We start from the raw sequence: 57,671 nt of genomic DNA on the forward strand, positions 1-57,671 counted from the left end.
AATAGTTACAGACTCACTCGTCATGCCGGCTGGCGCCGGCATGACGGTCACGCTTGCGCCCAGGCTGAGGCTTACGCCAGGCCTGCGTACTCCTTGTCCCAGCGCTTCAGCACCTTTTTACCGGCACCGCCGAGCACGTCGATGGCCTGGCGCAGGCGGGCGCGGCTGAGGTCGGCGCCCAGCAGGTCCATGGCATCCATGACTGAGAAGGATGCGGTGGTTCCGCTAATGGCGACGAACAGCGGTGCGTTGAAGTCTTTGAGCTTTATGCCCATCTGGGTGGACAGCTCTTTGACCGCGGCAAAGATGTTTTCCTTGTTCCAGGTACGCAGGGCTTCCAAACGCCACAGGGCGAATTGCAGCAGCTTCTTCTGCTCGTCCAGCTCCATCTTGTTGCCGGCGAAGCTCTCTTCGGTGAGGCCGAGGCTGCCGGCGGCGAGGAAGCTGACCAGCGGCATAAAGTCACCGAAGGTTTCCATACGGCCCTTGGCGTGCGGCAGTACCTTGAGCAGGTTATCGCGGTTCAGCAGCCACTTCTGCAAGCGGTCTGCCAGTTGCTCGTCTTGCAGCTCGCGGATCCACAGGCCGTTCAGCCAACTCAGTTTTTCCACATCGAATACCGGGCCGCCGAGGGAAACGCGTTGGATGTCGAAGTGCTTGAGCATTTCGTCCAGGGTGAACTTCTCGCTCTCGTCCGGCATGGACCAGCCCATGCGGCCGAGGTAGTTGAGCAGCGCTTCTGGCATAAAGCCGGCGCGCTTGTAGTACAAGATGGAGGTGGGGTTTTTACGCTTGGACAGTTTGGTTTTGTCCGGGTTGCGCAGCAGCGGCAGGTGGCACAGCACCGGCATGTCCCAGCCGAAGTACTCGTACAGCAGCTTGTGCTTGGGTGCGGAGTTAATCCACTCCTCACCGCGCAGTACGTGGGTGATTTCCATCAGGTGGTCGTCTACCACGTTGGCAAGGTGGTAGGTGGGCATACCGTCGGACTTGAGCAGGATCTGTGCATCGACCTGTGCCCAGTCAATTTCGATGGTACCGCGCAGCAGGTCTTCCACGACGCAGGTGCCGGTCTCGGGCACGTTCATGCGCACGACGTAGGGTTCGCCGGCAGCTTTACGCTTTTCCACTTCTTCCGCGGGCAGGGCCAGATCGCTGGGCTTCAAGGTTGCCTTGCCGGATTCCTGCAGCTGTGCACGCAGCTGGTCCAGCTCTTCCGCGGTGCGGTAGCAATGGAAAGCATGGCCCTTGGCTACCAGCTCGTCACAGTATTTCTTGTAGATGTCGCCGCGCTCACTCTGGCGGTAGGGACCGTTGGGGCCGCCGACATCCGGGCCTTCCTGCCAGTCCAGACCCAGCCAGCGCAGGCTGTCGAGAATCGCCTGTTCAGACTCCGGGGTACTGCGCGCCTGGTCGGTATCTTCAATACGCAGTACAAACTGGCCACCGTGGGCGTGGGCAAAGCACTGGTTGAACAGGGCAATGTAGGCCGTGCCTACGTGGGGGTCGCCGGTGGGGGAAGGTGCAATTCGGGTTCTTACGGTCATTGGTAACCTGATGTTGGACAAATAACTAATAAAGGAAGAAAGAAAGACATTTGAGGCGCGGCATTATATCGCCGGGGTCGTAACCCGCACAGTGCGATGCCCGCCCGATTTACCGGTAAGCCCGTGACCGCAAAGCGACCGGCACGTCACCAATGAAAAATTCATACCGAAAATTCCGTGACTAAGATCACAAAAAAGGTATGATTACCTATAAGTCGACGAAATTGGAGGAAAAACCGCCAATTTGCTGTAGCCGGCGCCAGGGCTAGCTCATAAAATGCGCGCCCCACAACGATAACACTTCGGGATTTAGGGAAATTTACAATGAAAAAATTTGCGCTTCGCTCTCTCGTTGCGGCGGCAGCTCTGGCAGCAGCCTCCTCTACCTTCGCGGCCACTGATGGCACCGCAGGCCCTTCTTCATCCAACGGCAATTTTGATATTACGCTCACCGTTGCAACCCAGATTATCACTACAAACTTCGACGACATGGATCTGGACACCGCTAGTGCGACTCTGGGCAACCCAATCGTGGGTTACGAAGATATCTGTGTCGGTGGTATCGGCTTTGCAGAGTATAGCGTTGACCTTACCAGCCAGAATGGCAGCAGTGGCGGTACTGGCAGCGCACCGTTCCAATTAAACGGCACCAGTCAGAATCTGGCGTACACCGCAGCTTTTATTGATGACATCGCGGCCACCACCGGTGCACAGGCTGACGCTACCGGTGAAGTTGCCGGCACCTACCCACGTGTAAGTAATGTCGCGTGTGGATCGGACAATGCGCGTGTTATCGTCTCTATCGCAAGCTCTGAGTGGGAATCTGCTACAGAGACTGGCGATTATACTGACACCCTGACTGTTACTGTTACCGCTGAGTAACGGCCCTACTCGGTGGGCACCAAAATGATATCTTTTGGCGCCCACCGACGCCCATTGTGTTTCCGCGTCTGCCATCAATGAGATCGTCGATAGCTTTCGGCCTGCTCGCGCTCGCTGTTGTCGCGCATCAGACATACGGTGCGACGGCTTTCACTCTGGAAACGGCTGTACCGGAGGGATTTTCCGAGCTCACCGAACGTCAGCAGGTAGTGGCGGATGTTTATTTCGGTAACCGCCCCGTTGGCCAAACAACTATAACAGTTGACCCACAGCGCCTTCTCTTTGAAGACCCAGCTGCGCTGCTGGAAATGCTGCCAGATACCACAGCACCAGCCCAAATACTGGAACTGCTGAAACAACAGCAACCAGTAAATACCCATCGCCTGTGTCGACGACCGCAACAGTTATCCTGCGGGGTTATCTTTCCAGAAGAATTCGGTGTGATTTATGACCCGGAACGGTTTCGTGTCGACCTGTTTTTTTCTGGTGACCTACTTCAGCAACAGCCAGCTATTGCCAGTCCTTTCCTGCCAGAATCCAGCAGTGATATAGCGATTGTTCAGAACTTGACGGCCACCTGGACCGGATTGAAAAGCGACGATGGCGAAAGCAATGGTTCAGCGTCGATATTCGGTCAATCCATTCTGAGTTTTGGCGAAAGTGGGCTGCACAGCCAATGGTCTGCCAGTGATGAGAATGGCAACCAGATTTACCAACTGCATTGGACCAAAGACTTCGAGGGGCGCGCATACTCTGCCGGGCTAATCCAACCCCAGGGAACTATCAGCAGCTTTGTTCCGTCACCTTACCTTTACGGCGTGGAGTACCGTAGCTCACTAAATAGCCGTACTGACAACAGCTACGCACAAGGTGCCCCACTCGAAATTAATATGCCCGTGTATGGGCGCGTTGAAATCTACAAAGACAATCGATTGGTGCATAGTGAACTGCTTGAGGCGGGTAACCAGCTGTTGAACACCAGCGGACTGCCAAGCGGTGCCTACGAAGTAGAAATCAGAACTTACGATGAAAGTGGTCGCCCTCTTGCACAATTCACCCAGTTTTTTGCCAAGGATTCGTTACTGCCTGCACCTGGCGAATGGCAATGGAGCGTTCAGGCTGGCCTACCAGCGCGCTTGCTGCAAAACGAATTACTCCCAGAACAAGTCGATGACTACTTTTTGCAGGCCGGCACTGCCCGCAGACTCTTTGACAACACCGGCCTGTTTGCCAGTATTGCAGGAAGCAAAGACTCACAATTAATGGAGCTCGGTGGCCGCTGGATTAGCGAACATCTCGAGATATCTCCCAGCACCCTTTACGCTAGCAATGATCGTAGCGGACACCGCCTCTACGCCCTGTTGAAAACACCATTCTTCACGATGGGTGCCAGCGAGAGTCGTCTCCGGTCTCGTGAACGCACATTACCCACAGATAAGTTCGCACTACTGGGGCAGGGCTACCTGCAACGTTCGGCCAACCTCAGTAGCGTGCTACCTGTTGGAAGAATATCTCTGAGATATTCAGAGCGCGACCGCCCGCTGGCATTCGAATCTGAAGATTTTACGCTGGACAACCAAATCAGTGGTGCGACCCGCTTGATGAGTCTTGAGTTTCAGCACAACTTCTTTAGAAATCGATTCTGGATCGGGGATCTAACCTTTGCCCATAGTGACGCCGATGGAGAACAGCTAACCACGGCCTCCCTGGAGTTTCGCTATCGCAAAGACAAGTGGTCTCACAGTGCCCGCTTGCGTGGTGATAGCGAACGTCGCGATGCGCAAAGTACGCGCTTTGGAGTTGATTCCAGCTGGAATGATGGAGACCGTTGGGCAGCAGAAGTTCAGCAACAAATTTCTGGTGAAGTTTCGGCGACCGATCGATATCTGGGTAGCCGCACCCGGGTCGCCGGCCATCGAGGGTATATCAGTACAGACTTTGATTACCGCGATATCAGCGCCACTGGGCGCACGTTAAACTATGTGGGTAGTTTGAGCACCAATCTGGTCGCTAACGGCGACGGTATCGCATGGGGTGGTGAGCGTCTGTTAGACAGTGCGGTAATGGTTGATATCAATGGTGCTGAAGACCAAAATTTCGAAATTGTCGTCAACGGTATTCGCCGTGGCTACGCCAAAGGGGGTAGCCGGTCTGTCGTGAACTTGCCCTCTTTCCAGAGCTATGACGTGTCCTTGCGCCCCCTCGAGAATGGCTTCTACGATTTTCGAGAGACAGGTAAGGCCATCACTCTCTACCCTGGCAATGTGACTGTGACCGACTACGATGTTAAGCCACTGATTTTGGTAACGGGAAGAATCATTCGCGGAAACACTGCAGTGGCAAACAAGAAAATATCCATAGGCCAAAATAGTGCTATCACCGATGAGTTCGGGATATTCCAGATGGAAATGTATGGGGATCCGCGAAGACTAACCACTCCAGCTGTGCTTTTTGGCGAATGCCAAGTTCCGGTGAATGAGCAGGAGTCCGGGACGCACTGGCTAAATATGGGGGACATCGACCTGGATAGCGCGCAATGCCCCGCGACAGATAGGGGTTAGACCAAGATGCCTGACTTGTTTATTCTTTTCAGAAAAAGATTCGCGCTCTGCCTTCTGGCACCCCTGCTCTGGCTACTACTACCTACTGCTGCGCACGCCCAGTGCGTAACGGGAGGAAACGGGTTTGCGGTTTGTGGCTTGGAGGGAACAAGGAACGTCAGTTATCCATCCGCTCTCACCATCCCTTTTACTGTAGAGAGTCAGAGTAATAGTTTCTTCTCGGCGGGAAACTATCGTATCACTGTGATACCTCTCGACACCTCCACATTTACCCTCTTCTCCGGAAGCCAAGGTGCCGACTTCTCACTCTCCTACACAACGCAGGGCTCCACAACCGCGCAACTTCTTCCGAATGTACCGCAAGGGAATTATCCGGGCGGCCCAAATGCACGCAATGCTTCACTTACCCTGGCGATTGCCAACCCTGACACACTGGATAGCGGCCCCTACTCCGGTGACTTTGATTTTCTGATTGAACGGTATTCCATATTCGGGTTTGTGAGGAATCTCCGCATCAGATTCACTATTACTCTTTCTGTTCCCAGGAGGATTGTGGTGAAGAACTTTGATGACATGGATCTATCAACGGGCAGTGCGAGTGCGGGTCAGGCGATCCAGGGGGAAGAGAGAATCTGTGTTGGCGGGGCTGGCTTTGCACGATACCGAGTGCAACTTTCCAGTCAAAACGGAGCGACGGGTGGAGCAGGTGCAGCGCCATACCTTCTGACGGGGCTTCAGTCCAGTATGCCGTACAATCCGGCCTTCACAAATTCCGTGAGCGCCACAGCAGGCATCACCCCAGACTCCGCGGGTAACATTGCCGGCAGCTTTGTGCGAGAGAGCGGCATAGTTTGTAATACCGATAACGCCACGGTCATCATTTCCATCCCGGCGTCATCTTGGCAGCAAGCATCTGAGCAAACGTATACCGATACGCTGACAGTTACTGTGACACCGGAATAGGAAGGCGGATCTGCTCAGCCTCTCGCCCCTGCGCCAGCAGCACTAGCTCCCCGCCTTGCATTGGCACATCCAGGCTTACGGTGTTACCTGCATACAACCGTCCGCCGACATTGAGCTTCTGGCAATTCAGTGCGTCTGGGCAGTACTGCACATTTGAAACTTCCACATTGATATTTCCATTATTCTTCAGCGACCAGCGGTCGCCCTGCCTAGTGACCTCAAGTTGATACTTGCCATTCTGCGGCTGCACGAATATCAGGGCCTGATAGGCGACTAGAATTTTCACCGCAGTGCGGTCACTTTCAATATCTCCCACAACGGGCCGGAAGGTGACCCGATACACTTTTTCTTTTGTCAGATCACGCTCAAGGGACATCATGCGAAAGCGTTTGCTTTCGCCACTACCTATTACGGCTTTGGCAGGGCTAACGAGCAGCTTGAACTCTTTAGGGTCCACCACACGAATACGCTTTTCATCCTCAAAACCCGGATTGTCCACTCGGTAGACTTCGGTTTTAAGATATAACGTTTCTTCATCCGGATTGGATACGACTATATCTTCCCGAACGTTAGGGGAATCATCGAGGTATACAATAATTTTATCCAAAGACATACCGGCCAGGGCCGGCATCGTCAGAAGCAGGAACACCGCGCCCGTTATAATTTTTTTCATCAGATGTTATCGACCAATATTTTTCTTGACGACACATTTTAATGGCAAAGGCCGGGGAAACAACTACTGCGCCATGATAATAATGAGACCAACCTGCTCATAAGCTACATCCGCAATGCAGTACCGTCCTTTCTGCCCCTCCACTAACCTCGACGCTCTCTGGGCAGCACCGCTTTCCCGTACAACGATCTGATACCGATTGGCTGGCACACCAGCCACACAAAAGATTGCAGACTTGGCTTCTTTTTCTACCTCCACCCTTGCTCTAGGGGAGATCCTCAATGTTATCTTGGCGGAGGCACTCGCTGACACAGGGGTGCTCGCTACGCCTAGCCCCGAATAGCCGCTTGTAGCCATCCACAAGCAGCAGATGGCGACGGAATACTTAAGTCTGCCCAAGTTGCCAACTTCCATACTTCTAACACTCGGTCCCGGGAAATCAAAAACGTCCCATACAACGAGTGTAGCCCCGGTACGCGCGGCCTAAAGGAAGCCAGAGAGCTGCAAATAGGGCTTGTGGAGTTAGGCGTCAGACATTCTCCTCTGCATCCTTGCAACCCCTCTCACAGCAACTATTTTTCAATTAGAGATTTTGCGGTATCTCCCTCCTTTTCCACACAATAAGGCTACGCCTGGCGGGAACCCCTATCGATGTTGATTGCGCACTTGGGCGACAAAATCCACCATCCGGAAAATACCCTTGCCGCCTTCGAGGCCGCCCATGGTCTTGGCGCCTGCGCCATCGCTACCGAAGTGCAGTTCAGCAAGAACCAGACCCCGTGGTGCTGTACCGGTGATGGTATGGAGTTCCCACATGCGGCGATTTCTGCGCCACTGCGCTGCCTGAAAGACAAAGATCTCAAGACGCTGCCGCTCAGCAGCTTCCAGCAGCTGGTAGACTGGGCCAACCGCCACCGCCATCTGGAGTGGTTTGTGGAGCTGAATCCGGAGACCCTGGCGCAGATCGGTGCCGAGGCGGCAATCCAGCGCCTGCTGGAGGAAATTCATGGGTCTACCGAAAACTTTGTGTTGCTCACCTCGGACCTGCGCAGCCTGCGGCTGGCACGCAACCTGGGCTTTGATGTGGTGGCGCTGCGTGTACCCAGTGTGTCCCACTGCCTGTCTGCAGAAGTGGTGACCCTGGCACCGGATTACCTGCTGATTGATCAGGCTGCAGTAGACTGCCAGGAGCTGCCACCCGGCCCCTGGCAATGGGTGGTGCATGAGATCAATACCACCCAGGGCGCGGTGCACTGGCGTCACCGGGGTGCCCACCACATACTCACCGGCAACCTGCCGCTGCTAATGCGCTCGCGCGAGGCCAGCAATGTCTACGGAATATGATGTTCTGGTTGTCGGCGCTGGTATTCAGGGGGCGGGCGTTGCCGAGGCGCTGACGTCCGAAGGCTACCGCGTGGCGATCCTCGAGCAGGAAGCCATCGCTTCTGGCACCTCCTCGCGCTCTTCCAAACTGATCCACGGCGGGCTGCGCTACCTGGAAAGTGGCCAGCTCTCGCTGGTGCGTGAATGCCTGAAGGAGCGCCGCTGGCTGCTGACCAACAAGCCAGATCTGGTGCATATGGTGCCGTTTATGATCCCGGTGTACGGGCACAGCCGCCGGGCACCCTGGAAGATCCGAGTCGGGCTTAGCCTGTATGCCCTGCTCGCCGGGGTGTTTTCTTCCCAGTCGCGCTTTCGCAAAATTGATATCCACGATCACCAGGCCCTGTCGGGTCTGAACAGCGATGACCTGATTGCGGTATACCGCTACTTCGATGCACAAACCGATGACGCGGCGCTCACTCAGGAAGTCATCCGCACCGCGGAAAGGGGGGGCGCGGAACTGATTTGCCCTGGGAGCCTGGTCGGCGCGGAGGTTACCGACCGCTTTGTGCGCGCGGATTATTTCCATCAGGGACAGTTGAACACCCTGCACTGCCGTGCACTGGTGAATTGCACCGGCCCTTGGATTAGCGAAACCAACAGCAAGTGCTCTCCCGGCGCCAAGCTGCCACCACTGGAATTGGTGGCAGGAACCCATATTCAGGTGCCACTGAAAATCTCCAACAAGATTTTTTATGTGGAAGCAGAAGACGGGCGCGCGGTGTTTGTGATGCCCTGGCAAGGCGAAACCTTGGTAGGCACCACCGAGCGCCCCTACCACGGCAATCCGTCCGAGGTGAAACCTACGCTAGAAGAGAAGGCGTACCTGCTGCGGACCCTGAAGCAGTACTTCCCGGAAACCCGCCCACTGCAGTTAAGTGAACTCAGCGACAGCTGGGCCGGCTTGCGCGTATTGCCAGGCGCCAACAACAACCCCTTCTCCCGCAGCCGCGAAACCATGATCTGCTGTGACGATGACAAACACCCACGCATCGTTGCAGTGGCCGGCGGTAAGCTCACCAGTTACCGCGCTACCGCGCGCAGCGTGGCAAAGAAATTACGCCCGCAACTGGCACACCGCGACTGGAGCCCCGCAGCAGCGGCCTCGGAGCAGCGCAGCAAGGAGGGAGCCAAGGAGCGTAACCTCTAGGTACTTGACCCACTGCCGCCTGTTATACTGCGGGCAGATTTTCCCGCTGATTTGCTGTTTATGTCCGACGCTCCCTCTTCATCTTCTTCCTCCCCTCGGGTAACGGATCCGGCCACGCGCCCGACCTCTGGTACCGCTACGGCAGTATCCCATCGTTTTTGCACCGCGCCCTTGATGGATTGGAGCGACCGCCACTGTCGCTACTTCTGGCGCCTGTTCAGCAAGCAAGCCCTGCTTTATACGGAAATGGTGACCACGGGTGCAATCTTGTTTGGCGACCAGCAAAGCCACCTGGACTTTAGCGTCGAGGAGCAGCCGGTTGCGCTGCAGCTGGGCGGCAGCGACCCGCAAGACCTGGCGCGCTGTGCGGAAATTGCCGAGCAATGGGGTTACAGCGAACTGAACCTGAACTGCGGCTGCCCCAGTGACCGCGTGAAGAAGGGCCGCTTTGGTGCCTGCCTGATGGCGGAGCCGGATCTTGTAGCCGAATGCCTGGGCGCCATGCGCGAGGCGGTTTCGATCCCGGTGACGGTAAAGCACCGCATCGGTATCGACGATATGGAAGACTACCCCGGCCTGACACGCTTTGTGGAAGCACAGGCCCGGGCCGGCATCACCACCTTTATTGTGCACGCGCGCAAGGCCTGGCTGAATGGCCTGAGTCCGAAGGAAAACCGCGAGATACCGCCGCTCAAGTACGACATGGTGTACCAGCTAAAGAAGGATTACCCGGAGCTGGAAATTGTGCTTAACGGTGGCATCAACTCGATCGAAGAGTGCCAGCACCATCTACAGCTGCTCGATGGTGTTATGCTCGGGCGCGCGGCGTACCAGACACCAGCGCTGCTGGCCGATGTGGACGCGGCCCTGTTTGGTGGCGAACCGGGGCCAACCCCCGCGCAAGTTGTGCAACAAATGTTGCCGTATATTGAGCAGGAGCTGACGAAGGGCCAGCACCTGAAACACATCACCCGGCATATGATGGGGCTGTTTCAGGGCGTGCCGGGCGCGCGGCGCTTCCGCCGCCACTTGAGCGAACGCGCGCACAAGGCGGGCGCCGGGCCGGAAGTACTCGAGCAGGCGCTTGGGCTGGTGACCAGCGCTGCCTAAGCGCAAGACTGAATTTTGAATACAGGTTTTAACGATAAGGACGTGGGGATAATGAACAAACTGGAACAACTCAAGAAGCGCAGCCTGGTGGTCGCCGATACCGGCGATATCGAGGCCATCCGCCGTTATCAGCCGCAGGATGCCACCACCAACCCGTCCCTGCTGTTGAAAGCCGCTCAGCTGCCGCAATACCAGCAGCACGTGAAGGACGCTTTGGCCTGGGCGGAAACCCAGGGTGGCGATGTCATCGCGCAAGCTTCGATGAAGCTGGCGGTGTCCATCGGCAAGGAAATTCTGCAGATCGTCCCCGGCCTGGTTTCCACCGAAGTGGATGCGCGCCTGTCCTTCGACACCCGTGCCAGCGTGGAATACGCGCGCCGCCTGATCACTCTGTACGAGCAGGAAGGCGTGGGGCGCGAACGCGTGCTGATCAAGCTGGCCTCCACCTGGGAAGGCATTGCCGCCGCCTCACTGCTGGAAAAAGAAGGCATTCACTGTAACCTCACCTTGCTGTTCAGCCAGTGCCAGGCTGTGGCCTGCGCCGAGGCCGGCGTCACCCTGATCTCGCCGTTTGTGGGGCGTATTCTCGACTGGTACAAGGCCAGCACCGGGCGCGATGACTACACTGCTCAGGATGACCCTGGCGTGTTGTCGGTGGCGAGCATCTACGAGTACTACAAGTCCCGTGGCTACCCGACCATTGTGATGGGTGCCAGCTTCCGCAATACCGGCGAAATCGAAGCCCTGGCCGGCTGCGACCGCCTGACCATCAGTCCTCAGCTACTGCAGGAACTGCAGGACGATGAGGGCGAATTGGCGACCGGCTTGAGCGAGGATGTTGTGCCGCAGGCCAAGCCGGAGCAGCCACTATCGGAGGCGGAATTCCGCTACCAGCTGAACGCCGATGCCATGGCCACAGAAAAGCTTGCCGAAGGCATTCGCAACTTTGTCGCCGACCAGCTCAAGCTGGAAGCCCTGCTTGAGGAAGCGCGTTAACCTCACAGATACTGCGACGCACCAGAACGATACACATCAGGAGCAAACCACCATGCTGCATCAGCTTCGCAAACTGTTCGAACAGATTGGCGCTGGCGAGAGCGTGGAGGTGCGCCCGGAAAAAGATGTGCGCATGATCAGTGCTGCGCTGATGGCGGAAATTGCCACTGCAGACCAGAAGGTGGATGAGCGCGAACGCAGCGCCCTGGTGCGACTGCTGCGGGATCACTACAAACTGGATGAAGCGACTGCCGAGGACATGGTGGAGCGTGCGCTCAGCGAGCGCAATGAAGCTACCTCGCTGTACGAATTCACCCAAACCGTGAACGACAACTTCAGCGAGCGGGACAAGTACCTACTGGTAAAACAGATGTGGCTGGTAGCCTTTGCCGATGGGGAAATTGACGCGTTTGAGGAACACCTGATCCGGCGCGTGGCAGAGCTGATTTACCTGCCCCACGGCCTGTTTACCCGCGCCCGCGCAGAAGCTCGGGACGAGTCGCAGCTGGACGCGGAGTAAATTCGCTTCGGGAGATTAGTGATTGGCGACGGACTTCTGCCCGCTGTCTGACTGGGACTTGGCCGCGTGCTCGGTCTCGAGCGCATGCACCAGGTCGCGGAAGGTCTCTTGGTTCTGCTCGTTCATGCTCATCAGCACCTTGTGCGCTTCCAGCACCATTTCACGGGCGCTGTGCTCATCGGGTGCGCGGCATTGCAGAGGCGCGGGGCTCGCCTGGTAGGCGTCGTTATCGGCGTCGCCGGAAATCTCCATCAGCTCCTCGAAGCCCATGGAATCCAGCAGGTGTAGTAGACCGCGGTCTTCACACAACACCACCGGCTTGCTGCCGTTGCTGGCTTCGCAGCGGAAAGCAATTTTCGCCATCAACCCCAGGGTGGTGCTGTCGACACCATCTGCGTCGTGCATATCAAACACGACACCGCGAAAATCACTGTGCGAGAACATCTTGTCGATAAAGTTATCGAAAGAAGTACACAGATTGAGGCGCACATCACCCACCAGCTTGACGACATAAATGCCCTGGTGGTCACCAACCATTATCTGCCCGGACTGCATAGTTGACCTCAAGCACACCTTGCCCTGATCCCAGACGAAGGTGCGAGACGGTTAAGTTGCGGCTTGTGACCGCAGCACGCTTCCTTGTGCATAGCTGGCGCAAGCAATGCGGACCGGGTGCCAATGCTTGGTGCGCCCGTACCGATTGAATGCCCTTGACTTGGCGGAGCTTACTCCTGCCCGACAGCGCTGACAAGACCAGTGTGGCTCCCCTTGCGCGTAACCGCAGAATATCAGGCTACCCAGGGGATATCCGCCACATGATCAGTCTCGTATAGCGCTGCTGAACCGCTCATGAACCGAGAATAAACGGCGGTGTAAAAGACGGCTATGCAAGTATGAAGCAATATTCGGGCCGAGCGGTGACCAAGCAGCCACACGACCGAAAGCGAGTATTTAGTCAGTGACAGGGTCCTGTCGCATGGTGAGAATGGCAATATCGTCCGGCAGGGATTCCGCGGTGTCCACCTTCAACGCCGCGCACAGGCTGTTGAGGTCGCCGCGGCTCGCGTCGATCATCTTCAGCAGCGCCTCTTCCTTTTCCAGCAGATTGCCTTCCAGTAATTCCAGCACGCCGTCGGAGCAGGTCACCAGCCGCCAGCACGCTGGCAATGCAAGATGGCGTACCTCCCAGCCGCCGCGGTGGAACAGCCCGAGCGGGCGCCCCTTACCGGGGAGCCAGTGCGCCCCTTCTGCGGTAACCAATGCCGGCATCGGTACCTGACCGGCTACGGCATAGTGCAGTTGGCGCGCACGGCTATCCACCACACCGACAAACATGCTCGCATGCTTGTCGAGGCTGGTGGCCACCAGTTCCGCATTGATCATTTCCAGAACGGCGGTGATGTCCTGGTCGATGGTGTCGAGTTGGCTGAACAGAGGGCGCTCGCGCAGCAGGTGCATGATGCTGTGCTTGATCAGTGCGGTGATAAGCGCCGAGGACACGCCGTGCCCAGAAACGTCCACCAGATAAAACGCCACAAACCGTTCGCCAAACAGGCCGTAGTCGACGAAGTCGCCACTCAGGTACAGCGAAGGTTGTAGACGATAGGCAGCCTCAATACCTGCGGGGTACTGGTAGGGGCTGCGCGGTAAAAGATGCTGCTGCAGTTGGCGACCGGCCTCGTGATCCCGCTGCAGCAGTTCAATATGCTCCTGCATTTCGCGGTTGCGGTGCTCCAGCGCTTCGCGGTACGCGCGGTTCTGCTGGGTGAGTTTCCTCGATTCCGCCACGCGGATGATCGCGTGATCAATCACTCCGTCATCGGCAATGGGCTTTAACAAATAATCGCTGGCGCCAAGGCGCAGAGCCTGCACCACATCGTTCACCGCACTGTCGGACGCGACCACCACCACCGGGGTTTCGGCACACAGCCCCTTTATCTTGCGCAACACTTCAAGCCCACCCATGTCGGGCAGATGCAGGTCGGTAATCACCAGTTCGTACTTGTTCGGGTCAAAGCAGGCGATCGCGTCCAGGCCGCAATGGACCAGGGTTACGGTGTAACCAAGCCGTGCGAGGGCGTTTTGCAATTGGTCGCAGCAGGGTTGATCGGGATCGATCAGAAGCAGGCAGTAGCGCTCGCTGACGCCCTCGGCAGCGTCAGCGGATGCATCGGTCAAAGAATGAGACCGAGTTGTGTGCGGGGCTGTGTCAGAAATCGTATTCATCCATATCGCCGCCGAAATCGTCTTCCTGTTCACCGTCGCTGATCAGGTAGTCCCGGCGCTGCAGGTAGGCATCGCGCATTAACACGTAGCGGTCGACGTCGCCCTGCAGCAGAGATTCCGCCTGCAGCAGGCTCGCGCGCGTTTGCACCACATTCAACAGCCTGAGGCTGTATTCAACAGAGCTGTTGTCGATGTAGGCCAACGGGTTGGTGTACCACATTACCACTTCGCCCGGCACATCGCGCACCGTGGACGGCCCGAGCAGCGGCACGACCAGGTAGGGGCCGGAAGGCACCCCCCACACTGCCAGCGTTTGCCCGAAGTCTTCGCCGTCACCGGGTTCCAGGCCCATATACTGGGCAACATCGAGCAGACCGACCAAGCCAACGGTGCTGTTGATCAGGAAGCGGCCGGTGTCGTTGCCTGCCTGCCCCCACTTCCACTGCAACACACCGTTCAGTATGTTGTTGACTTCGCGCAGGTTGGAGAAAAAATTGGAGACGCCGGTCTGCATAAAGATCGGGGTAACCTGGCGGTAGCTCACCGCGGTGGGCTTCAGGAACCAGCGGTCCGCGGTATCGTTAAAGCGGAACATGGCGCGGTTGAAACCCTCCCAGGGGTCGCGCTCTTGCGGCTCTTCCGCACTGGCAAATTCATCGGCCGGGTCAAAGCCATACTCGTCTTCGAAGCCCGCGCCGAACTCACCGGATGCATCGGTAGTCGACTCGGCATCACCCTCTCCCGCTGCGCCGCCGGCGTCAGTTTCGGTGGCAAATGGGTCGGACGCAGACGCATCGCTACCAGCCGGCGTATTCGAAGCTGGAGCGGCTGCAGGGGTCTCGTTGGGAATTTCCGCGAAAGGATCGGATGAATCTTGCGCCAGCACCGGTGGAGCCGACAGGAGTACAACCAGGGTCCACGCGGACAAATGTGTGCGGCTAAGCAAATCCCTGCTCCTCGCAAATAGATGACGTTTATTCAAACCAGAGTTCTTGTTTCCGTTTGCGCAATCTTAACACTGGCAGTAATGCCAGCATAGCAGCTGGCAGTTTTGGTCAATGGCGTTGAGCGTTATACCAGAAGCGGCTCAGGGCGCGCGGAAACCCGCAATGATGTCGAGCCGATATAGCTTTTGTACCAATTCCAAGCCAAACCCGAGGAGCTGCTCGGGCTCCGGGTGCTGCATGTCCTGCGCCAGCTGCAATAACAATTGGCGAGTACTCTGCGACTCACTCGCTTGGGCCTGCTCAATAAGCTGCAGCAAATGGAGGGTTGCTGGATTGGCTTCCATAAAACCCACATCGTCCTCGCGATTGCGATACACCACCAGGCAGGTGGGTTCAGAGCCGGGCTCAGTGGGTTGGAACGCGGGGCCAATTTGATGCACCGGGTAGTGGTAGCTGAGGCTCCAGGCAAGCGGAGATACAATTGGCGCCAACTCCAGCATTTCATCCGGGGCGATGTCCTCGCGTACATCGTCGGGGAATTGTTCTGGGCTCACATCCAGCGCCAGCTCTACCCACTCGTAATGCGCCAGTTCCAATAGGAACGGCACGTCCTGCCCACTGGCAGTCGATTGCGCGCGCTCATTTTGCAGGTATTGCAAAAACTCTTCACTGATTTGCAGGAAGTAAGGGCTATGGGAACAGTGCCGCTGGACAAAATCCCGCACCATGCCGTGCCAGGCATCGTCCGCGATAATACTGCGCAGAACCGGAAAGCCACCGGAGATAAAGGACTCGATGTTGTTGTAGATCAGATCCCGATAGATGCCCATGCGGCGATCTTCGATCCCCGCCGGCGCCGCCACCTCTGCAGGGGCACGCAGGTGTGCCGCAAAATAGCGTTGCATCAACTGGAATCCGGCATCCGCTTCCGCCACAGAGTTGTCAATTACCTTGCTATCGCCCATGCATCACCTCCGCCACTGGAGGCTCTGCGCCGTGCATGTGCACTCCCGCAGCCGCCTGGAATTGGCGAATCTGGGCGACTTCTTCACACAGTTCGGGGAGCGGCGGAATATTGAAATCCCGTTCGAGTAATGTGGGCATGGGGCCAAAGGCTGCATAGGCTTTCTGCAGCAGCGCCCATACCGGGTCAATCACCGGCGCACCGTGAGTGTCAACCTTGAGGTCTTCGGCCTCGTCAAAGTGCCCCGCCACATGCACGTAACGAATACGCTCTGCGGGCAAACCCAGCAGGAATTGCTCTGGATCGTAGCGGTGATTAATCGCGTTTACATAAATGTTGTTGACGTCGAGCAGCAGGTCGCAGTCGGCTTCCTGCAACACCGCCTTCAGGAACGTCAGCTCATCCATCTCCTGGCCAGGCGCGGCGTAATAGGAAACGTTTTCCATGGCGATGCGCTGCTCAAGAATATCCTGCACCCGGCGGATTCGACCGGCCACGTAATGTACCGCTTCTTCGGTAAACGGGATGGGTAGCAGGTCGTAAAGATGCCCGTGATCCGAGCAGTAGCTCAAGTGCTCGCTATAACAGCGGATGTTATGCGTCTTGATGAAATCTTTGATTGAATGTACCAGCGCCTCATCCAGAGGCGCCGGAGACCCGATGGACAGGGAAAGCCCATGGGAAACGAACGGGAAGCGCTCGGTGTATTCGCGGAACCAGCGGCCGTAGCGGCCACCAACGCCAATCCAGTTTTCCGGCGCGACTTCAAGAAAGTCCACAGCGGATGGGTTGGGCGATTCGCCCATCATCGAGCGCCGCAGTCCAAGGCCTGCGCCCTGGACCGGGTAATCCCGTTGCGTGTTGGTCTTCATAAGACTATCAGCTTAGGTGTCAGGCTGGGTTAGGCGCCACACTTGCCTTCGCCACATTTACCTTCTTTCTTTTTACCTTCGCCGCACTTACCTTCGCCGCATTTACCTTCTTTCTTTTTACCTTCGCCGCACTTACCTTCGCCGCATTTACCTTCTTTCTTTTTACCCTCTTCGCCGCACTTACCTTCGCCGCATTTACCTTCTTTTTTCTTGCCGTGGTCATCAGCAAGTTTCAGGTTGTAACCGGCGGTCAGCTCAGTTGCAGTGAACGGGTTTGCAGCAGTGGATACGCTGAGGGTCGCGGAGGCGATAAAAGCAGCACCAACGGCCGCAGCGAGAGGCAGATTTTTCTTGTTCATGACGGATCTCCTGATCTTGTACCAAAATTTAAGGCTCTTCACGCTCGCGGCGCGAACACCCCGCTCCCGGATTATAGTTTCCCGTGAATGGGTTGCCCTCAAAGTCAGACCAGCGGTTCACAATTTGAGTTCAATGCCCTTTGTCGAGGCGATCAAAACTGTGAACTTGGTCCACCTAACCGCGTTTTCCTTAGCGGCTATCCATTAGTCGCCCTGCCGATTCGCTTCTTACACAGGGCAGCCAAGTTTTTTTGGTACAACGCTGTCATGCAGTGCTGGTGCACAAAAAAACACCAGGACAACGGCTCACCCCTGAATTTCTGACCAGATCTTGCGCAATCGTTTGATGGAAACCGGCATCAGGGTTTTCAGAGTTTGCGCGAATAGCGAGACGCGAAACTCCTCGAGCATCCAACGGTATTGCTGTATCCCCGGGTCACCAGACAGCAACTGCGGGTCGCGGCCGGCGGCAAAGTCCTGGTAGGGCTCGCTGGCCTGCTGGAACTCGCCGCTGAGCTTGCGATCGCGGTTCGGGTCCAGCGCGGCCTTCTCCAGGCGCAACTCGATCCCTTTCAGGTAGCGGCCATACTGGCGCAGCCACTCGAGCGGGGTGTGGAACAGGAAACCGCGATAAAACAGCCCGGCCAACTGGTTGTTGATATCACCCACGGCCATGGCGACGGCAAGGTTTTTCTGTTGTTTGATTTTTTTCCGCAGGGGCACCAGTTGCGCCAGCGCCTTGACTAGCAGCTCGCCAATTTCCTGGGCGATGGCGATCAGCCGTTCGCGCTGCTCCAGTGCCTGAACAAACTCGCGCTCGCTGCGGGGCCATTTCTCATCCGCCCAGAAACACTCCCGCGCTGCGGCCATCAGGATATCGTCCGCCACCTCTTCGCGACGCCCCAGGTCAGCGGCGCTCAATCCCAGCTCTTTGCCCTTGAGCAGTTCTTTGCGCAGATATTTCACCGGTTCTGGCAGATGCAGTAACGCGAGGCGGCAAATGCCGGCGCGGGTGAAGCGCGCCGCTTCATCCGGGTTGTCCAGCAGCTTCAGGTCGACACTATCTTTGTTGGCGATCAGTGCTGGATACGCCCGCACCTTCAGGCCGCCCTGATCCAACTGGTGGGTGTGCGGCAGGTCGCCGAAATCCCAACGGGTAATACCCACGCGTTCGAAATCGTCGCCGGCGCTGGCGAGCTCCTGCTGCACGCGATCGCGATAGCGCGCCTGCAATTCCGCCAGGTCCCGGGCCTGATCCAGCAAACGGCCGTTCTCATCCAATACCTGAATATTGAAACGATAAAAGTCCTCGACAGCCTGCTCGGCAGACACCCAGGCGTCCTCTGGCAGATCCTGCGCAGTCTGGCGCTTCAGCTCATGGGCTAGAGCTTGCCATAGGGGCGTATTGCCCGGCTGCATGCTGGGCAAGGCTTTATCCACCGCGGCCGGCACCGGCACAAAGTGTTTGCGGTATTGCTTGGGCAGGTTTTTCACCAGGGCGATGCATTTATCCCGCAATATACCGGGCACCACCCACTGCAGGCGGGCCGCAGGGACCTGGTGCAGGGCACCGACCGGTACCTGGATGCTCACACCGTCGTCGACACTGCCCGGCTCAAAGTGATAACTGAGGGGATATTCAATGCCCCCGCTGGTGAGGGAGTCTGGGAACTGCGCCTCGCCCACATGCCCCGCATCCTGCTGCATCATCAGCTCGCGAGGTATGAACAGCAGCTGTGGATCTTTCTGCTCTGCCTGTTTGCGCCACTTTTCAAACCCTGCCAGGTTCACAATATCCGCAGGCACGCGCTCGTCAAAAAAGCGGTACACCACCTCGTCATCGACCACGATATCCCGGCGGCGGGATTTCGCCTCAAGATCTTCCAGCTCTTCCAGCAGCTTCTTGAAGTGCCGGAAAAATTTGCCCTTGCCACGGTAACGCTGCTCCACCAGGGCTTCACGGATAAACACTTCGCGCGCGGTCACCGGGTCGAGCTTGCCGTAATGGATGCGCTGCTTGTCCACCAGTACCAGGCCGTACAGCGTCACCTTCTCGAACGCCATGACCGCGCCGGAGCGAGGATTGTAATGGGGCTCAAAATAGTTGCGCTTTACCAGGTGCTCGGAGCAGCCGAGCACCCAGTCTGGTTCGATTTTGCCAACGGTGTGTGCAAACAAACGGCTGGTTTCCAGCAGTTGCGCGGCCACCAGCCAGCGCGGCGGCTTCTTGAATTGCCCGGACCCGGGAAATACATGAAAGCGGCGGTTGCGACAGCCAAGGAATTCCTTGTTTTCATCACGCACACCGATATTGTCGAGCAGCCCCGGCAGGATCGCCTTGTGCACACTGGCGTAATCCGCGGGCTCTGAATTCATTTTCAAATCCAGATCGCGAATGGCCACCCGCAGCTGGTGGTGGATGTCTCGCCACTCACGCAGCCGCAGCCAGGACAGGAAGTTTTTCTGACACCACTTGCGTAGCTGGTTCTGACTGAGTTCCTGGCGCTGGGCTTCAAAGCCATCCCACAAATTCACCAGGGTGAGAAAATCGGATTGTTCGTGCAGCCATTGCTTGTGCTTTTCGTCCGCTGCCTGGCGCTTCTCCGCCGGGCGTTCGCGTGGGTCCTGCACTGCCAGCGCGCTGACGATAATCAGCAGCTCACGCAGGCTCTTGGTGGCACCGGATTCCAGCAACATGCGCCCCAGTCGCGGATCCAGCGGCAAGCGCGACAGCGCACGGCCCATTTTGGTGACCGCGCCCTTGCCATCCACCGCTTTGAGTTCCTGCAGCAGGTTATAGCCGTCATTGATCAGGCGCTGGTCCGGCGGATCGACAAATGGGAATTCGCGGATATCGCCGATGCGCAGCTGCAGCATCTGCAGAATGACCGCGGCCAGATTTGTGCGCAGGATTTCGGCATCGGTAAATTCCGGACGCTGAACAAAATCGGTTTCTTCATACAGGCGAATACACACACCGGCACTTACCCGGCCACAGCGGCCCGCGCGCTGATTGGCACTGGCCTGGGAAATAGCTTCCACCGGCAAGCGCTGAATCTTGCTGCGATAGCTATAGCGGCTGATACGTGCGGTACCCGGATCAATAACATAGCGGATACCGGGCACGGTGATCGAGGTCTCGGCCACGTTGGTGGCCAGTACAATTCTGCGCCCCTTGTGCGGTGCAAACACGCGGCTCTGCTCGGCCAAGCTCAGGCGGGCGTAGAGTGGCAACACATCAATATGCGGCAGCTGTGCGTCGCGCAGCGCCTTGGCACACTCGCGAATTTCTCGCTCTCCACTCATAAATACCAGAATATCGCCGCCGCGACGGGGGGAGGCTTTTTCCTCTTGCAGTAATTCCTCGACCGCTTCGATTACCTGCTGGTTCAGATCCGCATCGCTATCGGCAGGTGGGCGGTAGTGAATATCCACCGGATAGGTACGCCCGGAGACTTCGATAATCGGCGCATCATCGAAATGCCGCGAGAACTTCTCCAAGTCAATGGTCGCAGAAGTAATGATAAGTTTGAGGTCGGGGCGCTTGGGCAGAATGGTTTTCAAATAACCCAAGAGAAAATCAATGTTCAGGCTGCGCTCGTGCGCCTCATCGATAATCAGCGTGTCGTAATGATTGAGCAGCGGGTCCCGCTGAATTTCCGCCAGCAGAATACCGTCGGTCATTAACTTGATGTGGGTATGCTCGGTACTCTGGTCCGTGAAGCGCACCTGGTAACCGACGGAATCTCCTAAAGACTGCCCCAGTTCTTCGGCAATACGGTTGGCCACGGTGCGCGCGGCGATTCGCCGGGGCTGGGTGTGGCCGATCTGCCCAGAAATGCCACGCCCCAGTTCCAGGCAAATTTTGGGCAACTGGGTGGTTTTACCCGAGCCTGTCTCACCGGCCACCACCACAACCTGGTTTGCCGCAATCAACTCGGCAATTTCCTCGCGGCGGGCCACCACCGGCAGCCCTTCGGGCCACTCGACCTTGGGCAGTTTCTGTTTGCGCGCCTCGACCAATGCCACCGATTCTGCCAACTGACCCTGCAGCTGGGCCAGCATTCGGTCCACAGGTTTGCCCTCTTGCAGGCGCCGCCGCGCGTTATTCAGGCTGCGCTTCAGGCGATAGCGGTCGCGCCCCATGCACTGCGGCAGCAACTGTGCGCACTGCTGGATTACGGACTCGGGGCTCGGTTGGCTGGGGGATTCGGAACTCATGAAACCGCTTAATAGAGTGACTGTTTGTTCAGGCCCCTGAGGCGGCCTGATTAGCAAGCGGGACATTATACCCCGCGGATACCCGCTGGGGACTCCCAGCGCCTCTTCTTAGAATTGCGCCCGTCATACCTGTCCTATACTCAAGCGAAAGGCGCGTATTACCACCGCGCTCGACTATCGTGCAGACCAGCTCGCCGCGTACCTGCGGCCACTTCGAGGAGCCTCCATGCAAGACCTCAAGCCAAGACCCCCAGCCAGTGCCGGGGAGATGATGGGACACCCCAAGGGGTTATACCTCCTGTTTGGCACCGAGATGTGGGAACGCCTCAGCTACTACGGGATGCGCGGCATCTTCGTGTTCTACCTGACCTCGGCGACCACCGCGGCGGTATTTGGCTGGGAGGCACTGTCGCAGTCGGAGTTGCAGTCCAAGGCGCTCAGCTACCTGGGCTGGTACGCCATGCTGGTGTACCTGACGCCCATCATTGGCGGCTGGATGGCAGACAACAAATGGGGCCAGCGGCGCTGCATCATGTTTGGCGGCGTGCTGATGATGCTCGGGCAGTTTGCCCTGGGCTTCCCCCACAGCTGGCTACCGGACGGTACCGAGATCTACATGCTGTGGCTGGGCCTTGCCCTGATGATCCTCGGCAACGGCTTCTTTAAGCCCAACATCTCCACCATGGTGGGGGACCTCTACGAAGAAGGCGACAAACGCCGGGATACCGCGTTCACTATTTTCTATATGGGGATCAACTTGGGTTCCATTCTCGGCTATCTGGTTATCGGCTGGATCGGTGAGAAAGTGGATTACCAGCTGGCCTTTTTCTGCGCCGGCCTGGGCATGCTTCTGGGCCTGATCCTGCAGGCTACCCAGTCAAACAAGCTGCTCGGTGAAATCGGCAACCAGCCGTCCGCCAAACTCGGCCTGAAACCAAACCTCGGCGATGCAGAGAAAAAGCGCCCACTGACTCTGGAAGAGCGCGACCGCATCAAGGTGATCCTGATCCTGGGCCTGTTCACGGTGATTTTCTGGGCCGGGTTTGAGCAGGCGGCGGGTTCGATGAACCTGTTCGCCAAATACAATACCGACCTGCATATTTTCGGTTTTGAGATTCCCGCGAGCTGGCTGCAGATGGTCAACCCGTTGTTTATCATCATCCTTGCACCGGTGATGGCGAGTATCTGGGTAGGGCTCGGTTCCCGCGAACCGACCTCGCCAGCAAAGTTCAGCCTCGGGCTTATATTCCTCGGCCTGGGCTTCGTTTCCATGGTGGGCGCGGCGCTACAGATCGGTGACTCAGAAACCGCAAAGGCGAGCCCGTGGTGGCTGGTAGCGGCCTATATCTGTCACACCATTGGTGAGCTGTGCCTGTCGCCCATTGGCCTATCCATGGTGACCAAACTGGCTCCGCTGCGCTACCTCAGTGTCATGATGGGCCTGTGGTTTGCGTTTATTGGCATTGCAAACAAGGGTGCGGCGGAAATCGGCAAGCTCGTGGGCGAAACCGGGCCGCTGGCGACTTTTGGCGGGGTGGCAATCGCCGCGATTACCGCCGGGATTATTCTGTTCTTCATCCGCGAAAAACTGGTGGACTGGATGCACGGTGCGGAGGAAGAGAATACCGAAATCAAGGAGACCGTGGATAAAGAAGTGGGCATTACCGCGGACCACGATATTGCGCCACAGAAAAAGTTTGGGGAGTAACCTCAATCCGGAAACTTCTACAGTGGCGGCAAAGCACTGGGTGGAAGTTTTCGGGACCGCTGTGAATACATCCCTGTACGCTGCGTCGGCGACGTCCCTGTCGCCGACGCTCCCGAAAACTTCCACCCAGCACTTTGCCTTCAGTCGACTGTAATTACTCCGATCAACGCCCTTTCACCAGATAGGCAATCGCCCTATCCAACCCCTCAATAGTCATCGGATACATCTGGCCATTGACGAGTTTCTGGGTCATAGCGGTACTGGCGGTGTACTGCCAGTATTCTTCACCGGTGGGATTGAGCCATACCAGCTTATCGTAAGTATCGGTTACCCGCTGCATCCAGGCCGCGCCAGGTTCCTCATTCATATGCTCAACGCTGCCGTAGCGGCTGGTGATCTCATAGGGAGCCATTGCTGCGTCACCCACAAAAATTACTTTGTAATCCTTGCCGTAAGTCCGCAGTACCTCTACCAGCGGTGTGGATTCTGAATAGCGACGCTGGTTGTCTTTCCACACATGCTCGTACACAAAATTGTGGAAATAGAAATACTCCAGATGCTTGAACTCACTGCGGCAGGCAGAAAACAGCTCCTCGCACTGTTTGACGTAGGGGTCCATAGAGCCACCCACATCAAAAAAAATCAGCACTTTTACCGCATTGTGACGCTCGGGTACCATCTGGATATCCAGCAGGCCGGCATTGCGCGCGGTTGAGCGAATGGTGTTATCCAGATCCAGTTCTTCCGCGGCGCCACTGCGCGCGAACTTGCGCAACTTGCGCAACGCCACCTGGATATTCCGCGTGCCCAGGCTGACACTGTCATCCAGGTTGCGGAACTGACGCTTTTCCCACACCTTGGATGCAGATTTATTGCGGCTCTTGCCGCCCACGCGGATACCACCCGGGTGATAACCGCTGTTGCCGAACGGACTGGTGCCGCCAGTGCCGATCCATTTGTTGCCGCCACTGTGGCGTTTCTTCTGCTCTTCAAGACGCTTCTTGAATTCTTCCAGCATCTTCTCGAGCCCACCCATGGACTCGATCTTGGCTTTTTCCTCGTCACTGAGCTGTTTCATAAACTCAGCGCGCAACCAGTCTTCCGGAATCATCTGCTCCAGAATGTCGTCGAGGGATTCCAGATCCTTGAAGTACGCGGCAAAGGCACGGTCGAATTTATCAAAGTGCTTCTCGTCTTTGACCAGACAGGTGCGGGCGAGAAAGTAGAAGTCATCGAGGTTGGCATACACCAGACGCTGCTGGAGCGCTTCCAGCAGCGACAGCAGCTCGGTGATAGACACCGGGAGCTGGTGGCGACGGAGGTTTAAAAAGAATCCAATGAGCATGGTTTCGCTCTAGCGGCCTTCGCGACGCGCCATAAATGCCAGACGCTCCAGCATATGTACGTCCTGCTCATTTTTCAGCAGCGCGCCATAAAGTGGCGGAATCGCCGAGCTGCCATCGCGGTTTTTCAGCACATCTTCTGAAATATCATCCGCCATCAACAGCTTCAGCCAGTCGATCAGCTCGGAGGTAGAAGGTTTTTTCTTCAGCCCCGGTACGTCTCGGATCTGGAAAAACACATCCATTGCCTCTGCCACCAGCTGTTGCTTGATGTCCGGGTAGTGCACATCCACGATTTTTTGCATGGTGGCACGATCGGGGAAGCTGATGTAATGGAAGAAACAGCGGCGCAAGAAGGCATCCGGCAACTCCTTCTCATTGTTGGAGGTAATAATGACAATCGGGCGGTGCTTGGCCGTGATTGTCTCCCCGGTTTCGTAGACAAAGAATTGCATACGGTCGATTTCCACCAGCAGGTCGTTGGGGAATTCGATATCCGCCTTGTCGATTTCATCAATTAGCAGCACCACGCGCTCGTCGGCCTCGAAGGCCTCCCACAACTTACCCTTCTTGATGTAGTTGCCGATGTCGTGCACCCGGTCCACCCCCAGCTGGGAGTCGCGCAGGCGCGATACCGCATCGTATTCATACAGGCCCTGCTGCGCCTTGGTGGTGGACTTGATATGCCACTGGATCAGCTTCAGCCCCAGGCTACTGGCCACCTCTTCCGCCAACAGCGTCTTACCGGTGCCTGGCTCCCCCTTGATCAGCAGAGGACGCTGCAGGGTTACCGCCGCATCGACCGCCATCTGCAGGTCGTCTGTGGCCACATAGTTGTCGGTACCGGTGAATTTCATGTCTACTCCGAATGCCTGAGAATCGTAAGTATCCATGGTAAAGGAAGCCCACGGGGGGCCAAAGGCGGAATCGGTCAGATTGGATGACAGCAGCGGCCGCGCCCGGGCAAAGCGCGACCAAGAATTAGATATCAGTCAGGAATACTGGGTTCAGGCTGCCTCGGTGCGTCGACGGCGCACCACCTGACGGCCCTTGTCGGTGATGTACCAGCGAATGCCCAGGTGGCTGTGAATCTTGCCCACCATCTCCAGCACCAGCAGGCTGTTCAGGGCGCGCGCCACGGAGTTCGTCTCCATATTGCCCTCCTGCACCATGCCGGCCAAAGAGCGGAATACGCACTCGCCGCTGTTCAGCAGGTTCAGTACATGCAGCGCGTTGTCGTCGAGCTTGCGGATCTGGTTGAAATCCAGGGTCGGCCCCTGATCCGGATCCCCTTCAATCTCGTGCTCCAGCAGCGGCATGATTTCCAGCTGCATAGCGCGGATTTCCTGCTCGAGATTTTCCACGCGGGCACGGGCGATACTGGCGTCGCGCAGCTGGCGACGCGCGGCATTAAACACGAACATGCGCGAAGCAATGGCGGCGAGCAGGCAATAGCCGGTAAAGATCAGCAGCCGGGAGGGATTTCCCTGAATCTCGATCAGCAGGTCGCTCTGGGTGAACTTCAAAAAGATCGGCACCATTAACGCGCCGCACAGCCCCATGATCAGGCAGCGTGCCAGGCCTGCGGGATCCTCTTCGGTAAACAACATCTGGTAATAATTGACCAGGCCCCCGAGGATTCCGGAGACCAGCATTACGGCGGTCAGTATAAGGAGGTGATCGAGCATCCCTGTCCCTTCATTCCATGCACAGTAAACGCCACGACAGGCACTTTTTGTGATTGTTAAGAACGATATGTTTAGCTGTTTTACGACGGGCTTTAGTAGATATAGCAGCTAGCAGCAGGGACGGCCCAGACGAGCCAAGGGGAAAGAGGAACTTTGCGCCAGTAACCGCCTGAGGTACAGACTGGCGCACGCATTGGGATATACGACGTCAGTACTGGTCACTTTCCGTCATGGGTCGGTCTTTGCGGCGTCGCAACATCAGTTTGATAATCCCGACAACCAGCATCACCGCAAAGGCTCCAGCGGCGGCAAATACCAGGCTGGCAGAAACTTCCGGCGTGGCGCCCTCTTCCTCAAACAGAGTTTGATACACAAATAACGGCAATAGTGGTACCAGCGGGCCATCGGCCATTTCACCCCGCGCCGGCACCAGCAACACAGTTGCCGCTTCCAGCAAAATCAGGTTGCGCACCCAGGACCACCCCCAGTTCCGCATAAACCACCAGCCTGCCGCCAGTAGAACGACTACCCCAGCGGCATACACGGCCCAGGCTAATTTGAACTCTTCCACGATTTCTCTGCTCTTGTTATTACTGCCAACGTCGTGCACCTTGAAACGGAATTATCCAGTCACAGATACACGCTAAAAATCTTTTATCGCGCGCTTCGCCGGTGCGGTATCCGACTATTCATCATCGATCTCTTCATCACAGATCTATCCATCTGCGACCTAGTCATCTCCAACCCAGGTAACGATGTATTCCTCGTAGTCTTCCACATCTACTTCGGTTTCGCTGATGACTTTGTCACGCACCGATATACCCGCGCGATGGACCGACTCGGGATCACCGGAAACCAGTGGGTGCCAGTCGGGCAGGTCACCCCCTGCGGCGAGAATGCGATAAGCACAGGTTGCCGGCAACCAGGTAAAATCCACCGCGCGCTGGGGCGTCAACTGGGTACAGCCCGGCACCTGCTGCATGCGGTTAGCATAGTCTGTACAACGACAACTGTGGCCATCCAGCAACTTGCAGGAAACACAGGTCGTGGCGACTTCCCCGGTCTCTTCATCCTGCAGCCGGTGAAGACAGCAGCGCCCGCATCCATCGCATAACGACTCCCACTCGGCGTCCGTCATCTCCGCGAGGGATTTTCTTTGCCAGAACGGCCGCTGACTTACCACGATTGCTACCTCACCAGCATGAATGAATGTCAGCCGCGAGACAGCTTGCTGTTCTGTGCTGCAATCGCCCGCATTTCATCGTCCACCACCGGCGGCATTTGCAGGTAGAAACCCTGCTCCTGCAGCTGCTTGATAACCGTCTCGGCTTCGGCACGCGCCAGAGTGCGCTCCGGGGTCAGGATCAGGGTCGTGACATGTACCGGTTCGCCGAACAGTTCCTGCAGTTTGTCTGGCACACGCGCCAGCCCTTCCTGCTTTTGTACATACAGATACATTTCCTGTTCCCGCGGGCTGCGGTAAATATCGCACAGGAGCTTAGTCATACATCTAACTCTTTCAATGCCTGCAGTAACGGCTCACCCACTACTGCACGGCGCCAACCAGTAAGGCGCCCTTCCAATGTTGGTTGCTGGGCCTGCACCAGCACTTCCAGCTCTTTTTTGCGCACCAGAATTTCGGGAGGCAGCCCCGCCGCTTCCGCCAGCTCGGTAACCTTTTTACGCAACAGCTTGAGGATCTCGCCCTGTTCGCGGTTCAGTGGCTGTGGCAGTCGGGCGGGCAGGTCCTCGCGTTCGGCCGCAGCAGAAATAATTTCCAGCAATGTTTCGCCATAGCGCCGTAAGGTTTTTCCTTCGAGCCCTGGCTGTGCCAGGGTAGCCAGGTACTTGGGCATATGCTGGGCCAGCGCCATGCACACATTTTCTTTGATCAGGTGGTTGCGCGGCATATCCCGCGCACGGGCCTCGCGCTCACGCCAGGCACACAGGTCCTGCAACACCGCAAGCTGGTTCTGGCGCAGGCGCCAGGCACCTTTTACCTTGCGATAATACAGCGCAGGCGGTTCAGGCTGACGCGCGGCAGCCACCATGGCTGTACAATCTTCCCAGAGCCAGTCGAGACGGTCCTGCTCGCGCAAGCGCTTTACCAATATGCCATACACCAACGGCAACCACACCACATCCAATGCGGCATAGTTTTTTTGCGAATCACTGAGTGGCCGTTGCAGCCAGTCGGAGCGGGTTTCACTTTTCGGTAAATCGATCTGCAACAGCTGGCTTACCGTGGCTGCATAGCCCAGGCCCGCCCCCATGCCGCTGATTGCCGCGGCGATCTGGGTATCAAAAATCGGGTCTGGGATTACACCGAGCAGGCGCTCCAGAGTTTCCAGATCCTCACTGCAGGAGTGCATGATTTTCACCACGCGCGTGTCTTGCAGCAATTCTTTGAGGGGCACTAAATTGTCGATCGCAAGGTTATCGATCAGGTAGCAGTGCTTACCATCACCCACCTGCACCAGCGCCGGCTGTGGATAAAAGGTGCGGCTGCGCATGAACTCGGTATCCAGCGCAATGGCACTCTGGGTGCGCCAGCGCGCACACAATTCCGCCAACTGCTCATCGCTGTCGATCCAGATCGGTGTGGCATCAACCAGCTGCTTGCTTTCCGCACTGAATGACTCAGCGTTAAATAAATCCGCCATTTACAGCACCGTCCGACTGTTGAAGGCGTGCGCCAGGGTGCCGCCATCAATGTATTCCAGCTCACCACCGATGGGGACCCCGTGGGCGATGCGACTGACCGCCACCCCTTTGGCCCGCGCGCGCTCGGCAATAAACTGGGCGGTGGCCTCGCCTTCCACGGTGGGGTTGGTGGCAATGATCAGCTCGCGAATCATCGGCTCTTCTGCGCCCGCTTCACTGTTTTGCGTTTCCCCCAGGCGTTCGCCGAGTACATCGAGGCCAATATCCGCAGGTCCCACGCCATCAATAGGCGACAGGTGCCCGTGCAATACAAAGTAGAGGCCGTGATAGTTACCCGCCTGCTCAATCGCCAGCACATCCGCCGGGGTTTCCACCACGCACAGCAGCGTATGATCGCGGCGCGCGTTGTTGCACAGGGCGCAAACTTCCTGCTCGGTCAGGGTACGGCAACGGCTGCAGCGGCCGACTTTCTCGACCGCCTGCTGCAACGAGCTGGCGAGCAGGCCCGCCGCGTCGCGGTCTTTTTCCAGCAGGTACATTGCCATGCGCTGGGCGGACTTGGGTCCAACCCCGGGCAGGCAGCGCAGTGCGCGAATCAGGTCTTCAATCAGGGGGCTGAACATATTTCTTGCTTAAACGTAAAAAGGGCCCGCTGCGGGCCCGGCAAAACTTGGGGACATCAAAACCGGCTAGCGAGCTTTGCCTGAGGCGCGGTCAACCAGCACTATCAACCAAACGGGAACTTGAAGCCTTCCGGCAGGTTCATGCCTGCACCGAGGTTACCCATCTGTTCTTTCTGCACTTTCTGCACCGCTTCTTCAACGCGACGCACGGTATCGTTCACCGCCGCGGCCAGCAGGTCTTCGAGCATTTCCTTGTCTTCACTCATCAGGCTTGCATCGATTTTCACATCTACCACATCGTGGCGGCCGTTCATGGTGACCTTGATCATGCCAGCTCCGGATTCCCCGGTTACCCGCAGGTCACCCAGCTCTTTCTGCATTTTTTCCATGCGCTCCTGCATGTCGGCCTGCATTTTCTGCGCCTGCTGCATTAAATCGCCGAAACCTTTCATCATGGCAATTACCTATTTTCCACTTACTTCATTAATTCGTTTCAAACCGGTGAGTTACCCAGACTACACGCAGTTACCCCAGGTACTCGACGGAGTCTGGCACCAGCTGTGCGCCCAGCTCCGCTTGCAACTCCTGCACCAGCGGATCCTGGTTCAGGGAATCGCGGGCAGACAGCAGCTGGGCTTCCTTGGTTGCCGCAATCAGTTGCGCCGGGGTACCGCCATAGACATCGCCCACCTGAATCTGCACGGTGACTGGCTGACCGAAAAAATCACTCAGCACATCGGCGAGACGGCGCTGGTGCCCCTCGTCGTACAGACTGCTGCGAGTCTGGTCGAGAGTAAACGACAGTATATTGTCCTGCCGTCCCAGTAACTCCAGGTTGGCGGCAATGGAGTGCAGGATACCGGTCACCCCCATTTGCGGGTACATGGCCGGCCAACTTCCCGGGGTAAGCGCTTCCAAACGCGCGGCGGATGTCGACGCCTGCTCAGAAGCTTGCTGCTCACGCTCACTCACTGGTGCCGGGGTTTCTGGCTGCGCAACCTGTTGGGGGGGCGCGGACTGCACCTCGGCCACCTGCTGACGCAAGCGTTCCCGCAGCGCCGCACGCTCATCCAGCCCGGTGTCCGGGTGTGATACCGGAGCCGTTACCGCAACCGGTTGCTCGACCGCCTGCTCAACAACAACCGCTTCTTGTACATTGGTTTCTCGTACGTCGGGCTGAACTGACTGCTCGATTACGGGCTGCTGGGCTACAGGCTGGTTCACCGGAGGCTGCGGTGCCACCACTGGCTCCGGTGCCGCCTCATGCACAGGTTCGGCTACCGGGGCACTGACCTGAGGCTCCGGGGCGAATTCAGGAGCGGGCTTTTTTCCCGCATCATGCATTACCTCCTCGGAACCAGGCCCCGCCTGGGGCTCAACATCCCAGGGGGGTGCATCATCCACCTGCGGCTGTGGCTGCTCTGCTGCCGGTGGTTGCTGAGAAGGTTGCAGAGAAGGTTGCCGTGCTGGCTCTACGGGCACTTGCTGATTCGGGGCCGGACTCGAGGTCTGAGCCGCGAGTTGTGACGAAGGTTCAGCCGAACGCTGCTGAGGTGCCTGTTGGGCCTGTTGTTCGTTGGCACCAGCAAGCGGCGCGGTTGGGATATGCGCAACGCCCTGCGGTTTGAATGCCAGCATGCGCAGCAGCGCCATTTCAAAACCACCGCGTGGATCCGGCGCCATAGGCAGGTCGCGGCGAGCGAGCAACGCCATCTGATAAAACAACTGCACATTTTCCCCGGCCATGGATGCCGCGTGGTGCTGCAGCAATTCAGCGTCGCCAAGCGCGTTGTCAATGGATTCCGGCAGCACCTGGGCAATGGCAATACGGTGCAGAATGGAGGCCAGCTCTGCCAGCGCAGCGCTGTAATCTGGCGCCTGCTCAGAGAGCTCGCCCACGGTAGCAAACAGCGCAGACGGGTTTTCGTCGGAGAGTGCCCGCACCAGCTTCCACACCAGGGTGCTGTCGAGGGTGCCGAGCATGGCGCGCACTTCTGCTTCGCTGATCTTGCCGCCACCAAAGGCAATGGCCTGATCGGTCAAGCTCATGGCGTCGCGCATACTGCCATCGGCCGCGCGACCCAAATGCCACAGGGCCTGTTCTTCAAACGGCACCAGCTCTTTTTCCAGTACAAAGCGCAAGTGCTCAACCACCCGCTCCGGACTCATATTCTTGAGGTTGAACTGCAAGCAGCGCGACAGTACCGTCACCGGTAGTTTCTGCGGATCGGTGGTGGCGAGCAGGAATTTGACGTGGGGCGGCGGCTCTTCCAGGGTTTTCAGCAGCGCGTTGAACGAGCTGTTGGACAACATGTGCACTTCGTCGATGAGGTACACCTTGTAGCGGCCCCGGGTCGGCGCGTACTGCACATTCTCCAGAAGCTCCCGGGTGTCTTCGACCTTGGTGCGCGAGGCGGCATCCACCTCGATCAGGTCGACAAAGCGCCCGTCGGCGATTTCGGTACAGACAGAGCACTGACCGCAGGGTTCTGAGCTTACGCCGGTTTCGCAGTTCAGACACTTGGCGAGAATCCGCGCAATGGTGGTTTTACCTACCCCGCGCGTACCAGCAAATAAGTAGGCGTGGTGCAGACGGTTGTTATCCAGGGCATTGATCAGCGCCTGAAGCACGTGCTCCTGGCCCACCATTTCCCGAAACAGCCGCGGCCGCCATTTGCGTGCCAGTACTTGGTAACTCATTCGCTCTCCGCCGTGGTCCCAGTCGAGATGGGCGCCACCTTTTTGTCGAAATCTGCCCGCCGATTCGGGATGCCCCGAGCAAGCTAGCATTGAAATTTGAGAAGTCCGCCATTATACCGGCATCGGCGCGCAGGAATAGGCATCCGCCCAGGGTCACTGAATTTGTCGACCCGGTGCTCGCTGCAAGGTCCTGCAGCCGGCGATCGACGCACCAAAAAGAACCATTTTGATAAGTTCAGTCACTTTATCTTGCCAAAACGACCACTCGTCGATCGTTATCCAGCTGTGTTATAACTAACTCGGTTGGCCTTATAACAATCATAACGAGCGCAACACGGGGAATCCTTCCACCAATGAGCAAAGCCCGGAAGACACTTCTGGAATCTCTTTTTGCCGATCACGGCCAGGCACTGGTGCGCTTTGTCACGCGTATCGTGCGAAGCACCGAGGATGCCGAGGATATTGCCCAAAATGCCTACCTGCGACTGCAGAAACTCAGTGACGAGAAAGACCTCGACAACCCGCGAGCCTACCTTTTCCAGATTGCCAACAACCTGGCGGTCGACCAACTGCGTCGCGGAAAGCTGCATATCGATTATGTGAGCCAGCAGCTTCCGCCGGAGGGCGCCACTCCCACTGATGATGAATACGGCTTTGATCAGTCGCCAGAGCGTGTGCTGGCCGCAAGACAGCAATTGCAGGCAATTCACCAGGCGATGGACAGCCTGCCGCTCAAATGCCGCCAGGCATTCCTGCTGCACCGCAACCGCGGCCTCTCCTACTCCGATATCGCTCAGGAAATGAACATTTCCGTGAGCAGCGTGGAGAAATACATCCTGCAGGCACTGAAAGTCTGCCGGCAGAAAACCGGCGGAATCCGGTGAAGCGGGCCCACACCTGCCCGCCCCGCATCTGCCTGCCCCGGCATCTTATCCACTTATCGCACTTGGGCCTTCGACTAATCGCACATTGGTTGCGACTTGGTCTACCTTTGAACAAGCTTGGCGCATGGCGTGCAATAACGCACCGCCGTGCAGCAAAAACATAAAAAAGTATTGAGGGCAAGGGGCGGTGGATCGTCTTACTGGTATGCAACGGCATCCATGTGAAAAAGAACGGACCATTCGTTCAAAATATGCTAAATTTTGCGGCGTTTTATCGTAAAAATTGCGCATCACGAATATAAACGTTGTTTTGGGCGCCAATATTGAGCACCAAGATGGTGCGGCAGGATGATGGCGGAACTTGTTAGTCACCATCTGCTCAAATGACAACTCTGACAGGCGGCTCGATCCATAGATCGGGAAAAAGGTATTAGTGCGGTGAACCTCCAGGAAGTACAACAGGAACCAACGGAAGATCAGCTCGATCAGGCGTGCGCCTGGATCGCGCGTTTGCGTTCCGATTCGATCAGTGACGCTGATCGCCGTGCCTTTGCCAGCTGGATGTCCAACGACTCTGCCAACCGCCAGGCTTTTGATGCCATGGCTGACCTCTGGGGCGATCTCGGTGCCCTGTCACACATGCCACTGGATGAACTCTACCCAGAGAGTGTGCCGACCAGCCAAGCCGCGTCCGCGCAAACACCATCTTCTCGCAAGCCCGCGACTGCCGGTGGCTGGAACCTGCCCCAGTGGCTGCTGGGAGGCGGTGCGGTCGCCGCCTGCCTGACCGTTGCACTTTGGGTCGGCAATCAGTGGCTGCAGCAGGCTCCCGCTGCGCAGCAGGTTTATGCGACAGCAGTAGGTGAAACCCGCACTGTCTCGTTGGCGGATGGCTCACAAGTGCAGCTGAACACGAATTCCGAGCTAGTGGTTACCTTTAGCCGCGATGAACGCCGTACCCAGTTACTGCGCGGTGAGGCCTATTTCGATGTGGCGCGCCAGACTGCTCGTCCCTTCACAGTGGCGGCGGGCGAAGCCAATATTCGCGTGCTGGGCACCCAGTTCAATGTCGAGCGCAACCCCGACAACACCCGCGTTTCCGTTACCGGTGGCGTGGTTGCCGTGAGCGAAGCGCGCACCGCCAGTGGCCTGCAACCCGAATCTGTAAAATTGACCCGCAATCAGAAAGTTAGCGTCTCTGGCAGCGGGCTGTCCGATGTCAGCGGGACCTCGGCCGATGAAGCGCTGGACTGGACGCGCGGGCAACTGGTCTTCGACCGCACCCCGCTCAGTGAAGCACTGGAAGAATTGAACCGCTATCTGGCGGTTCCTGCAGCCGCCGCCGCCAACGTCGGCGACCGCACCCTGTCCGGCACCTTTGAGCTGACCGACCCGGAAAGCACTCTGTCGGCGATCGCCACGGCCCTGGATCTCGATCAGGACCAGAGCGACCCCAACCTGACTCTCTTGTCTCCCAAGCATAAGTAAGATATAAATCCTGCCCTGGTGATCGTTCTTTTTTTAGCCATAAGCTAAACGATCGCCCGTTTACGACATCAACTAAAACATAAGCTGAGTTTTCTGGTCGCCGATCGCGCCGGATACGGGCGGGATGAGTCGCATTGAATTTCCGGCATTGGGCAACACTGTCGCTGACAGGTCTATTGGTACTCTCGCAGAGTAGCCTTGCCGCTTGCCCAAAATCCGGCGTAGAACTCCCCTCCGGCAGCCTCTCCAAAGCCCTCATTTCTCTGGGGCGCCAATGCCGCATTTCACTCGTCGTGCAAGCAGATAGCGCCTCCTCTATTCAGGTTCCAAAGCAACACCTGGCAACGCCGGATGGCAGTATTGCCCCTGCACTGCAGCAATTGCTGGCAAGCACCCAGCTTACCTTTACCCACACTGGCACCAACGCCGTGGCGGTGGTGACCAAAGAGCAGCAATCCGCGCAGGCTGAAGAGGAAAGCCCGCTCCTGCCAGAGGAAGAGGTGATTGTCACCGGTCGCAGCTTGACCGGAAGCCACTTGCGCTACCTGAAACTCGATAGCTACGCGCCGATCGATGTTTTGGCGCAACCGGAACTCGAAATCACCGGGGCCCAGACCGTATCAGAGCTGCTGAAGTTTCTGCCGGCGGTCTCCGGGAACTCTACCAGCACCTCGGTCACCAACGGCGGCAACGGTACCGCCACCGTGACACTGCGCGGCCTGCCCGCCAGCAACACCCTGGTACTGATCAACGGCCGCCGTATCGTCAGCAATGGCTTTGGTGGCGAAGCTGCGGATCTCAACACCATTCCCCTCTCCGCAGTAGACCGCATCGAAGTATTAAAGGACGGTGCATCCGCGGTGTATGGCTCTGACGCAATCGCCGGGGTTGTAAACATATTGCTGCGTAGAGACTTCGACGGCTTGTCGGTAAACAGTTATTACGGCCAGTCTGAGCGCGGGGACCAGGAAACCAGTTCGTATAGTGTGACCTGGGGTGGTGGCAACGAAGAGACCCACTTGATGCTGAGTCTCGCGGACTACCGCCAGGGCGAAGTGCTGAGTCGCGATCGCGCCATTTCGGATTCTGCAGACAACCGGCGTCGCGGCGGAACCGATTTGCGCTCCGCTGCCTCACCCCAGGGGTTTATTGCCCTTGCGGATGAGGTGGTCACCAACGGTCCCGACGGGTACCGGCCATGGACCATGGAAGACCTGTATAACTTCCGCGAATACACCTCGGCGCTGGTTCCCTCAGAACGCCAGTCTATCTACCTGGCGCTGAACCATCGCCTTGAGGGGGATACGCAAGCATTCGCGGAAGCCATGGCTATCCGCACGCGCTCAGAGGCCGCATTGGCGCCAACGCCCGTATTTACCCGCTTTGACAATGGCGACCTGACGATCTCCAGCGACAACATATATAACCCTTTCAACCAAGATATCGTCGATGTGCGCAAACGGGTCATCGAGTTGGGCCCGCGCAAGCAACACAATGGCACGGACACTTTCCGGTTCAACACCGGCTTAAAGGGGTTAATCGACGACTGGCAGTGGGAGCTCACTGCGGCCGCACACTACACGCGGGCACGTGAACGCCTCGCCAACCTGATCGACCCCTACCGCCTGTCTCGTGCGCTCAAGGGCCCCGATATTTGCGTAGAAGACACCGACTGTGTGCCCGTGAATCTTCTCGGCACAACCGGCAGTATTGACGCTCAGCAGCTGGATTACATCCGTGCAACCAGTTATGTGGATGGTGTAAGCCGAATGGCATCGGTGACGTACATTGCCGACGGCCCGCTGGGTAAGGTCCCGGCGGGCGACATCCTCGCGGCAGCGGGTGTCGAGTTGCGCAGGGAAGAAATCCGCTTTCGCTCCATTGATGCCGATGGGTCTTCATTCATCGGCGGCGCATCTTCCGGCGCCGCCAGTGGTCATCGCCTGATTGGCGAAGGCTTCGCAGAAATTTCCATCCCGCTGGCCGCTGAACGCCTATGGCTGGATGGCGCAGTGCGCTACTCGGAATACAGCGATTTTGGCACCACCGCTAACCCCAAGCTCGCTTTGCGCTGGCGTCCGTGGCCCTCCCTTCTCGTGCGTGCTAGTTATGCCACCGGGTTCAAGGCGCCTACTCTGGTGGACATGAATCAGACGGGCTACCAAAGCCAGGAATTTCTTTTTGACCCCTGCACCAGCAGCGATGCGCCCGCCCTGCCCGGCTGTGATGGGCAGGCAGATCAGTCGCGCATCCAGTACCTGACGGAATTCGGTGGCAACCCTGACCTGCAGCCAGAGACCTCGGACAACCGCTCCCTCGGTATCGTGTGGACTCCCGGCGACTTTACCGGTTTCCATGCCAGCCTGGACCTGTACGATATCCGCCAGAACGATGTTATCGACACCAGCCCGCAATACCTGATCAACCAGAATGCAAACAACGGGCTGTTCACCGATCGGGTTCAGCGCGACTCCGGCGGTGACATCACGCGTATTGTCGCCACACGACTCAACATCGGTGCGCGGGAAGTGCGCGGCGTTGACGCCTCCATGCGCTATCAGCATCTGTCGAAAGAGCTGGGGCTCATTCGCTGGTCAATGAATGGCAGCCACATTCATCGCTACCTGAACCAGCTGGCACCGGGCAGCCCTATCGAAGACTTGAATGGCACCTTCGTCGACTCCGCGAGTGGCGGTGCTGGCTCACTGCCCGAGTGGAAAGCCAATACCGGTGTTTACGTACAGCGCGGGCGCTGGGAAGGCGGCTACACCATTCATTACGTAGACAGCCTGAAAGAGCGCATCACCCTCGACAACGAATTTGTCAGTCGGGAGATTGATAGCTGGACCACCCACGATGTTCAGGTTGCTTACGCGGTACCCTCTGGATTTCGTTTTGCGATTGGCATCGACAACCTGATGGACAAGGCCCCGCCCTTCGCCGCCTCCGCGTTCAACGACAATTTTGACGCGCGCACCTATGACATTACCGGACGCTACTGGTACACCACCTTTAGCTTCAATATGTAAAGCAAACGTCGCTTAACAATTCTTCCCGAATTTTCCTGCCGCATTTATTTGCCAAGCGCTGACGCAGAATATTTTTCTCAAGCACTCCCCGCGCGCCATTCACTCTGGCGTTTCCTGTCGGTACTTTTACGCAACCAACGCACACCTCGTTCGCCATTTTCCCCGCTTCTGACGCCGCTTTTGGCGCACCGGTACCAAAGGCGCAATTTCATTCACGAATCGACTTGAACGGTGAAAAATTGTTCTAGGGTTGATAGCAAGCCTCTTGTTGATAGAAGTAAGTTGTTGTCAGGGAGGGCGTAGCCACATTCGGCGATCATTACCGGTATCAGGAGAGGTATACCATGGACAAAACCCGTCTTTCTCGGGCAATCAAGGGCGCAATCGCAGCTGCAGCCGTCGCATCCAGCTTTTCTACCGTTTCGTTTGCTCAGGATGCTCAGGCGCAGGTTGAGGAAATTGTTGTAACCGGTTCTCGCATTCAACGTGCGACGGATGCCAATAGCGCCACGCCTATCACTGTATTCGATGCGGCAGCACTGGAGCAGTCGGGCCAGACAACACTGGAAGACTTCCTGCAAAACATTCCATCCATGACGGGTGGTCAATTAGGTTCTTCCGTGAACAACGGCAGCGCCGGTCTTTCCACCGTGTCACTGCGCGGTTTGGGCTCTAACCGCACACTGATTTTGATGAACGGCCGCCGCCTCAGTTCATCTGCCGGCGCAACCGGCGTGGTGGACCTTAACACCATCCCTGTCTCCATTATTGAGCGTGTGGAAATTCTGCGCGATGGTGCATCCACTATTTACGGTTCGGACGCCATCGCTGGTGTGATCAATATCATCACCAAGAAAGGGTTTGAGGGTGCCGAGCTCACGTTCGAGTACGGTTCCTCTACGCATGGCGACGGTGACGAATATCTCGCAGCGATGACACTGGGTGCTTCGAATGACAAAGGGCACGTCATGGTTAACGCGCAGTACACCAAGCGCGAAACCATCAGCCAGGGCGATCGTCGTTTCTCCGAGTGCCCACTGCGCGAAATTGGCGGCGACCTTGTGTGTGGTGGTAGCGCCACAACCACACCGGCACGCTTCTCGCCCACGGCCAACTCCGATCAGTTGATCGTCGATCCTGTGACCGGCATGGTGCGCGACTTCAATGCCGCCACGGACGCCTACAACTTCGCCGAAGTGAGCTACCTGATTACGCCGCAAGAAGTTGCCTCCATGTATGGCTACGGCACCTACGAGCTCTACGATTGGGAAGACTTTACCGATATCAATGCGTTTACCGAGCTCTCCTTCGTTAACCGCCGCTCCGACCAGCTACTGGCTGCAGAAGGCACCTTCTGGGGCCCCGAAGTACCGGTAAGCAACCCCTACAACCCAATCGGGGAGCCGGTGAACATCGGCCGTCGCCTGGAGGAAACCGGGGGACGCTCTTTTTCTCAGGATCTGAATACCTGGCGCGGCGTGCTTGGCCTTGAGGGCGAGTTCTGCAACGAGTGGACTTGGGATCTTTCTTATAATTACGCGCGCTGGGTAGATTCTCAGATTGACCGCGGCCGCGGTAACACCGTGCGCTTTGGCAACCTGCTGGATCCTGACCTGTGTGCGGCAGACCCTGACTGTGCGGCTGCCGTTGCTGCCTCCGGCGAGGTTGCCTGGAACCCCTTTGCCGAGGGCACCCTGACCCCGGAAATGCAAAGGTACGCTCTGGTAACCAACTCCCCGGTCGAACGCTCTACACTGCGCAGCTTGCAGGCGAACCTGGTAGGTGACTTCGGTGACTGGTCCCTGGCCAGTGAAGGACCCGCCTGGGCGGTAGGGTATGAACATCGCGCCGAGCGCGTGGAAATCGTCGCAGATGGTGCCGCGCAAATCGGTCAGATCTACTTTGTGAGCGGCGACTCCTGGGGCGGCAACTACAGCGTTGACGAGTTCTACGGTGAGGTACGGCTTCCTATCATGGATGGCGAACCCTGGGTAGAAGTGCTCGCGGTAGAGGCCTCATTCCGCTATTCCGATTACAACACCATCGGCAGCGACACCACCTTCGGTGCGGTACTGGAATACGCACCGCTCGACGAACTGCGATTCCGAGGCACCTACTCTGAAGGCTTCCGCGCACCAGGCCTCGACGACCTGTTCTTGCCACCAACCGTGTCTGCAGAATCCTATGCGGATCCGTGTAACGAATATGGCGCAGCCGATGACCCCAATGTCCGTGCGAACTGTGCTGCAGACGGCATTGCACCCGGCACCACTATCTCGTCGACCCAGGCAACCGGCCTGTTTGGTGGTAACCCGGATCTTGCGGCTGAGAAGTCGGAGAGCTGGACACTGGGTATCGTGTGGACCCCGTCGTGGACCGACGACATGGGCTTCACTCTCGACTATTTCGATATCAGCATCGACGATGCCATCGGCACCCTGACCACCGACACCATCGTGCAGGGCTGTTATGAGAGCGCCAACTTCAGCTCACCTCTGTGTGACCTGATCACCGGCGCACCAGCAGTGGGTACCAGCCCATCGGCCGGTGCACCGACTCGACGCGCTTCCGACCTGACCATTGCTGGCCAGCTATTGAACAGCCAGAACGTCGCCACCTTTGAGACTTCCGGTGTCGACCTCGGCTTCGATTACAGCGTTGCCGCAGGCCCAGGTTTGATCACTGTGAATGCCACCGCCACCTATTTGCACGAGTGGAAATATCGCGGCAGCGTGGACGACCCCACCATCGACCTGGCGGGCTTCTTCTTCGCTGATCCGGTAACCACAGCCATCGTGGCTTTCCCAGAGTGGAAATTCTATGGCACCGTGGGCTATGAGCTCGATTGCTGGAGCGCTTTCACCACCGTGCGCATGATTGGTGAAGTAGACGACTTCGACCCGGCACCTCGCGATCTGGCGACGCAGATCGATAACACCTGGTACCAGGACGTGAACTTCAACTACTTCCAGTGGGAAGGCGTCACCTTCACCGGTGGTATCCGCAACCTCTGGAACCAGCAACCCCCGTATGTCACCAACAACGATGACATGAACACCCTGATGAGAAGCTACGACACCGTCGGCCGCTTCTTCTACGGTGGCGTTACTATCCAGTTCTAAGGTTTTTACTCTCCTGCAAGCCCCGCCTTCATGGCGGGGCTTTTTTGTGCCCGCAAAGTATTTTTTATTCAGGATTTGCACTTAGAGCTGCATCATTGGGAGGAACATTACCTGCCATAAATGTATTTCGCGGTTATTCATTATTTTTATCTGAAATCTGTTCTAAATCCACTGCGTATATGTTGGAACGGAAATGACCACTTGGGGGTAGTCATTCCGCATTTCGCCACACCAAGTGGCACACCAAATAACTCCAACGATCTTACGAGAGGATTTCCCATGAAAAAGAACCTCCTGTCCGCAGCTGTGAAAGGTGCCCTGAGCCTTACTGCCGCTGCGATCATGGTTCCTTCCATGTCTGCGTTCGCACAAGAAGAAGCGCAACTGGTTGAAGAGGTTGTAGTAACCGGCTCCCGTATCGTACGTGCCAACCTCGAAAGCCCAACTGCAATCACCACCCTGGATTCCGCCAATATTGAGTTCTCCGGTGAGCTAAACAGCGCCGACATCCTGCGCTCGCTGCCGGCAACTGGTGTATCCGGCCTGTCCTCCAGCAACTCCAACTTCTTCACTTCCGGCGGTGGTATCAATACCGTTGAACTGCGTAACCTTGGAGAAGACCGCACCCTGGTACTGGTAAATGGCCGTCGTTATGTTTCTGGCGTTGCAGGCTCTTCCGCTGTCGACTGGAACACCATCCCGACCGAGCTGATCGAGCGCGTTGAAGTCATCACCGGTGGCGCTTCCGCTATCTACGGTTCCGACGCGCTGGCTGGCGTAATCAACGTCATCCTGAAAGATGACTTTGAAGGTGTAAACATCAGCACCTCGCACGGTCAGACCCTGGAGTATGGTGATGACACCACAGACCGCTTCAACCTAACTGCGGGCGGTAACTTTGACGACGGCAAAGGTAATGCCGTTGTTTCCATTACCTATACCGATGAGGGCGGCGTACTGTCGCGCGACCGCAGCAATACCCGGGTTGACGATCTCTCTGCCATCTACTTTGGCGGTGAAATTACCGACAGCATCACTCCGTTCTACTCGTCCTTTTCCGAATACGGTCGCTTCGGCATTCCATCCACTGGCGACCAGTACGTGTTCGATAACGACATGGGTGACGGTGTTGTTGTGCCCTGGGACGCAGATACTTATGGCTTCAACCGCCAGCAGTTCCGTCGCTACACCGTTCCAACTGAGCGTTTTTTGATTAGTAGCAATCTGAATTACGAGCTGACCGATACCCTGGAAGCGTTCGTTGAAACCACTTTCGCGCGCACTGAGACCCAGACCGAGATTGAGCCCTTCCCCTTCTCTTATGAAGACCTGTTCATCGACGGTATCTCCATCGATAACCCGTTCGTACCCGAAGATCTGCGAAACCTGGCGGTTGCCGCTGGCGACGAGTATATCCAGTTTGTGCGCCGTACCACTGAGCTGGATCAGCGCGGGGCATTCGCAGAACGTCAAACCTTCCGCGCCTTGATGGGCCTGCGCGGTGAAATCCAGGATTGGAACTGGGACGCATTTGTCGGCCAGGGCCAGATGCAGGACAGCCAGCGCGGTACCGGCCAGCTGAATATTTCCAACTTCCGCAACGCGCTGAATGTAGTTGACGACGGCAATGGCAACCTGATTTGTGCCGACCCTGCCGCGGTAACTGAAGGCTGTGTACCCATTAACATTTTTGGTAAGGGATCCATTTCTGCGGATGCTGCCGATTATGTGCGTGCACCGTCCCTCCGCGACCAGCGCACCAAGCAAACCGTTGCTGGCATCAACTTTAATGGTACTTTGGTAGAGCTGCCGGCCGGCCCGCTTAGCATGGCAACCGGTTGGGAATACCGCGATGAGTACGCCGCTGACTTCCCGGACGCCCTGACCCGTACCGGGCAGAATGCCGGTAACAAAGAAGAGCCGACCGAAGGCAGCTACAGCGTAAACGAAGTGTACGTAGAGCTTGAGGCACCGGTTCTTACCGACCTGCCGCTGATCCAGTCTCTGAGTGTTGGTGCGGCATACCGCTACTCCGACTACGACACTATCGGTAGCACCGACGCCTACACTGGCCGCGTTTCCTGGGTAATTGATGACTCCCTGCGTGTTCGTGGCCAGTACGCTCGTGCGGTACGTGCGCCAAACATCAGTGAGCTGTTCTCTCCGGGTGGTGAGAACTTCGCCACTGTTAGTGACCCCTGTAACGGTGTGACCGCATCCACCTCTGGCGTGGTCGCAGACAACTGCCGCAGTATTCCGGCGGTTGCTGAGCGTATCGCAGCAGAAGGCGTTTTCGAGCTGACCCAGCCTGAAATTCAGGGCACCGGTGGTTTCACCGGCAAGGGTAACGAGAACCTGTTTACCGAAACCTCTGACAGCTACACCTTTGGCGCGGTTTACGAGCAAACCCTGGGTAACTTCGGTGACCTGACCCTGTCTCTGGACTGGTACAGCATTGAAATCGAAGATCTGATCGACACCGTCGGTCGTCAAACCTCTGTCGATTTCTGTTACAACTCCGCCAGTTTCCCGAACAACTTCTGTGACTTCATCGTCCGCGACAATGGCGGCGCCGCGTTCCAGAAGGGGGAAATTACCGAAGTAAATTCCGGCTTCATCAACGAAGGCACCCTGAAAACCGAAGGTATTGACCTCCAGGCACAGTGGGGCATGGATGTTGGCCCGGGCCAGCTGGGCGTTGGCCTGAACTACGGCCACGTGATGGACTACACCCTGACCAAGTTCGGTGACGACGATGAACTGGTAGGTGAAGTGGGCTATTTCGAGCACCAGTGGCTGGCAACCGTGAACTACGCCATGGACCGCCTGATTGTGCAGCTGGAAACCTCCTACCTGAGCGATGCTTCTCCGGATCTGAGCAGTGCAGACTTTGACTATTCAGTCGGAGAGTATGTAAGCCACGACCTGTTCGCGTCTTACCAGTTCACCGACAGCATCAGCGCGAACATCGGGGTTAACAACCTCCTCGACGAAGAAGCGCCGATCATCCTGTCCGGTGTACCAGGTAACGTGACTGGTACTGACACCAACGCGGCGGTCTACAACCCGATTGGCCGCAGTGGCTACATCGGTGTTCGCTTTAACTTCTAAGTGCCAGGCACTTAACCTTCTAAAGGCGGCTCTCTGAGCCGCCTTTTTTGTATCTCAAGATCTGCACCCGAGGGAGAATGTCTCCACGTCCCCCTCGGCCGCTTCCTCCATGACGCGGTTTCATGGAGCTTTATGGGGCATACCTCTCTTCTCAAACCCACCGTCACAACGGCATTTTTTGTCACTCACCCCGGAATTCGATCAAAAAACACCCAGACTTTCCTGCCATTGCAGGTTTTTAGAAAAAAACGCACATTTTTTTGAGGGGCTGTGCGTCTGCATCGTTATACATGCGTTGGGAGGGGAATGACCGCTTGGGGGTAGTCATTCCTAAACATCGCCTTACTAGGCAAACCCTATAAATCCAACGATCTTAAGAGAGGATTTCCAATGAATAAGAACCTCCTGTCCGCAGCAATTAAAGGCGCTCTGAGCCTTACTGCCGCTGCGATCATGGTTCCTTCCATGTCCGTTTATGCTCAAGAAGAAGCACAATTGGTTGAAGAGGTTGTAGTAACCGGCTCCCGTATCGTACGTGCCAACCTTGACAGCCCAACCGCAATCACCACCCTGGACTCTGCCAATATCGAGTTCTCTGGTGAGCTGAACAGCGCCGACATCCTGCGCTCCCTGCCGGCAACTGGTGTTTCCGGCCTGTCCTCCAGCAACTCCAACTTCTTCACTTCCGGCGGCGGTATTAACACCGTTGAACTGCGCAACCTTGGTGAAGACCGCACTCTCGTACTGGTAAACGGCCGCCGTTACGTTTCTGGCGTTGCTGGCTCTTCCGCTGTTGACTGGAACACCATTCCGACCGAACTGATCGAGCGTGTAGAGGTTATCACCGGTGGCGCTTCCGCTATCTATGGTTCTGACGCGCTGGCTGGCGTAATCAACGTCATCCTGAAAGATGACTTTGAAGGTGTAAACATCAGCACCTCTCACGGCGAGACCCTGTCTTACGGTGACGACACTACCGACCGTTTCAACCTGACCGCTGGCGGCAACTTCAGCGATGACAAAGGTAACGCAGTAGTATCCATCACCTATACCGATGAAGGTGGCGTACTGGCTCGCGACCGTAAGAACACCCAGGTTGACGACCTTTCCGCCATTTACTTCGGCGGTGAAATCACCGACAGCATTACTCCGTTCTACTCCTCCTACTCTGAGTACGGCCGCTTCGGTATCCCGTCCACTGGCGACCAGTACGTGTTCGATAACGACATGGGCGACGGCGAAGTTGTAGCCTGGGACTCCTCCAAGTACGGTTTCAACCGCCAGCAGTTCCGTCGCTATACCGTTCCAACTGAACGTTTCCTGATCAGCAGCAATCTTTCCTACGATCTGACTGACACCCTGGAAGCATTCGTTGAAACCACTTTCGCGCGCACTGAGACTCAGACCGAGATCGAGCCGTACCCGTTCGCGTACGACGATCTGTACATCGACGGTATTTCCATCGATAACCCGTTCGTTCCAGAAGCGTTGCGTGATCTGGCTGTTGCGGCTGGAGACGATCACATCCAGTTTGTGCGTCGTACTACCGAGCTGGATCAGCGTGGCGCGTTCGCTGAACGTCAAACTTTCCGCGCTCTGATGGGCCTGCGTGGTGAAATCCAAGACTGGAACTGGGACGCATTTGTCGGCCAGGGCCAGATGCAGGACAGCCAGCGCGGTACCGGCCAGCTGAACATCTCCAACTTCCGTAACGCACTGAACGTTGTCGACGATGGCAATGGCAACCTCGTGTGTGCTGACCCCGCTGCAGTTGCTGAAGGCTGTGTACCCATTAACATTTTCGGTAAAGGCTCCATCACTCCTGAAGCTGCCGACTATGTACGTGCACCGTCCATCCGTGACCAGCGCACCAAGCAAACCGTGGCCGGTATCAACTTGAACGGCACCCTGGTAGACCTGCCGGCTGGCCCGCTGAGCCTGGCAACTGGTTGGGAATACCGTGACGAGTACGCGGCTGACTTCCCGGACGCCCTGACTCGTACTGGCCAGAACGCTGGTAACAAAGAAGAGCCGACCGAAGGCAGCTACAGCGTAAATGAAGTTTACGTGGAAGTTGAAGCTCCGATTCTGTCAGACCTGCCGCTGATCCAGTCTCTGAGCGTTGGCGCAGCCTACCGTTACTCCGACTACGACACCATCGGCAGCACTGATGCCTACACCGGTCGTGTTTCCTGGGTAATTGATGACTCCCTGCGTGTTCGCGGCCAGTACGCCCGTGCGGTACGTGCACCAAACATCAGCGAGCTGTACTCTCCGGGTGGCGAAAACTTCGCTTCCGTGAGCGATCCGTGTAACGGCGTAACAGCGACTACCGCTGGCGTTGTAGCCGAAAACTGCCGCAGCATTCCGGCGGTTGCCGATCGTATCGCTGCTGAAGGTGTATTCGAGCTGACTCAGCCTGAAATTCAGGGCACTGGCGGCTTCACTGGCAAAGGTAACGAGAACCTCTTTACCGAAACCTCTGACAGCTTCACCTTTGGTGCAGTTTACGAGCAGACTCTGGGTAACTTCGGTGACCTGACCCTGTCTCTGGACTGGTACAGCATTGAAATCGAAGACCTGATCGATACCGTTGGTCGTCAGACTTCTGTTGATTTCTGCTACAACTCCACCAGCTACCCGAACAACTTCTGTGACTTCATCGTCCGTGACAATAGCGGCGCTGCATTCCAGAAGGGTGAAATCACCGAAGTTAACTCCGGCTTCATCAACGAAGGCACCCTGAAAACCGAAGGTATTGACCTCCAGGCTCAGTGGGGCATGGACGTTGGCCCGGGTCAGCTGAACGTAGGCCTGAACTACGGTCACGTTATGGACTACACCCTGACCAAGTTCGGCGATGCTGATGAGCTGGTTGGTGAAGTGGGTTACTTCGAGAACCAGTGGCTGGCAACCGTCAACTACGCCATGGACCGCCTGATTGTTCAGCTGGAAACCTCCTACCTGAGCGATGCGTCTCCTGACCTGAGCAGTGCGGACTTTGACTACTCCGTAGGCGAATACGTAAGCCACGACCTGTTCGCGTCTTACCAGTTCACCGACAGCATCAGCGCAAACATCGGGGTTAACAACCTCCTCGACGAAGAAGCGCCGATCATCCTGTCCGGTGTACCAGGTAACGTAACCGGTACTGACACCAACGCAGCTGTGTACAACCCGATTGGCCGCAGCGCGTACGTTGGCGTTCGCTTTAACTTCTAATTTAAAAAGAAGTATTTGACCCTTTTAGGCGGCTCCTTGAGCCGCCTTTTTTGTACCTTCCTGCCACAAAGGTATGAAGCCAACCGCAGCCACATAAGTAAAAATTTAAAAGAAAGTCACAAAATCATTAAAAAACAATAAACTGCACAAATACAATTTTTGCAGCATATCCAACTAAGTATTTAAATAAATCAAAATAAATACCCAATTTCATTGAGGAATCCACCTGACAGTTCGTTGAGTTTTTGTTGGGAGGGAATGGCCGCTTGGGGGTAGTCATTTCCGCACACGCCTAACTAGGCAACTCAAAACATAAGTCCAACGATCAAGAGAGGATTTACAATGAAAAAGAACCTCCTTTCCGTAGCGGTTGCCGCTACGATTATGGTTCCAGCTCTGCCAGCTTTTGCGCAAGAAGAAGCACAAATGGTAGAAGAAGTTCTGGTAACCGGTTCGCGCATTCAACGCGCCGACCTTGAAGGGGCAAACCCCGTAACCGTTCTGTCCCGTGAAGAGCTGGTCGGCAGCGGTGAGCTCAGCATCGGTGACATCCTGCAAAACCTGCCGTCTTCCGCAGGTGCCGCGGTTAACACCGGCGTAAACAACGGCGGTTCCGGTGCCGTGCGCTTCTCCCTGCGTGGCCTCGGCTCTCAGCGTACCCTGGTACTGATCAACGGCCGTCGCGCTGTTGCTTCTGGTCTGGGTGCCAACTCTTCTGTCGACCTGAACAACATCCCAGTTGCCATGATCGAGCGCGTTGAAGTGCTGAAAGATGGCGCTTCTGCGGTATACGGTTCCGACGCTATCGCCGGCGTTGTTAACATCATTACTCGCGAAGACTTTGAAGGTGCTGAGTTCACCAGCTCCTACGGCCAAACCAGTGAAGGCGACGGCGCGCAAGAGAACGCCAGCTTCACCTTCGGCACCGCGAGCGACAAGGGCAACTTCGTAGTATCCGGCTACTACGCCAACCAGGAGCCAATCTGGGCTGGCGACCGCGACTACTCCAAAGAAGAAATCTGGTTCCACCCGTACTGGGACCCGCAGGGTCAGTACCCGGGCGGCTCTTCCGCAACTCCTTGGGGTAACTACCAAGGTTCCGACGGCAACCGCTACACCCGCGGCCCTGAGTTTGGCGACTTCCGCGCATACAGCGGCGCTACCGACGCGTATAACTACGCTCCAGCCAACTACACCCAGACCCCGAACGAGCGCTGGGGCTTTAGTGCATTCGGCAACTACAGCATTGGCGACCTGGGCGCGCTGGAAAACGTAGTAGTAAGTGCTGAGGCAATGTACACCCACCGTGGTTCTCAGCGTCTGATCGCACCTGAGCCGCTGGCACCGCTGGTATTCTTCGGTAGCCCGGCTCCGTATTCTGACCTGAACTACTACAACATCATGTACGGCCCGAAGAACGCTGACGGCGAGACCATGGTATTGGACGACTGGCGTCGTCGTATGCTGGAAACCGGTGGCCGTGACCAGGTTCACGAGACCAACACTCACCAGCTTACCCTGGCGGTAGCCGGTGAACTGGGCGACTGGAACTGGGACCTCTCCGCTCTCTACGGTGAGAACGACGCTAACGTAATCGACAAGGGTTACTTCAACCTGGAGCGTGTTGCTGAAGCGGTTGGCCCGACCTTTGTTGATGGCGCCGGCAACATCCTGTGTAGCTCTGACGGCACCGAAGCTGGCGTAATCGATGGCTGTGTGCCGCTGAACGTATTCGGCGAACCTGGTACCGATACCGAAATCACCCAGGAAATGCTGCAGTACATCAGCGGCAACTACGTGTCTATCACGGAAGGTGGTAACGACATGGCTGCTGTGCAGTTCAACATGTCCGGTGGCCTTATGGATCTGCCGGCCGGTGAGCTGGGTATGGCATTCGGCGTTGAGCACCGCGCAGTAAGCGGCTTCTCCCAGCCAGACTCCCTGCAGCTGCTCGGCACCTCCACTGCAGGTTCCTCTCTGGCAACTGAAGGTTCTTACCACCTGAACGAAGCGTTTGTAGAATTCGCCGTTCCTCTGCTTGCTGGTCTGCCTGCAGTTGACTACCTGGATCTGAGCGTAGCGTCTCGTTACTCTGACTACAGCACCTTTGGTAGCACTACCAACTCCAAAGCTGGCCTGCGCTGGTCCATCAACGATGACCTGACCGTACGTACCACTGTGTCTGAAGCGTTCCGCGCACCTTCAATTCCTGAGCTGTACCAGGGTATTGCGAGCACCTTCCCGACCGTAACTGACCCGTGTGCAAATGATGCGAGCCAGTTCTGTATTGCCGATGGTGTACCTGCTGGCGGCTACAGCGACGAAGGTATCGTTCAGATTCCATCCAAGATTGGCGGCAGCGCTGAGCTGGAACCTGAAACTGCAGACATCTTCACCATTGGCCTGGTTTACCAGCCGTCCTGGCTGGAAGGCGCGTCCTTGACCCTGGACTACTGGGAAACTGAAGTTGACAATCTGATTTCAACTACTGGTCCTCAGGTAATCCTGGATAACTGTCACGCTAGCGGCCTCGATTGCGACAAGATCGACCGTTGGGGTGCTGGTAGCGGCGCTGAAGTAGGCGGCATCATCTTCATCTACGACCTCAACACCAACGTTGGTGGTCTGGATGCCTCTGGTGTTGACCTGTCTCTGCGTCACCAGCTGGCTGAAACCAACTTCGGCCTGTTCGGCTTTGGTTTTGACGCTTCTTACGTGACCGAATACGACAAGACCCTGTCCAATGGTGATGTGGTAAGCCACGCTGGTCGCTTCGAAGACAACCAGGACGGTAACTTCCCACGCTGGAAGTCCACCTTTACCACCAACTGGACTTACGAGAACTGGGACGCGAGCTTCAGCAGCCGTTACATCCACGATGTAATGGAAACCCTGAACGGCTGGTACAACGTTGATCCGGCAAACGGATTTGCGCCTACCAATGAGCCGCACAAGGTTGACGCTCAGGTAATCCACGACATCCAAGTTTCTTACAACCTGGATGCCTACAAAGCACGCCTGACCCTCGGTATCGATAACTTTACCGATGAGCAGCCTCCGTTCGCTTACACCGGCTTTAATGACAACACTGACGTTCGTACCTACGAAACTCAGGGTCGCTTCATCTACGGCCGCGTAGGCTTTAACTTCTAAGACCCAGTCTTAAAAGTTATCCCATTAAGCCATCGGCGTTCGCGCCGATGGCTTTTTTATTGCATACGAAAATGAATCTGCCTAAATTACCCTTCCTGACTCCACGTTTTATGTATTTCCTACCATGAGAAAAACTTTGGACAGTACTCCGCTTGACCTCGCAATACGAGAGCTTGAGCTATCACTTAATAGCAACTCTCGCACTAAGTGCCTCGCAGCCGCAGACTGCCTAGCGTCGCGAGAGGACCTTAATGCCAAAGCCTGGCTGTTGCTCAGTGAGGTTTCACGTCGAGAAAACAACTTAGACAGTGCGATAAAATCCGCAAAAAAAGCTCACGCGCTTGACCCGCAACACCCACACTTTGCAGCTCAGCTCGCTTACTGCCTGCTTTGTGATGGAGACTTTTTAGAGCTTGCTGAAGTATTGGACAACGCCAAACATCTTGCCTTCTATGACTCTTGGTCGCTTGAAAAACTTGCCATGGCAGCGGCATCGATCGACAAACATGATACGGCTCTGTTTTTCTATAAAAAATCTCTAGAAAACGGTCCCTCGAACCCATACCTATCCTACAACGAAGCAATTTCCAACATCGCTTTGGGGAATTTTTCATCTGCAGAAAAAAAGCTTCATGAAATCCCCACTGCCAGCCCATTGGCTGGAAAAAAATTTTGGGGCCTTGCCTTCATCAACAAACTATCAGCCGAGGATGCGAAACAGTTATCGACCCTCGCAAACTCAACAACCTTAGATGCCGAAAACGAGATTTTTATGAATTTTGCACTCGGCACATACTTTGAAAAAACGAAAGACTATTCGCTTTCCTTCGAACACTACAAAAAAGGCAATGAAGCAAAGCGAGTGCAAGTAAATTACTCACCGCAAGAAGAAGAAAGTAGATTCAGCAGGCTCAAGCAGCAATTTGATAAAAAATGGGCCAGGGCAACTCTCAGCGGCAGTGAACAGGCCAAGATTATTTTTATTGTCGGCATGCCACGCACAGGCTCAACCCTGGTCGACCGCATCTTATCCGCCCACCCGGAAGTGAAATCCCTTGGCGAATTGAGAAACTTCGGCATTTCAGTCCAAAAATTATGTAACCAAGCCCTATCACTGAATTTCGACACCCAAACAATAGCTTCAGCGGCAAACCTGTCGCTCGACGACCTGGGAAAACATTATGTCCAAAGCCTTCCCCGTAAAGATATTGCGAGCGGTTATGTTATCGACAAAAACCCCTTCAATTTCTTGTACATACCATTAATCGCAAAGTCATTGCCAAACGCAAAGATACTCAACATCTCCAGAGACGCAATGGATACGTGTTTCAGCAATTACAAACAATTGTTTTCATCCATTGGCTTCTATTCGTACCGCTTGGAGGAAGTTGCTCACTATTACTTGTTATACCGAGATTTATTAAGCGAATGGAGCACACTGTTCGCGAACCAATTGAAAACGGTCAGTTACGAAAAGCTGGTTGGGGCCCCGGAGTCAGAAACGAAAGCACTACTTGACTTCCTTGATCTAAAAATGGACGAAAGCTGTTTGGACTTTCATAACCAGAAGGGGCAAATCGCGACCGCGAGCGCGGCGCAAGCGAGAAAACCGATCTACTCTACTTCGGTAGGAAAATGGCGGCGCTACGAAAATCATCTCTCGGCTGCCCTGAAGGTGTTGAACGAGGCAGGAGTACAGGTAAACTCGCCCGCGAATTGAACATTGCCCCATATGTGGAACCCTTGAATGGATACTTTGACAGCTTTCCTTACCCTCCTCTTCGTTATGGATCCACTGGGCAATATTCCAGTGTTCCTCGCCGCACTGAAGAACGTCCCGCCAAAGCGACAGCTGTATGTGATTATGCGCGAACTGATTTTCGCTCTAATCGTTCTGCTGGTGTTCCTGTACGCCGGACGCTTTGTCCTCGCATGGCTTGGGTTGTCGCAAGAAGCCATCCGAATTGCGGGCGCGATCATCCTGTTCTTGATCGCCATACGTATGGTATTCCCTATTGAAGGGGGCATTATGGGTGAGCGGCTGGAGGGGGAACCTTTCTTTGTGCCGCTGGCGGTGCCGCTGGTGGCGGGGCCATCAACCATGGCCATCCTGATGCTAATGACCAATAGTGAGGGAGAACAGCTGTGGAACTGGACCCTCGCCTTGCTCGGCGCCTGGGGTGTGTCGGCGGTTATTCTGTTGGCATCCTCCCCTCTGGCCAAACTGTTGGGTAATCGGGGACTGATTGCCGTGGAGAGGCTGATGGGTATGGTGCTGGTAATGTTGGCCGTGCAGCTGTTTCTCGACGGTATCAAACAGAGTCTTAATTAAGCCATTATTAATTAAGCCATTGCTACGTTCTGGGCGCGGAGGCCGCCCCAGAACGTCCTCCATGTAGTTAATGCGCGCAGCGCCCATTCCGCTGCCGATCCTGCCCCTTTACTAAATCGCCACGTCAAAGTCGCAAAAAGCGCATTTCCCAGTCATTGCGGCTGCACAAATTGCGCTCCACAGAACTTAGCTCCACCACTGGCGAAGAAAGCAAGCAATCGTGTAAAAAACAGTCAAGACGAGATCTGTTTGATTTTTATACGAGAAGCACCCTCTTCTGCGATAGCCCTGTTCATCCTAATTTTTATAAAAAATTAATAATTTCTAATAAAAACAATCAGACAGTAAGGATGCAGAGACTTTACGCTGCTCGTATTTCATACAATACGAGCAAAAGCCACCCAAATTGGTGCAATTAACATAGATACACCAATGTCACGTTAGTTCCATAAATTATTTTTGTCCTTTAAAGTCAGCTCGCACTCGAAATAGAGCAATCAGATAAAAGTGCTTCTTAAAACATAAAGGACACATCTATGATCAAGACCAAGTTGAGTATCGCTATTGCGGCCTTCAGCAGCATCGCTGCCGCTGGCGTTTCTGCTCAGGAAAGCGTCCCCGGCCCTGCGGTTGAGGAAGTGATCGTTACCGGTTCCCGCATTGCGCGCGACCCACTGTCGACCACCGGCCCGATCACCATTGTGGATTCCGAGGCGATCAGCCGCTCCGGGGTAGGAACCATCGACGAACTGCTGAACCAGCTGCCGTCCATGGGCACCACCGGCATCAACGCCAATGACAACAACGGCGGCCAAGGCCTCGCGTTCGTTGACCTGCGTAACCTGGGCTCCGCACGTACTCTTGTGTTGGTCAATGGTCGCCGCTTCGTTTCTTCCGCTTCTGGCGTGAGTTCCGCGGTAGACATGAACAACATCCCCGTTGAAATGATCGATCGCATCGAAGTGCTGACCGATGGTGCTTCGGCGGTTTACGGCTCCGATGCCGTTGCCGGCGTCATCAACGTGGTCATGAAAGATTCTTTTGAAGGCCTGCGCATCAATGCCCGCGCCGGCGCTACTTCCGAAGGCGGTGGTGAGAATGGTGATATCTCTTTCACGTTCGGTAGTGAAGGCGATCGCGGCAGCTTTATTGCCAACATCAGCCACAGCCAGCGCGATGAGATTACCTACAACGATCGCGACTGGGCGGGCCTGACCAGCTCCATGGGTCCAAATGGCAATATCTTCACCAACTATGGTGCCTTCAGCATCCAGGAAGATGGCCTGACTCTGGGCAGCTATGCCGGCTATGACATTGGCCAGCACATGTGGCTGTCTGGTGCGATGGAGCGCAGCTCTGCAACCGCATCTGGTAAATACTCCATCACCGACAGCGTTGAGCTGTGGGGTGAAGCGAGCTTCACCACCAAAACCACCAATCAGCAGCTGGCCGCACAGCCAATGTATGCGGGTAACGGTTTTGTGCTGGACCCAGAAGTACACCTGCCGGAAGCGATCAAGTCGCAGCTGCAAGATGCGTGGCAGCAGGCGGACGATGCCTATCAGATTGAGCTGGCCGCATATGATGCTGCGGTAGCGCAATGGGAAGCCCAGGGCAGCCCTGAAGGCCTTGAGCCCACCGCGCCGGTTGCTTCCCACGGTACCGACTGGGTCGACGGTTTCTCTGATTTCCGCATCCGTCCCGTATCCGGCGGCACCCGTGCTTACGAGCAAACCACCGATACCTACCGCCTGGCCACTGGTCTCAGCGGGGACTTCTCCAACGGCTGGAGCTGGGACTCCTTCGTAAGCTACGGCAAAAACGAAGGCGACAACGTAACCCTGAACTCCTACAACAAAACCAAGCTGGAGGAGATATTCAGCGGTGAAGCGGGCCTGGATTACAACTTCGCTGGCGGCATGAGTGCCGAAATCATGGACTACTTCCGCTATGACGATCGTGAGAACAACTCTTACGAACTGATCAACGCGGGTGCAGCCTTGTCCGGTGACATCGACGCGATCGAATTCCAGGGCGGTGTACTTGGCTTCGCAGCGGGTATTGAGTACCGCGAAGAGTCCGGTGAGTTCAACCCATCCCAGGAAACCCAGGACGGCGCGACCTTCGGCAACCAGCAAGACGCTACCGGTGGCGAGTACGACGTTACTGAGGTATTTGCTGAGTTCAACTTGCCAATTCTGCAAGGTGCACGCTTTGCCGAAGAACTGACTGCAGACGTAGCGGTTCGCTACTCCGACTTCAGCACCTTCGGTGGCCAGAGCACTGGTAAAGTGGGCCTGGTTTACGCGCCGGTGGAAGACGTGCGTTTCCGTACCAGCTACTCCACTTCTTTCCGCGCGCCAGGTATCTACGAGCTGTTCAGCGGATCTGCCCAGAGCTATGAATTCCTGATCGACCCGTGCGATACCAGTGCGGCCAACGAAGATGGCCAGGGTTCAAACTGTGGCATGGTCGGTACCGGCTTTACCCAGGCGGGTAACCAGGTTCCCACCAACATCGGCGGCAACGAAGAGCTGACCCCGGAAGAAGCGGAAACCTTCACCGCTGGTATCGTGTGGACCCCGAGCTTCGTGAACGACCTGTCCATCACCCTGGACTACTACGACATCAGCATTGAAGATGCGATCACCACCCCGGACCTGCAGCGCATCCTGGATGACTGCTTCCGTGACGGTGTTGCGAGCGCATGCCAGTTCGTAACTCGTGGCGCTGGTGACCAGATTGTTGCACTGGAAGGCTCCAAGATGAACATTGGCCAGGTTGACACACGCGGCGTTGACGTCGACATCGTGCAAAACCTGGACTTCAACGCTGGCCGCCTGGCGCTGCGCGCCCAGGCTTCCCGCCTGCTGGAGTACAAGGAGTTTAACGAGCAGTCTGGTACCGAATCCGACTACCTCGAATACGTAGGTACCACCGGTGGTCTGTACGTGAAATGGCGCGGCCTGGCCAGCGCTACCTGGTACGGTAACGACTGGGACATGGGTGCTGAAATGCAGTACTTCGACGATGGCTATAGCCCGTACAAGCCGGTTAAGTCCAAGACTTACCTGAACCTGCGTGCTGGTTGGGACATCAACGAAGGCACCCGCCTGTCCGCGGGTATCGACAACGTAGCTGACAAGGTTCCGGAAGATACCTCCGGCTACGGCGACTGGAACAGCTTCTACGACTTCCAGGGTCGTTACTTCTGGGCTGGTGCTTCTTACCAGTTCTAAGTCACGCACTTGGAGTTGTAGACGTTCCGTCGAACGAAAAGGGGATGCCATTGGCATCCCCTTTTTTATTCTTCTCGATTACTGATTAGATACTTCAGTTTGCGGTTATAGGCACTTTGTGTCCCCGGGTTATCCGCTAACGAAAACGCCTCGGAGAAATGCGCTCGGGAATCATCGAACTCGCCCAAACGGAAGCGTGTGAGTCCCATTAAGAAGTGAAACCGGTGATCCTTCTCGTATTGCCAGATAGCGCGCCTCAGCTGGCTTTTCGCACTCTTGTAGTCCCCCTCCTCATACGCCGCGCGCGCCTGATAGTAGAGGTAATATGGATTGCGCTCACGATGGTAGCGGGCCCGCTTCGCGTAATAATCGGCAAGTTCAAACTGCTCCTGCCGGCGATGCAGCCGCTCCAGGTTACTCATCGCAATCGCATGATCTCCCTGCAGCTGCAACGCGCGTTTATAACTTTCCTCGGCCGCATCGAATACCTGATTGCGGCTGTAAAACGCCCCAAGGTTGGCCCACAGGTCCGCACTGTACGGCCTCAACTCCAGTGATTTGCGCAAATAGCGAAAGGCATCGCGCATCTCACCTTGCTGCATCAGCTCGAGGCCGCGGTTACTGTAAAACTGGGCGAAGGCCTCAGTATCGGAAATTTTGCGCTGGTCGTAGACCGGGTCATACGCCTGCAGATTAAAGTCGACTACACGGCGTCCGCGCGGGCTCTGGCTCACCATATTGATATGGCGATACACCACAAAGGTCTGCGCTTCCTCGTGTCCCCACACCGGAGGCACCTCTACCTGATTGAAGTAAGCATTGGCACCGAGCTCCCGCGCCATGGCAACCATCATTACGGTAAAGGCCATGCAGTTACCCACTTGCTGGGAGTAGGTTTCGCTGGCAGTGAGCGTCTTGTCCGCATGGTACTGCACCGTGTAGTCGTGGCGCTCAAACCCCTTGAGCAATAACTGCAGACGATGCTGGGGGCCCGATTCCGGCGCAATTTCCGCGAGATAAGCCCGCATTTCCGGAGCCAGGCCGAGAATATCGTCGTCAGGCAGCTCCGCGAGACGTACAGGTTCTGCAAACAGCGGCTGGCCGGATAGTAGCCACGAGGTATTCACTGGCAGCTGCACTTCGTCCGGGACACTGGCACAGCCGCTTAGCAGGAGTACCAGGGCACCGAACCAGAGCCTGTTCCGCCAGGCCGCCAGCGGTGACCAATTTTTGCCTGCCATTCCAGAATATTCCGGGGTTTTCATGGTTATTCTCCCCATAACGTTTTCTGAATCTCTGATTTTCCACAATTCTTGTCGTGTAGGAATACCTTTCGCAGCTTCATTTCCTGTTTCAGTTGCAACCATTCGCCAGTTTCCGGCACCGCTGTTACACTCGCAGGGGATTAACTTATAACGTTATAACAACCGGAAACGCTGATATGTCGTCACAACCACAACACAACAGCGATGGCTTCTTTGGTCATCCCAAAGGGCTCTCCACCCTCTTCTTTACCGAGATGTGGGAACGGATGAGTTACTACGGCATGCGGGCCCTGCTGGTCCTGTTCATGACCGCCAGCCTGCAGCAGGAAGGCCTTGCCTTCACCGTTGCCGCTGCCACCGCAATCTATGGTCTCTACACCGGCGCCGTTTACTTCCTGGGACTGCCAGGTGGCTGGATTGCCGACCGCCTGCTCGGTGGCCAGCGTACCGTCTGGTACGGCGGTATCATCATTATGTGCGGCCATATCGTGCTCGCAATTCCCAGTGAGAATACCTTCTTTATCGGCCTGATCCTGGTCGCTACAGGGACCGGACTGCTGAAGCCAAACATCAGCGCCCTGGTTGGCCATCTCTACTCCGACGACGATGTGCGCCGCGATAGTGGTTACGCCCTCTACTACATGGGTATCAATATCGGCTCCGTACTGGGCTACATGATCTGTGGCTACTTCGGTGAGAAAGTGGGTTGGCACTGGGGCTTCGGCG

40 protein-coding genes (1 of these 40 only partly in view) are annotated in these 57,671 nt (G+C 56.4%); 20 read left to right on the forward strand and 20 right to left on the reverse strand.

What is annotated here, in order from left to right; translation table 11 throughout:
• Positions 1-71: 71 nt before the first annotated feature.
• Positions 72-1,547: a glutamate--tRNA ligase gene (gltX, locus tag AS89_RS0115405; RefSeq protein ID WP_010133617.1), complete on the reverse strand. Its 1,476-nt coding sequence runs from the start codon at positions 1,545-1,547 to the stop codon at positions 72-74.
• A 324-nt stretch (positions 1,548-1,871) separates the two neighbouring features.
• Between gltX and AS89_RS0115410 the strand changes: the two genes are divergently transcribed.
• Genes AS89_RS0115410 through AS89_RS0115425 form a run of 3 tightly spaced genes read left to right on the forward strand, consistent with a single transcriptional unit; the run spans position 1,872 to position 5,953 of the window.
• The gene (locus AS89_RS0115410; protein ID WP_010133618.1) at positions 1,872-2,429 is read left to right on the forward strand and encodes a hypothetical protein; all 558 of its coding nucleotides are present in this window, start codon (positions 1,872-1,874) and stop codon (positions 2,427-2,429) included.
• Between the two features lie 56 nt (positions 2,430-2,485).
• Positions 2,486-4,990, forward strand: coding sequence for a TcfC E-set like domain-containing protein (locus AS89_RS0115420; RefSeq protein WP_138976425.1), 2,505 nt, complete (start codon positions 2,486-2,488; stop codon positions 4,988-4,990).
• Positions 4,991-4,996: 6 nt separating this feature from the next.
• On the forward strand, positions 4,997-5,953 hold the full coding sequence (locus AS89_RS0115425; protein ID WP_010133621.1) for a hypothetical protein: 957 nt from the start codon (positions 4,997-4,999) through the stop codon (positions 5,951-5,953).
• Here the strand turns inward: AS89_RS0115425 and AS89_RS0115430 are convergent.
• Positions 5,934-6,626, reverse strand: coding sequence for a fimbrial biogenesis chaperone (locus tag AS89_RS0115430; RefSeq protein ID WP_010133622.1), 693 nt, complete (start codon positions 6,624-6,626; stop codon positions 5,934-5,936). The genes AS89_RS0115425 and AS89_RS0115430 overlap by 20 nt on opposite strands.
• Before the next feature lie 651 nt (positions 6,627-7,277).
• On the opposite strand from AS89_RS0115430, the gene AS89_RS0115440 reads away from it, so the two are divergent.
• Genes AS89_RS0115440 through AS89_RS0115460 form a run of 5 tightly spaced genes read left to right on the forward strand, consistent with a single transcriptional unit; the run spans position 7,278 to position 11,785 of the window.
• Positions 7,278-7,970, forward strand: coding sequence for a glycerophosphoryl diester phosphodiesterase (locus tag AS89_RS0115440; RefSeq protein WP_010133624.1), 693 nt, complete (start codon positions 7,278-7,280; stop codon positions 7,968-7,970).
• Complete coding sequence (locus AS89_RS17890) at positions 7,954-9,159, forward strand: glycerol-3-phosphate dehydrogenase/oxidase (protein WP_010133625.1); 1,206 nt, start codon at positions 7,954-7,956, stop codon at positions 9,157-9,159. Before AS89_RS0115440 ends, AS89_RS17890 begins: the two co-directional genes overlap by 17 nt.
• Positions 9,160-9,219: 60 nt before the next feature.
• Positions 9,220-10,269, forward strand: a complete 1,050-nt coding sequence (gene dusA, locus AS89_RS17895; RefSeq protein ID WP_081475754.1) for a tRNA dihydrouridine(20/20a) synthase DusA — start codon at positions 9,220-9,222, stop codon at positions 10,267-10,269.
• A gap of 48 nt (positions 10,270-10,317) precedes the next feature.
• Positions 10,318-11,265, forward strand: a complete 948-nt coding sequence (gene tal, locus AS89_RS0115455) for a transaldolase (RefSeq protein ID WP_029250085.1) — start codon at positions 10,318-10,320, stop codon at positions 11,263-11,265.
• A 52-nt stretch (positions 11,266-11,317) separates the two neighbouring features.
• The gene (locus tag AS89_RS0115460) at positions 11,318-11,785 is read left to right on the forward strand and encodes a TerB family tellurite resistance protein (protein ID WP_010133628.1); all 468 of its coding nucleotides are present in this window, start codon (positions 11,318-11,320) and stop codon (positions 11,783-11,785) included.
• Positions 11,786-11,800: 15 nt separating this feature from the next.
• On the opposite strand, the gene AS89_RS0115465 is transcribed toward AS89_RS0115460, so the two are convergent.
• From AS89_RS0115465 to hrpA, 7 genes are all read right to left on the reverse strand, one after another.
• On the reverse strand, positions 11,801-12,340 hold the full coding sequence (locus AS89_RS0115465) for an STAS domain-containing protein (RefSeq protein WP_010133629.1): 540 nt from the start codon (positions 12,338-12,340) through the stop codon (positions 11,801-11,803).
• 396 nt (positions 12,341-12,736) lie between these two features.
• A complete protein-coding gene (locus tag AS89_RS0115470) occupies positions 12,737-13,963 on the reverse strand; it encodes a SpoIIE family protein phosphatase (RefSeq protein WP_010133630.1) in 1,227 nt (408 codons plus the stop codon).
• Between the two features lie 31 nt (positions 13,964-13,994).
• Positions 13,995-14,957, reverse strand: coding sequence for an MlaA family lipoprotein (locus tag AS89_RS0115475; protein ID WP_237709711.1), 963 nt, complete (start codon positions 14,955-14,957; stop codon positions 13,995-13,997).
• A 141-nt stretch (positions 14,958-15,098) separates the two neighbouring features.
• Complete coding sequence (locus AS89_RS0115480; RefSeq protein WP_010133632.1) at positions 15,099-15,923, reverse strand: HvfC family RiPP maturation protein; 825 nt, start codon at positions 15,921-15,923, stop codon at positions 15,099-15,101.
• Positions 15,913-16,794 (reverse strand): HvfB family MNIO-type RiPP peptide maturase, encoded by an 882-nt coding sequence (locus AS89_RS0115485; protein WP_010133633.1) that lies wholly within the window; start codon positions 16,792-16,794, stop codon positions 15,913-15,915. The genes AS89_RS0115480 and AS89_RS0115485 overlap by 11 nt, the downstream gene beginning before the upstream one ends.
• Positions 16,795-16,823: 29 nt before the next feature.
• On the reverse strand, positions 16,824-17,153 hold the full coding sequence (locus tag AS89_RS0115490; RefSeq protein ID WP_010133634.1) for an HvfA family oxazolone/thioamide-modified RiPP metallophore: 330 nt from the start codon (positions 17,151-17,153) through the stop codon (positions 16,824-16,826).
• A 306-nt stretch (positions 17,154-17,459) separates the two neighbouring features.
• A complete protein-coding gene (hrpA, locus tag AS89_RS0115500; protein WP_010133637.1) occupies positions 17,460-21,374 on the reverse strand; it encodes an ATP-dependent RNA helicase HrpA in 3,915 nt (1,304 codons plus the stop codon).
• A 226-nt stretch (positions 21,375-21,600) separates the two neighbouring features.
• On the opposite strand from hrpA, the gene AS89_RS0115505 reads away from it, so the two are divergent.
• Complete coding sequence (locus AS89_RS0115505; RefSeq protein WP_029250087.1) at positions 21,601-23,082, forward strand: peptide MFS transporter; 1,482 nt, start codon at positions 21,601-21,603, stop codon at positions 23,080-23,082.
• Positions 23,083-23,245: 163 nt separating this feature from the next.
• On the opposite strand, the gene AS89_RS0115510 is transcribed toward AS89_RS0115505, so the two are convergent.
• The 10 genes from AS89_RS0115510 to dnaX all read right to left on the reverse strand — a co-directional run bounded on the left by AS89_RS0115510 (position 23,246) and on the right by dnaX (position 32,100).
• Entirely contained in the window at positions 23,246-24,427 is a 1,182-nt protein-coding gene (locus AS89_RS0115510; protein ID WP_010133639.1) for a vWA domain-containing protein, read from the reverse strand.
• A 9-nt stretch (positions 24,428-24,436) separates the two neighbouring features.
• Positions 24,437-25,282: an AAA family ATPase gene (locus AS89_RS0115515; protein ID WP_010133640.1), complete on the reverse strand. Its 846-nt coding sequence runs from the start codon at positions 25,280-25,282 to the stop codon at positions 24,437-24,439.
• A gap of 150 nt (positions 25,283-25,432) precedes the next feature.
• A complete protein-coding gene (locus tag AS89_RS0115520; protein WP_010133641.1) occupies positions 25,433-26,113 on the reverse strand; it encodes a YEATS-associated helix-containing protein in 681 nt (226 codons plus the stop codon).
• 208 nt (positions 26,114-26,321) lie between these two features.
• Positions 26,322-26,684 carry a hypothetical protein gene (locus tag AS89_RS0115525; protein ID WP_100169411.1) on the reverse strand — a complete coding sequence of 121 codons (363 nt, stop codon included), beginning with the start codon at positions 26,682-26,684 and terminating at the stop codon, positions 26,322-26,324.
• 159 nt (positions 26,685-26,843) lie between these two features.
• Entirely contained in the window at positions 26,844-27,296 is a 453-nt protein-coding gene (locus AS89_RS0115530; RefSeq protein ID WP_029250088.1) for a YcgN family cysteine cluster protein, read from the reverse strand.
• 29 nt (positions 27,297-27,325) lie between these two features.
• Positions 27,326-27,619 (reverse strand): YcgL domain-containing protein, encoded by a 294-nt coding sequence (locus AS89_RS0115535; RefSeq protein ID WP_010133645.1) that lies wholly within the window; start codon positions 27,617-27,619, stop codon positions 27,326-27,328.
• Complete coding sequence (gene rnd / locus AS89_RS0115540) at positions 27,616-28,776, reverse strand: ribonuclease D (protein WP_010133646.1); 1,161 nt, start codon at positions 28,774-28,776, stop codon at positions 27,616-27,618. The genes AS89_RS0115535 and rnd overlap by 4 nt, the downstream gene beginning before the upstream one ends.
• Positions 28,777-29,400 carry a recombination mediator RecR gene (gene recR / locus AS89_RS0115545; RefSeq protein WP_010133647.1) on the reverse strand — a complete coding sequence of 208 codons (624 nt, stop codon included), beginning with the start codon at positions 29,398-29,400 and terminating at the stop codon, positions 28,777-28,779. It abuts the gene before it with no gap.
• A gap of 104 nt (positions 29,401-29,504) precedes the next feature.
• Positions 29,505-29,852, reverse strand: coding sequence for a YbaB/EbfC family nucleoid-associated protein (locus AS89_RS0115550; protein ID WP_029250090.1), 348 nt, complete (start codon positions 29,850-29,852; stop codon positions 29,505-29,507).
• Between the two features lie 73 nt (positions 29,853-29,925).
• Positions 29,926-32,100 (reverse strand): DNA polymerase III subunit gamma/tau, encoded by a 2,175-nt coding sequence (gene dnaX / locus AS89_RS0115555; RefSeq protein ID WP_010133649.1) that lies wholly within the window; start codon positions 32,098-32,100, stop codon positions 29,926-29,928.
• Positions 32,101-32,453: 353 nt separating this feature from the next.
• Between dnaX and AS89_RS0115560 the strand changes: the two genes are divergently transcribed.
• From AS89_RS0115560 to AS89_RS0115610, 10 genes are all read left to right on the forward strand, one after another.
• Positions 32,454-32,984 (forward strand): RNA polymerase sigma factor, encoded by a 531-nt coding sequence (locus AS89_RS0115560; RefSeq protein WP_010133650.1) that lies wholly within the window; start codon positions 32,454-32,456, stop codon positions 32,982-32,984.
• 438 nt (positions 32,985-33,422) lie between these two features.
• Positions 33,423-34,472 (forward strand): FecR family protein, encoded by a 1,050-nt coding sequence (locus AS89_RS0115565; RefSeq protein ID WP_010133651.1) that lies wholly within the window; start codon positions 33,423-33,425, stop codon positions 34,470-34,472.
• A gap of 293 nt (positions 34,473-34,765) precedes the next feature.
• Positions 34,766-37,501 (forward strand): TonB-dependent receptor, encoded by a 2,736-nt coding sequence (locus tag AS89_RS0115570; protein ID WP_010133653.1) that lies wholly within the window; start codon positions 34,766-34,768, stop codon positions 37,499-37,501.
• Between the two features lie 344 nt (positions 37,502-37,845).
• Positions 37,846-40,623 (forward strand): TonB-dependent receptor plug domain-containing protein, encoded by a 2,778-nt coding sequence (locus AS89_RS0115575; protein ID WP_010133654.1) that lies wholly within the window; start codon positions 37,846-37,848, stop codon positions 40,621-40,623.
• A gap of 279 nt (positions 40,624-40,902) precedes the next feature.
• Positions 40,903-43,734 carry a TonB-dependent receptor plug domain-containing protein gene (locus tag AS89_RS0115580; RefSeq protein ID WP_010133655.1) on the forward strand — a complete coding sequence of 944 codons (2,832 nt, stop codon included), beginning with the start codon at positions 40,903-40,905 and terminating at the stop codon, positions 43,732-43,734.
• Between the two features lie 390 nt (positions 43,735-44,124).
• A complete protein-coding gene (locus AS89_RS0115585; protein ID WP_010133656.1) occupies positions 44,125-46,956 on the forward strand; it encodes a TonB-dependent receptor plug domain-containing protein in 2,832 nt (943 codons plus the stop codon).
• A gap of 342 nt (positions 46,957-47,298) precedes the next feature.
• A complete protein-coding gene (locus AS89_RS0115595) occupies positions 47,299-50,109 on the forward strand; it encodes a TonB-dependent receptor plug domain-containing protein (protein WP_010133657.1) in 2,811 nt (936 codons plus the stop codon).
• 136 nt (positions 50,110-50,245) lie between these two features.
• Positions 50,246-51,829, forward strand: a complete 1,584-nt coding sequence (locus AS89_RS18320) for a tetratricopeptide repeat-containing sulfotransferase family protein (RefSeq protein WP_050901721.1) — start codon at positions 50,246-50,248, stop codon at positions 51,827-51,829.
• A gap of 27 nt (positions 51,830-51,856) precedes the next feature.
• Entirely contained in the window at positions 51,857-52,441 is a 585-nt protein-coding gene (locus tag AS89_RS0115605) for a MarC family protein (RefSeq protein WP_010133659.1), read from the forward strand.
• A 536-nt stretch (positions 52,442-52,977) separates the two neighbouring features.
• Positions 52,978-55,680 carry a TonB-dependent receptor plug domain-containing protein gene (locus AS89_RS0115610; protein ID WP_010133660.1) on the forward strand — a complete coding sequence of 901 codons (2,703 nt, stop codon included), beginning with the start codon at positions 52,978-52,980 and terminating at the stop codon, positions 55,678-55,680.
• A 65-nt stretch (positions 55,681-55,745) separates the two neighbouring features.
• Here the strand turns inward: AS89_RS0115610 and AS89_RS0115615 are convergent, their stop codons facing one another.
• The gene (locus AS89_RS0115615; protein ID WP_100169415.1) at positions 55,746-56,921 is read right to left on the reverse strand and encodes a tetratricopeptide repeat protein; all 1,176 of its coding nucleotides are present in this window, start codon (positions 56,919-56,921) and stop codon (positions 55,746-55,748) included.
• A 200-nt stretch (positions 56,922-57,121) separates the two neighbouring features.
• Here AS89_RS0115615 and AS89_RS0115620 point away from each other — a divergent pair, with 200 nt between their 5' ends.
• Positions 57,122-57,671: the start of a peptide MFS transporter gene (locus tag AS89_RS0115620; protein WP_010133663.1), read on the forward strand. 986 nt of this gene lie beyond the right edge of the window; the window shows 550 of its 1,536 coding nt (coding positions 1-550); it begins with the start codon at positions 57,122-57,124; its stop codon lies off the right edge, out of view.

It is taken from the genome of Microbulbifer agarilyticus S89 (assembly GCF_000220505.1).
Lineage (GTDB): Bacteria > Pseudomonadota > Gammaproteobacteria > Pseudomonadales > Cellvibrionaceae > Microbulbifer > Microbulbifer agarilyticus_B.

What these genes read in the sequence shown, in the direction of transcription:
- gltX (WP_010133617.1), bottom strand. Translation starts at nt 1,547, where the DNA reads ATGACCGTAAGAACCCGAATTGCACCTTCCCCCACCGGCGACCCCCAC.
- AS89_RS0115410 (WP_010133618.1), top strand. Translation starts at nt 1,872, where the DNA reads ATGAAAAAATTTGCGCTTCGCTCTCTCGTTGCGGCGGCAGCTCTGGCA.
- AS89_RS0115425 (WP_010133621.1), top strand. Translation starts at nt 4,997, where the DNA reads ATGCCTGACTTGTTTATTCTTTTCAGAAAAAGATTCGCGCTCTGCCTT.
- AS89_RS0115430 (WP_010133622.1), bottom strand. Translation starts at nt 6,626, where the DNA reads ATGAAAAAAATTATAACGGGCGCGGTGTTCCTGCTTCTGACGATGCCG.
- AS89_RS0115440 (WP_010133624.1), top strand. Translation starts at nt 7,278, where the DNA reads ATGTTGATTGCGCACTTGGGCGACAAAATCCACCATCCGGAAAATACC.
- AS89_RS17890 (WP_010133625.1), top strand. Translation starts at nt 7,954, where the DNA reads ATGTCTACGGAATATGATGTTCTGGTTGTCGGCGCTGGTATTCAGGGG.
- dusA (WP_081475754.1), top strand. Translation starts at nt 9,220, where the DNA reads ATGTCCGACGCTCCCTCTTCATCTTCTTCCTCCCCTCGGGTAACGGAT.
- AS89_RS0115460 (WP_010133628.1), top strand. Translation starts at nt 11,318, where the DNA reads ATGCTGCATCAGCTTCGCAAACTGTTCGAACAGATTGGCGCTGGCGAG.
- AS89_RS0115465 (WP_010133629.1), bottom strand. Translation starts at nt 12,340, where the DNA reads ATGCAGTCCGGGCAGATAATGGTTGGTGACCACCAGGGCATTTATGTC.
- AS89_RS0115480 (WP_010133632.1), bottom strand. Translation starts at nt 15,923, where the DNA reads ATGGGCGATAGCAAGGTAATTGACAACTCTGTGGCGGAAGCGGATGCC.
- AS89_RS0115485 (WP_010133633.1), bottom strand. Translation starts at nt 16,794, where the DNA reads ATGAAGACCAACACGCAACGGGATTACCCGGTCCAGGGCGCAGGCCTT.
- AS89_RS0115490 (WP_010133634.1), bottom strand. Translation starts at nt 17,153, where the DNA reads ATGAACAAGAAAAATCTGCCTCTCGCTGCGGCCGTTGGTGCTGCTTTT.
- hrpA (WP_010133637.1), bottom strand. Translation starts at nt 21,374, where the DNA reads ATGAGTTCCGAATCCCCCAGCCAACCGAGCCCCGAGTCCGTAATCCAG.
- AS89_RS0115505 (WP_029250087.1), top strand. Translation starts at nt 21,601, where the DNA reads ATGCAAGACCTCAAGCCAAGACCCCCAGCCAGTGCCGGGGAGATGATG.
- AS89_RS0115510 (WP_010133639.1), bottom strand. Translation starts at nt 24,427, where the DNA reads ATGCTCATTGGATTCTTTTTAAACCTCCGTCGCCACCAGCTCCCGGTG.
- AS89_RS0115515 (WP_010133640.1), bottom strand. Translation starts at nt 25,282, where the DNA reads ATGAAATTCACCGGTACCGACAACTATGTGGCCACAGACGACCTGCAG.
- AS89_RS0115520 (WP_010133641.1), bottom strand. Translation starts at nt 26,113, where the DNA reads ATGCTCGATCACCTCCTTATACTGACCGCCGTAATGCTGGTCTCCGGA.
- AS89_RS0115535 (WP_010133645.1), bottom strand. Translation starts at nt 27,619, where the DNA reads ATGACTAAGCTCCTGTGCGATATTTACCGCAGCCCGCGGGAACAGGAA.
- rnd (WP_010133646.1), bottom strand. Translation starts at nt 28,776, where the DNA reads ATGGCGGATTTATTTAACGCTGAGTCATTCAGTGCGGAAAGCAAGCAG.
- recR (WP_010133647.1), bottom strand. Translation starts at nt 29,400, where the DNA reads ATGTTCAGCCCCCTGATTGAAGACCTGATTCGCGCACTGCGCTGCCTG.
- AS89_RS0115550 (WP_029250090.1), bottom strand. Translation starts at nt 29,852, where the DNA reads ATGAAAGGTTTCGGCGATTTAATGCAGCAGGCGCAGAAAATGCAGGCC.
- dnaX (WP_010133649.1), bottom strand. Translation starts at nt 32,100, where the DNA reads ATGAGTTACCAAGTACTGGCACGCAAATGGCGGCCGCGGCTGTTTCGG.
- AS89_RS0115560 (WP_010133650.1), top strand. Translation starts at nt 32,454, where the DNA reads ATGAGCAAAGCCCGGAAGACACTTCTGGAATCTCTTTTTGCCGATCAC.
- AS89_RS0115575 (WP_010133654.1), top strand. Translation starts at nt 37,846, where the DNA reads ATGGACAAAACCCGTCTTTCTCGGGCAATCAAGGGCGCAATCGCAGCT.
- AS89_RS0115580 (WP_010133655.1), top strand. Translation starts at nt 40,903, where the DNA reads ATGAAAAAGAACCTCCTGTCCGCAGCTGTGAAAGGTGCCCTGAGCCTT.
- AS89_RS0115585 (WP_010133656.1), top strand. Translation starts at nt 44,125, where the DNA reads ATGAATAAGAACCTCCTGTCCGCAGCAATTAAAGGCGCTCTGAGCCTT.
- AS89_RS0115595 (WP_010133657.1), top strand. Translation starts at nt 47,299, where the DNA reads ATGAAAAAGAACCTCCTTTCCGTAGCGGTTGCCGCTACGATTATGGTT.
- AS89_RS0115605 (WP_010133659.1), top strand. Translation starts at nt 51,857, where the DNA reads ATGGATACTTTGACAGCTTTCCTTACCCTCCTCTTCGTTATGGATCCA.
- AS89_RS0115610 (WP_010133660.1), top strand. Translation starts at nt 52,978, where the DNA reads ATGATCAAGACCAAGTTGAGTATCGCTATTGCGGCCTTCAGCAGCATC.
- AS89_RS0115615 (WP_100169415.1), bottom strand. Translation starts at nt 56,921, where the DNA reads ATGGCAGGCAAAAATTGGTCACCGCTGGCGGCCTGGCGGAACAGGCTC.